Raw genomic sequence first — 56704 nt, 5'->3', positions numbered from 1 at the left:
GCGCCCTGGTCAATGGCGATTACTAGACAAGTATGAATTATCGCAAATGGACCAGTTACTGCAACACTCCAGTAAAACCGTGGATGACTGCAATGCCAGTGTAGCCGATGATGAGGAATAACATATACCATGAGCAGGCTTAATGTAACTTACCTGCTACCATTACTCGCTGGCCCGCTGGTATTTTTACTGGTACTGCTAAATGAGCCTGTCTTTGCTGGCATGTCCAAGCCAGCCTGGCTGCTGAGTGGTCTGACAGCATGGATGGCCATCTGGTGGATTACCGAAAGCGTGCCAATTCCGGCAACTTCGTTGTTACCCATAATTGTAGTGCCATTACTTAATCTCGACTCAGTCGCTAATGTTACAGCCCCTTACGCTGATCCGTTGATTTTTCTGTTTCTGGGTGGCTTTATTTTATCTATCGCCATGGAGCGTTGGAACTTACATAAACGGATCGCTCTGCTAACCATGTTGATGGTGGGCAGCAAACCCAGCCAGCAAATTGGTGGGATGATGCTGGTCACAGCTTTTTTATCAATGTGGATGTCCAACACCGCGACCGCAGTAATGATGTTACCCATTGCCCTGTCAATTATTGGTATGCAAGACAATATCAGCGATAAATTTGCTAAAGCCATGCTGTTATCCGTCGCCTACGCAGCCAGCATTGGCGGCGTAGCCACCATAATTGGAACCCCACCTAACGCATTACTGGCGGGTTATTTACGTAATCAATATCATCTGGAAATTGGCTTTGCCCAGTGGATGTTATTGGGCGTGCCTGTTGCTGTGGTTTTGCTAATTGGCGCCTGGTACTGGCTGACTCAATGTCACTTTCGTTTTGGCCGTGACGAAGTGCAAATAAGCCGCCACATTTACCTTGAAAAACTGCTTGCACTAGGCAAAATTCAACGAGCAGAAAAAATTGTCCTGGCCGTTTTTTTATTAGCGGCCGGTCTCTGGATCTTTAAAAACTGGTTTATTAGTATTACCGGTCTACCTTTAAACGATACCCTGACCGCAATTTTATGTGCCAGTTTGCTATTTGTCATCCCGGTGAGCGTTAACACAGGCCAAAGAGTACTGAATTGGGAAGATTGTAGCAAACTGCCCTGGGGGATCCTGATATTGTTTGGCGGAGGCTTAACTCTGGCCTCACAAATCCAGCAATCAGGGCTGGCTGATTTTATTGCTACCCAGGTTGGTGGGCTTGGGGCAATTCACCTCGTTGTATTAATTATCCTGGTCACAACCATTATTATTTTTCTCACTGAAGTAACCAGTAACACCGCTACTGCAGCTGCCTTTTTACCCTTACTCGGGCCCGTTGCGGTTTCACTGAATACCAGTGCTTCTATGCTGGTGATCCCGGCAGCTCTGGCTGCCAGCTGTGCTTTTATGATGCCGGTAGCCACTCCGCCCAACGCTATTGTATTCGGCTCTGGCAAATTGAAAATTACCGATATGGTAAAAGCCGGTCTGGTATTAAACCTGCTCGCCATAATGGTTATTACTGTGGCCGTATGGTTTCTTGGCCCGATACTTTTTCGTTTTTAATTGTGGTGTATTTTAATCCTGATCACCTGATGCCAACAATCAGGCTAACAAAGGGCCACAACTTGATGATTGCAGCCCATTTGCACTGATAGCCCGGCGCGCTGATAAGATTAGGTGTTGATTGTCACCATGATCGATTTGACGTTAACAAACTCGCGTAGCCCATATCCACCGTGCTCCCGACCGTAGCCACTATCCTTCACACCACCAAAGGGTAAGTTAGGCAAGGCTAAGGAATAACCATTAATATTAACCATACCGGTATCAAAGTGCTTTTTCGCCAGTTCTATAGCGCTGTCTACATTCTTTGAGAAGATACCGCCTCCCAGGCCATAGCGGGAATCGTTGGCAACCTCAATAGCTTGCGAATCATCTTTTACTTTAATTAAAACCGCAACAGGGCCAAACAATTCATCATCATAAGCTGGCATACCCGGTTTAACATGTTCCAAAACAGATGGCGGATAGAAGTAGCCTGTTCGATCGGGGATCTTGCCTCCGCAAACTAATGTTGCACCGGCATTGATCGATTCTGTTACCTGTTGATGAATTTTATCGCGCAAATCGCTACGCGCCATCGGGCCTAAATCGGTGTCCTCATCATTTGGGTCGCCCATTTTAAGCTTGCTCATTGCACCTGAAAATGCCGTTTTAAATGCATCATAATTTTTTTCTGTAACAATAAACCGTTTGGCCGCAACACAGGTTTCACCGTTGTTTACAATGCGTCCCTTAACACAGGTTTCAACCGCTAATTCTATATCAGCGTCATCCAGCACCAGATAGGCATCATTGCTGCCCAGCTCTAATACCGTCTTCTTCGCTAATTTAGCGGCATTTTCTGCAACCGACTTGCCTACTTTATCACTGCCGGTAAAGGTAATACCCTTAACTTTGGGGTGACTAATAAGTTTTGACGCGGTTTCTCCGTCAATTAGCAGCGACTGGTAGCAATGGGGCGGAAAACCGGCTGCCAGATACATCGCCTCGATTTCCTCGGCCATACCAAATACATTAGCTGCATGTTTCAATACTGTGGTGTTGCCTGCCACCACATTAGTAATACTGTAACGAATAACCTGATACAGTGGAAAGTTCCAGGGCTGGATCCCTAAGATAACCCCTAACGGTTGATAAGTGACAATCGCTTTACCCTGGGCAAACTCCCGCTCCTCATCAGCAAGTACCGACTTCGCCTGCTTTGCGGTATAACGGCAAATTTCGGCGCACAGTTTAACCTCTTCTGCTCCTTGCGCCCTAACCTTGCCCATTTCATCTGTCATCAGCGTCATAAGTTGCTCTTGGCGATCTTCGATAATTTGTGCCAGCTTTTCGGCCAGTTCAGCACGCTTAGCCAACGGAGTCAGTTTCCAGCTTGCAAAGCATTTATCTGCGTTATCGATTGCCCGTTCCGCTGCGGCGTTACTCAATAAATCGTAAGATTTAATTGGCTGTTCAGTGAATGGATTAATTGTTGTAGTAGAGTTTGCCATTTTCTAGTCCTGTAATTATCGGAAATAATAACAGATGCAAAGCTAACGCCAAAAGTTAAGCTCCGATAAAGGATTTCAAGATGATGTTTTTAAAAGAAAATTATCAAAAAAGGTTTTTAAGGTTGTTATCGCAGTAACATTAGTATGAACATATTACAAACACTTACTAATGGAGATTTGCAGACTGGTCTGTCTAAAAAGGCTTGGCTATAACGCAAAAAAACAGCCATAAGGCTGTTTTTTTAAAATGTGGAGCGAGTAACGAGGTTCGAACTCGTGACCTCGACCTTGGCAAGGTCGCGCTCTACCAGCTGAGCTATACTCGCGAAAATCTGGTATTACTGTGGTTTATACCAGCAGTAAATGGTGCCCGGGGCCGGACTTGAACCGGCACGCCCTTTCGAGCGAGGGATTTTAAATCCCTTGTGTCTACCGATTTCACCACCCGGGCAGACAACTTTTTTGTAACCTTTCTCTCGTACCAAAATTATGGAGGCGGGTCCCGGAGTCGAACCGAGATGGACGGATTTGCAATCCGCTGCATGGCCATTCTGCCAACCCGCCAAATAACACGATACATTACTCTAAATAAGAGTTGGAGCGAGTAACGAGGTTCGAACTCGTGACCTCGACCTTGGCAAGGTCGCGCTCTACCAGCTGAGCTATACTCGCAATGCTTATGGCCATGTGCCTTAACACGTGACGCATTCTACTGTTTTAATTAACCCAGTCAATAACAAATTAGTAGTTTTGCAACTGACTGCTTATTTTTTAACTGACTTGAGTTAATTAAACGCAATTCTGTTATTGCCGGGATAAATCATGCCAGGCCGCGGTTAAATATTGATACATCGACCATAACGTTAAAATCGTAGCCAGATATAGCATGGCATAGCCAACCGGAGTAAACCAAGCCAGTAACGCAAATTGAGGCTGCCAAATCAAACCAATTAACGCCAGCATCTGAGCAATTGTTTTATATTTGCCTAAATTTGATACAGCTACATTGGCTCTTTTGCCAATTTCCGCCATCCACTCGCGCAGTGCCGATATGGCAATTTCACGGCTGATAATAATAATAGCCGGAATACTAAACCATAACGACTGCTCATGAATAGCCAATACTACCAAAGCAACGGCAACCATAACCTTGTCGGCGACGGGATCCAGAAAAGCGCCGAAAGGCGTAGATTGTTCGAGTTTTCTTGCCAGATAACCATCCAGCGCATCCGTAATTGCCGCCAGACAAAACACCAGTGCAGCCCAAAATCGATAATGATCCCAGCCAGAATAAAAACAGAAGATGAACACCGGGATCAGCATAAGCCTGAACAGCGTTAATAGATTGGGAATATTCCACATATAACAGTTCTCACAAAAACAATGCCGCTATGCTACTTGTTATGACAAGCTTGGTAAATCTTTTCTGCTTGCGAACGAGAAATACCTGGCACCGAGCTCAATTCTAATACTGAAGCTTTCATTACGCCTTGCAAACCGCCCAAGTATTGCAATAAGGACTGCCGGCGCTTCTCGCCAATACCCGCTATATTTTCCAGCGGACTTTTCGTTATACTTTTGCCCCGCTTATTTCTATGGCCGGTAATGGCAAAACGGTGGGCTTCATCACGGATTTGCTGAATTAAATGTAACGCCGGACTATCTGAAGGTAGATGCAACTGCTTACCACTATCCCAGAGTATCAGGGTTTCAAGACCCGGTTTACGGCTAACCCCCTTAGCAATACCAATTAATAATGGCATCTTTTGATGTGGCCAGTTAGAAAACTGAGTCAGGGCGATATTTAACTGTCCCTGTCCGCCGTCGATAAAAATAATATCCGGAATTTTAGTTTCATCGGTTAAACGGCTGTAGCGTTTGTCCAGCGCAAACTGCATGGCAGCGTAATCATCCCCACCGGTAATACCGGTTACATTATAGCGGCGATATTCTTGCTTGTGGGGGCCCTCACCATCAAATACCACGCAAGAGGCAATCGTGGCCTGCCCCATGGTGTGGCTAATATCAAAGCATTCCATCCGCTGAATACTATCCTCCAGCGCCAGTAACAATTGCAGGGCGGCATATCGTAGTTTCATTTTTTGACCGGCAGATTGTCTGCTATCACAGGCAATCTCAGCATTTTTTTGGGCAAGACTTAAATACTGGGATTTCTCGCCTCGCTTGGCAGCTGTAATCCGGACTTTGCGACCCGCTGCTTCTGATACTGCCAACGCCAATGACTCTGTGTCATCAAGACGGATCGGCAACACAATTTCCGGTGGTATTTGCTGGCCACTGCTACCGCTAAGATAAAACTGCAGTAAAAAAGCACTGAGCACTTCAACTGGCTCGGTATTAGCAGGTACCTTCGGATAATAAGATTTAGAACCCAAAATTTTCTGCTGGCGCACAAACAGAACATGCACTACGGCTACCTGACCTGATTTGGCAAAACCAATAATATCCAGCTCCGCATGTTCACCACTGACATACTGTTGTTCCTGAACTTTGCGCAAGGCCGTGATTTGATCACGAAAACTGGCTGCAGCTTCAAAAGCTAGCTGCTCACTGGCGATATTCATTTTATTTACCAGCTGCTCAACAACCTGCTGATTTTTGCCAGCGAGGAATAAACTGGCCAATTGTACTTGCTCTGCATAATCTTCGTCAGATATCTTGCCAACACAGGGTGCCGAGCACAGTTTTAACTGATATTGCAGACAAGGTCGGGTGCGTGCACGGTAAAAACCATCTTCACACTGGCGGATCGGAAAAATCTTCTGCAAAGTTTTTAAGCTCTGCCATACTGCCCCGGCATTTGGATAAGGTCCGAAATACTGACCATTCTGCTTTCTGGGCCCGCGATGTGAACTAATTCTTGGGTGCTTATGGCTGGAAATTAAAATGTAAGGGTAAGATTTATCATCCCGCAGTAACACATTGTACTTTGGCATGAACTGCTTAATCAGATTGTTTTCCAGGATCAGTGCTTCTGTTTCACTATGCGTGGCGGTAATTTCGATACTCGCGATTTGGGCCACCAGCGCTCTGGTTTTAACACTGTCTACTTGTTGTCGAAAATAACTACTGAGGCGTTTTTTCAGATCTTTTGCTTTACCAACATAGATCACTTGTTCAGCCTGGTTAAACATTCGATAAACACCAGGCTGGGCAGGAACTGAAGCTAAAAATGTCTTAGAGTCAAACATCAAATCAAGAAGATACCTTGGCAATATCTATCATGCCATGACGCAGGGCCAGATGAGTTAATTCAACATCCCCGCTGATGGCGAGCTTTTCAAACATTCGGTACCGATACGAGTTTACCGTTTTTGCGCTAACACTCAACTGCTCGGCTATGTCATTGACTTTTTGGCCACGGGTAATCATTAGCATGATTTGTAGTTCTCGGTCTGACAGGCCTTCGAATGGGTTTTCGCTATGGTTATTCACCTTCGCTAACGCCATTTTCTGCGCCACTTCATCAGATATATGCCGCACCCCGCTATACACTTTGCGGATAGCAGACACCATTTCTTTAGGTGCTGAATTTTTTGAAATAAAGCCCGCAGCGCCAAGTTGCATTACTTTAGTAGGTACTGGTTCTTCACAGGAAACTGACAGTGCCAGCACTTTAATATCAGGACAGAAATGCAATATACGCTTGGTCGCGGTCATGCCGCCCATTCCTGGCATATTCATATCCATCAGCACGACATCAGGTTCATGCTGACGGCAAAATTGCAGAGCTTCTTCACCGGAACCCGCTTCGCCTATCACCTTGATACCACGCTCATCCATTAGTATGCGACTGATCCCGGTTCGTACAAGTTCGTGATCATCAACTAACAATACGTTAATCAACTTGGCTTCTCCGTCTCACTGGTTATTAGAATTATTATGCAGCTAGCATAGTAGAGCCTGAGCGTTTGTGCTAACTGATTAGACACCAAAATTGTTGTTCTTGGCTATTAGCCTATTAAGTGTGCCAGAAAGGTAAAAAATAGGAAACAATATTCCATAACTATTTAACCTATCAGTGATAGTGTTAAATTTTGATAGCGGCTTAGCGTCTATTGAGAAAGGTATAGAAAAGTGGCGGAGGGAGAGAGATTCGAACTCTCGGTGGGCTATTAACCCACGCCGGTTTTCAAGACCGGTGCATTAAACCGCTCTGCCATCCCTCCGCGGTACGGGGCGAATATTAAGAACTCCCCCGTGCTTTGTAAAGCCCTTTTTTCCTGCTTTTACCTGTTTGGTTATAAATCCGCCAGCAATCCAACATTTTTCATGCTTTAATCAAGATTAAAACCGTTTTTACATCCTATAAAAGCAAAAACCACCTTGCGGTGGTTTGCGTATAATTAGGTGGCGGAGGGAGAGAGATTCGAACTCTCGGTGGGCTATTAACCCACGCCGGTTTTCAAGACCGGTGCATTAAACCGCTCTGCCATCCCTCCAGCGCTGCGTATACTAATCAGTTTGACTGGGAAAAGAAAGCCAAAAGTTAAAAAAATTTAGTTAATGCTGTTTTTTATCTGATAACCACTGGAGCTAAGGGAACTAAGTCAGTATGATAACTATCAGAAAGACATAATATTCAGCTAACAGGAGACTGCATATGTCGTACAGAGAAACCAGCACCATCAATACCGTCAGTAGCGGTATTGAAATTAATAAAGTGCTTCGAAATACCTATTTTCTGCTTGGGCTTACCCTGGCATTCAGTGCTCTAACCGCTGTCATTGCGATGGCAATGAATCTGTCACCCTTGGCATCCATTGTCTGCTTTGTTGCAGGTTTTATTATGTTATTTGTTGTTAACAAGAAAGCCGACTCTGCCAGTGGAATCTTCTGGGTGTTTGGTTTTGCTGGCGCTATGGGCGCATCCTTGGGGCCGCTATTAAATGCGTATGCGGGCCTGGCAAATGGACCAAGTCTGATCATGCAGGCGCTTGGGGGCACAGCCGTTATATTCTTTTCGCTATCTGCCTATGTGTTAACGACCCGCAAAGACTTCTCTTTTATGGGCGGTTTCTTGATGGTTGGCCTAATCGTGGCGCTGGTGGCAGTTATCGCTAATATCTTCCTGGCAATCCCGGCATTGAGTCTTGCAATCAGTGCTGCCATCATTTTAATCATGTCTGGTTTTATTCTGTTCGACACCAGCCGGATTATTCACGGTGGCGAAACCAACTATATCCGGGCTACTGTAGGTTTATACCTGAACATATTTAACATTTTTGTTCATTTGCTAAGCCTGCTGGGCATTATGGGCGACGAGTAACCCTTTGCCCCATTGTTAAGTTCCGCTAGAATACCCCGTCCAGAACGGGGTATTTTTTTATGAGGCCATTGTGACCAACTTCAGCCTGCTATTAACAACCAGCCCACTGGCCAGCCAGGATATTGCCAGTGCCCTGCAGTTTGCCAAGGCTTCGCTAACAGCCGGCTATAAGATTGATCAGGTTTTTCTGTATCAGGATGCTGTTTTATCAGCAGCACCAGATATCGACTTACCTGCCGATGAACCCAATCTGAGCCAGCAATTAGCGGACTTTTGCCTGCAATATCGAATCCCTTTACTCTACTGCGTTACAGCCGCAGAAAAACGCGGCATTGTCGTGGTAAGTTCAGGGTTTATTGCTGCCGGGCTGGCAGAGTTTGCAATGCGTCTAACTGACAGCAAACTGGTACAGTTCTGATGCAGCATATCGCGATTATTCAGCGGCAAAGTCCCTTTAACAGCAGTAGCGGGCGCGAAGCGCTTGACTTAATTCTGGCACTTGCTGCTGTTGAACATCAGCTGTCAGTGATTTTCAGTGGTGATGCTATTTATCAGCTGCTGCCAGTAAACCTGAACCGCGATTTTGGCTTAAAACGCTATCAGCAAGGTTTTAAGATGTTTGGTTTGTATGATATTGATAAGCTGTACGTATGCGGTCAGTCCATGCAACAACGCCAGATTAGGCCTGAGGAATTAGCGGTGACAGCGCAGCAACTCGATTCATTATCGTTACAACAACTCCTGGCTAAACAGCAGCAAATAGTGTGTATTTAAAATGAAACTGATCTCCCTGATAAACTCCGGCATCAATATCGTTGAGTTGGCAACCTTTTGCGATAATGACGATACCGTATTGTTACGCCAGGACGCTGTATATCTTGCCAGACGCAATGATATTCACTGGCCATGCACCAACATAACGGTGCTTAAATCTGATCTGGAGGTGCGCAAAATCAGCCCGGCGACAGGTATTACCATAATTGATGATGCGCAGTGGGTAGAGCTGGCCGCTAGGGCAACGCAGGTAATGTTATGGCGTTAACCTCTATTTCGGTTGGCGGCAAACAGCTCGCGCTGGATAAACATGGGTATCTGGCTGATATAAATGATTGGCATTGCGGCGTTGCAGAATATTTTGCTGAAGTTGAGCAAATAAGTTTAACCGCGGCGCATTGGGAAGTAATTCATTTTGTGCGGAATTTTTATCAGGAGTTTGGTACTTCACCTGCAATCAGAGTACTGGTAAAAGCAATGGCAAACCAATTGGGCCCTGAAAAAGGCAACAGCAAATATTTGTTTATGTTATTTCCCCAAGGGCCAGCCAAGCAGGCAACCCGGCTGGCGGGTTTGCCTAAACCTGCTCGTTGCCTTTAAGGGTAACCAGCAGGTTTAGGCATTTAATACACTACTCATTACTTAAGATGTGTTTGCCCAGCCATATAAGGTTGCAATACAGCTGGGATCTCAATCGTACCATCCGCTTGCTGGTAGTTTTCCAGAATAGCAACCAGAGTACGCCCTACCGCCAGGGCTGAGCCATTTAAACTATGCAGCAATTCTGGTTTTTTCATGTCGGTACTGCGATAGCGTGCCTGCATCCGGCGAGTCTGAAAGTCACCCATATTACTGCACGACGAAATCTCCCGATAGGTATTCTGCGCGGGTAACCACACTTCCAGATCGTAGGTTTTGCTGGCGCCAAACCCCATATCTCCGGTACATAACAGCATAACCCGATAAGGTAGGCCTAACAGTTGCAGTACTTTCTCTGCATGGCTGGTCAGTTGCTCCAGCGCCTGCATCGACTGCTCGGGTTGCACCAGCTGCACCAGTTCCACTTTGTCAAACTGGTGCTGACGAATCAAGCCCCGGGTATCACGGCCATAAGAGCCGGCTTCGCTACGAAAACACGGAGTATGAGCGGTAAACTTTAAGGGCAGCTCAGCAGCATCAACAATGCTATCACGCACCAGGTTGGTTACAGGCACTTCTGCCGTCGGGATCAATGCCAGGCCTTGCCCCTCTTCGGTAGCCGGCTGGGTATGAAACAAATCTGCACCAAACTTAGGTAACTGCCCAGTGCCATAGAGACTGGTATGATTAACCAGATACGGCACATACAACTCTGTATAGCCGTGCTCAGAACTGTGTAAATCCAGCATAAACTGCGCCAGGGCGCGATGCAGGCGCGCCATCTGCCCTTTCATTACAATAAAACGGGTACCCGATAACTTTACCCCGGCGGCAAAATCCAGGCCTTCGGCAAATGCCTCACCCAGTTCAACGTGATCTTTTACGTTAAAATCAAACTGGCGGGGCTCACCATGTTGTCGAATCAGCTGATTTTCTGTTTCGTCTTTGCCAACAGGTACCGAGGCATCCGGTAAATTAGGTATAGTTAACGACAGCTGCTCTACTTCAGCTAAAACTGCATCTAATTTAGCCTTGGCCGCATCAAGCTCTGCCCCTAAACCATCAACTTCCTGTAATAACGGGCCAATATCCTCGCCACGGGCTTTAGCCTGGCCAATACCTTTAGATTTGCTGTTACGCTGATTCTGCAGCTCCTGAGTTTGCACCTGCAACACCCGGCGTTGTTCTTCCAATGCACTGAATTTATCAGTATCGAGCTTAAAACCGCGACTGGCTAAGCGGGTCGCCGTATCATTTAATTCGGTACGTAAAAATTTTGGATCTAACATAATAGTAGTTACTTCTGTCGGCTGAAGCCAAAACTGGCAGACAAGGTTAAAATAATAGCCACGAATATTAACCAGCTACGCCTTAAATTGAAATGCCTTAGGGCGACTTAGTTCAAAGAAAGCCTATTTTTTATGGCGTTGCTGCGGGCTTTGCCTATCGAGTTGGCGTAAATAAGCGAGTTTATCTGCCAACTGTTTTTCCATACCGCGTTCCGTCGGCTGATATACGCGTTTATCATCCAGCTCTGGCGGTAAATAGCACTCACCTGCTGCATAAGCCCCTGGCTCATTATGCGCATAACGATACCCTTCCCCATGGCCCAACTGTTTTTGTAGTTTACTCGGTGCATTGCGCAAATGTAGCGGCACCGGATAATCCGGCAATGTTTCAGCCAGTTGTTTCATCTGATTAAACGCCTGGTATACCGCATTGCTTTTTGGTGCCAGTGCCAGATATACCGTCGCCTGAGCAATAGCCCGCTCTCCCTCTGCCGGACCAACCCGGCTAAACGTATCCCAGGCATTCAGCGCCAGGGTGAGTGCTCTGGGGTCGGCATTACCAATATCTTCGCTGGCAATCGCCAGTAAGCGCCGGGCAACATATAACGGATCGCCACCACCTGCTAAAATCCGGCAATACCAGTATAATGCGGCATCAGGATCGGAACCACGAACTGATTTATGAAAGGCGGAAATCAAGTCATAAAACATGTCGCCCTGATTATCAAAGCCCGGTAATTGCCGCGGAACAACTTGTTTAATTACTGCGGCATTAATTATCCGGCCCGGGCCAGTTTCATCACCCGCCAGGGTTAGATCGGCAGCTTGTTCCAGAATATTTAGCAGCTTACGGGCATCACCATTTGCTAGCTGCAACAATAACTGCTCTGCATCGCTTTCAATCGTAAGCTGCATCGCACCAAGGCCCAGCTTTTGGTCAGTCAGGGCCCGTTGCAACACTTGCTGCAAGTCAGTGTCATTTAGTGCTTTTAAGACACAAACACGGGCCCGGGATAAAATTGCATTATTAAGGGCAAAAGCAGGATTCTCAGTAGTGGCACCAATAAAAATGATGGTACCGTCTTCAATAAAGGGCAAAAAAGCATCTTGCTGGGCTTTATTAAAACGATGAACCTCATCGACAAACAGTAATGTACGCTGTTGATATTGTTGCTGGCGCTGCTGAGCATCACTAATCGCCTGGCGAATGTCTTTTACACCACTGGTTACGGCCGACAACTTCTGTAACGTTGCCTTCGCGTGACTGGCTATCAGTTCAGCCAGCGTCGTTTTACCAGTACCCGGCGGGCCCCATAAAATAAGCGAATAAACTTTGCCAGCCAGTATCGCCTGATAAAGTGGAGTACCCGGCCCTATCAGGTGCTGCTGACCAACGTACTCACTTAGCACTAATGGCCGCAGCCTGGCCGCAAGCGGTCTTATATCATCGCTGAAGTCGAGCGGTAGATTAGCCATGTAGCTTAACGCTGACGCTGATCGTCAATATCAACGCCATCCGGCACAATGAACGTAAACTGGCTATCAGCAATATCCGGGTTTAAGCTGGCATTTGTAAAACGAAATACACTCTGCTGCTGATTAATATCAATAACCGTCATTTCACTAATGCCATTCTTATCAAAGGCTAAGGTCAATTGTTGTACCGGATTATTGCTGTCTATCGGATGAATAATAAAGACATCCGGCCGGGCAATAACCTGGTATTGCTGCCACAGAACGGGATCTGTTGTGGTGAGCAGCGCAAAAGCAGTCTGGCCAACCTGAGCCCTTGCATCATAAATACTTACCTGTTCAAGCAGCTCATTATAAAACCACAGGGTCTCACCATCACTCATCAGTAACACAGGTTCAGGTTCTTCGCCTTCAAAGCGGAATTGAGCCACTTTTTTAAGCAGCAATCTACCTTGCCCCTGTTGCAACAGTTGTTGTTGTTCATCAAAAACCTGCTGCTGATACCGCGCAGAGAAACTGCTGATTTTAGCAAGCTCAACCAGTAGTTCAGCACTGCCATCCGGTGCGCTTAATCGCTGTTGCTGTGCCTGTTTTAAATGCGGAGCAAAATCAACAGTGGCAGATTGTTGAGCCAGACTGAGACTGCTGAACACTATTGCTACTACCGTTACTAACGCCAGTTTTTTCATTTAATACCCTTTAGGTTGTGCCGGCACCATTACTTCACGATTACCATTATGGCCTGGTCCACTGACCACGCCACTCATTTCCATTTGCTCAACAAGTCGTGCGGCCCGGTTATAGCCGATCCGGAATTTACGCTGAACACCGGAAACTGAAGCCCGGCGGCTCTCAATGACGTGCGCTACTGCCTGATCGTACAACGGATCAGCTTCGCCATCATCGCCTTCCATCGTTTCCCCGGGTAACAGACTTTCTTCGCTGGTTTCACCACTTAAAATTTCAGAAATATAATTTGGTTTGCCACGTTTTTTCCAGTCAGCAACCACCGCATGAACTTCATGATCGTCAACGAAAGCGCCATGCACCCGATTAGGTACGCCGGAGCCCGGTGGCAAATACAACATATCACCCTGCCCTAATAAGCTCTCAGCACCTTGCTGATCTAAAATCGTTCTGGAATCAATTTTTGATGATACCTGAAACGCAATCCGGGTCGGAATGTTCGCTTTAATTAGCCCGGTAATAACATCAACCGATGGCCGCTGCGTCGCTAAAATTAAATGAATGCCTGCTGCCCTGGCTTTTTGGGCGATGCGGGCTATCAGTTCTTCCACTTTTTTACCAACAATCATCATCATGTCGGCAAATTCGTCAATTACAACAACTATTGCCGGCAATTTCTCCAGCAAGGGCACTTCGGTACGCATGTCATCAGAAGGTTTCCACAGTGGATCTTTTAATGGTTCTCCGGCGGCAATCGCTTCTTTCACCTTCAGGTTATAGCCTTTTAAATTCCGAACACCGAGGGCAGACATCAGTTTGTATCGCCGCTCCATTTCACCTACACACCAACGCAGACCATTGGCAGCGTCTTTCATATCGGTAACCACCTCCGTTAATAAGTGTGGTATTCCTTCATAAATAGACAACTCAAGCATTTTCGGGTCTATCATCAAAAAGCGTACGTCATCCGGTGTCGATTTGTACAACAGACTACATATCATTACATTAACGCCAACTGACTTACCTGAACCGGTAGTACCGGCAACCAGTAAATGTGGCATTTTAGCTAAGTCAGCCACGACAGATTTACCGGCAATATCTTTGCCTAACACCATGGTCAGAGCAGACTTAGATTCAGTAAACACTTCATCGCCAATAACTTCGGATAGGCGCACTATCTCTCTATGTTGGTTGGGTAATTCTAAACCAATAAACGATTTGCCAGGAATTACCTCAACTACCCGTACGCTGATTGCGGATAAAGACCGCGCTAAATCTTTCGCCAGACCGGTAATTTTACTCACCTTAACCCCGGGGGCTAAATCCAGTTCAAAGCGGGTTACTACCGGCCCCGGATGTACACCCACTACCCGCGCTTCGACGTTAAAATCGAGCAACTTGGCTTCAACTAGCCTGGAAACGCGCTCAAGGTCGGCTGGGTCTATTGGATTCTGTGCCTTGTCAGGGCGATCAAGTAACGCCAATGAAGGAAGTTCTTCCATGGTGTGCTGAACTTCTTCACTGTCATCAGCATCCTCTTCCTCTTCCGGATACTGCATTAACGGGTCCAACGATTCCTGAGGTTCCAGCTGAGCCAATGTTTTAGAAATATGCTCGGCATTCATTGGCTCATCAACCGCACTAAAGGACAACTGCTCATCTGCCAGTTGGTCCAGACTGTAATAGGATTTTGCTTCTGTTTTAGGGTTCAACGGCTTAACAGGTAAAGGCCCGGTCACTTTTGACTCGCCAAAAAGCGCCGCTTCAGATCGCTCAATTGCAGATTTATGCTGAGCATGATTAAGTTGCAACGGCGCGGGTTCAACAACGTCAGCATCATCAGTATCCGGTGGTGCACTACCAAAACGCTCACTAAGCCAACCCGGCAACAACGCCAGCCATTGGCCCGCCTTAAAACAAGCCATCCCAAGATAATCCGCAACGGTTAACCAGGAGATCCCGGTCATCAATGTCAGACCAGTAGTGAAACCAGCCAGCAGCAACAAACTGGTCCCGATAAAATTGAAATAGGGCAATAGGATACTGGTGGTGACGTCGCCGACTGCGCCACCGGAAGAAAAATAATAAATATCATCGAAATTCATGCTACTGATTGCTGTGGCACACACCAGGGTTAATACAATACCGATCAACCTCAGCCCGAGAATAAGATAATCAAGGGCAAAAACATCGTGATAACGTTTAAATAGCAAGTAGCCGAATGCCGCGATTAAAAATGGCATCAGATAAGACACCCAGCCAAAACAAAATAGCAATATATCCGCGACCCGGGCGCCAATCAGTCCGGCGAAATTATTTACATTGGTTTGATAACCAGTTTGCGACCAGCTTGGATCGGCAGGATCGAACGAAAACAATGCCAGTAGTAAAAATAACGCCAGTGCCCAGAACAGGATCAATCCCACTTCGAGCAGACGTTGCACGCCATTTAAAGGAAATAATTGTTTGCTTTGCAAATGATGGGCCTCATTATTTTTATACTCTCTGCGCAGACCTTACTACCATACCAGAGCCTGCGAAAAAGTGCATCAGCATCATTACGTGGCACCCTGCTCTGGCAGGCTTATTTCCATGCTAATGTGCCTGATTATCAAGCGTAATGTCACCGAGATTAACCCCCGCTTTACCGACCAGTTATCGATAGCGGCTAAAGGCAGATAACCCTCTGCTTATCGGGAAATACTCATTGCTACAAAACTGCTTTGTTTAACTTCCTCCATTACCACATAAGTACGGCTTTCCCGCACGCTGGGTAATCTTAACAACGTTTCGCCCAACAGTTCACGGTAGGCTGCCATATCCGCTACCCGGGTTTTTAACAAAAAATCGAAGCTACCCGAAACCAGATGGCACTCTTGTATTTCTACCAGTTTTTGCACCGCCTTACTAAACTCATCAAAATCTTCAGGCGAGGTTTTACTTAAGGTTATCTCTACAAACACCAGTAAAGCGGCACCTACTTTATGTGGGTCAACCTGCGCCGTATAACCGATAATATAACCTTCGGCCTCGAGTTTACGTACCCGCTCCAGGCAAGGCGTTGGACTTAAGCCCACCCTTCTGGCCAATTCGACGTTTGCCAGGCGACCATCGTGTTGTAATTCAGTGAGAATTTTACGATCAATACGGTCTAACTTCTTGATGCTCTTACTTAAAGAGTACATTGCAGTGAAAACCATCTATTAAAAAAAACTAAGCAGGATTTTGCACTACACAGGCGCATTAAAACAAGCATTAATTCTGATTTATACCCTGTATACTGCGCACAAATTTTACCTACAACCTACAGGGCGGAATATTATGATTATCGGCATACCAAAAGAAATAAAAAATCACGAGTACCGTGTCGGTATGACACCAGCCAGCGTGCGTGAGCTGATTGGCCACGGCCACAGTGTTTATGTCGAACATAACGCTGGGATTGGCATAGGATTTACCGATGAAGATTACACCGATACCGGTGCTGTCGTGTTAGCGACTGCGGCAGAAGTCTTCGCAAAAACTGAAATGATTGTTAAGGTTAAAGAGCCACAAGCTGCTGAACGCGCTATGTTGCGTGAAGGCCAGATCCTGTTTACTTATTTACACCTGGCTCCTGATTTACCGCAAACTGAAGACTTAATAAAATCAAAAGCGGTGTGTATCGCTTATGAAACAGTAACAGACAGTAAAGGTGGATTGCCGCTATTGGCGCCTATGTCAGAAGTTGCTGGGCGGATGTCAATTCAGGCTGGCGCCAGGGCGCTGGAAAAATCTTGTGGTGGTCGTGGCGTATTGTTAGGTGGTGTTCCAGGTGTTGCTCCAGCCAAAGTTGTTGTTATCGGTGGTGGCATGGTGGGTACCAATGCTGCTCAAATGGCGGTAGGTCTGGGATCTGATGTATCGGTACTGGATCGCAACGTCGATGTACTTCGTCGTATTAATGCTCAGTTTAACGGTGCTGTAAAAGCTATTTATTCAACAGCCGCCGCCCTGGAGCAGGAAGTGCTGGCTGCCGATCTGGTAATTGGTGGCGTACTCGTGCCAGGTGCCGCTGCACCTAAGCTAATTACGGCAGAGCATATCAAACGAATGAAGCCTGGCTCGGCCATCGTTGATGTAGCCATCGACCAGGGTGGTTGTGTGGAAACTTCAAGAGCGACCACTCATGCGGATCCAACCTACATTGTTGATGATGTTGTGCACTATTGTGTGGCAAACATGCCAGGAGCAGTGCCACGCACCTCAACATTTGCATTAAACAATGCAACCCTGCCTTTTATTATTCGTCTGGCGAACAAAGGTTACAAGCAGGCACTCACTGACGACAAACATTTGCTGGCAGGCTTAAACGTGTACCACGGTAAAGTGACTAACCAAAGCGTTGCCGAAGCACTTGGCTTTGCGTACACAGCACCTGAACAGGCAATTGCCAATAAATAATTTGTCATAACGGCATTTTATGTAAATAAAACCGGCTTAATGCCGGTTTTATTATTTTATCTGTAATTAATTTCATTATTTTAATAATAAAGCTATACATTCAGCTCAGAACTGTTAAAGTACTCCCCGGCCTGTAAAGCAGACCTATGTAACAACATGTTTTTGAAAACTTCGCTACACAGCTTCATAGTAAGTCATGTCCCTGAAGATTCACGCACGTTTGCCCGCATAAGTAAATTTAACAGTCAGGCTAACAGCGCATTAAGCGTAATTTAGTATCATTAAAATTTTTAGGAGTCATTCATGGCTAAAGTAACTGGTGTAGTAAAGTGGTTCAACGCAGATAAAGGTTTCGGTTTCATTACTCAGGATAACGGCGGCGCTGACGCGTTCGTTCACTTCCGTGCAATCATGACTGAAGGTTACAAAACTTTAGACGAAGGTCAGCGCGTAACGTTCGAAATCGAACAAGGCCAGAAAGGCCCACAAGCTGCCAACGTAACTGTGCTTTAATAGCACCGTTCGTTCAGTTTAAAAAAACCGGCTTTAAGCCGGTTTTTTTTTATTCTCTATTTAAATTGGTTGTTTAAAAAAACTATACAATCTTTAAAGACCTGATAATATATTAACCGGCCTGTAGAGCAGACCTATGTAACAACATGTTTTTGAACACTTCGCTACACAGCTTCATAGTAAGTCATGTCCCTGAAGATTCACGCACGTTTGGCCGCATAAGTAGAGTAACAGTCAGGCTATCAACCCATTATGCAAAACGTTCAAATATTAATTTAGGAGTCATTCATGGCTAAAGTAACTGGTGTAGTAAAGTGGTTCAACGCAGATAAAGGTTTCGGTTTCATTACTCAGGATAACGGCGGTGCTGACGCGTTCGTTCACTTCCGTGCAATTATGACGGAAGGTTACAAAACCTTAAACGAAGGCCAACGCGTCGCGTTCGAAATCGAACAAGGCCAGAAAGGCCCACAAGCTGCTAACGTGACTCTGCTGTAATAGCAAGCAAGGTTTAGTTTAAAAAAGCGGCCGTTTTAACGGCCGCTTTTTTATTGGCGCAAATTTAAAAATACGTATTTAGAATATCGTTCTAACTGTAATTGTGAAAAAAAACGCCGCTAAAGGCGACGTTTTAATCTGATTTACTGTCTTACTTATTCTTTCGCTACCGGCAGCGTCGGATATTTAATCCCTGCCATATCATTCATTACCCGTATTACCTGAGTACTGTATCCAAACTCGTTGTCGTACCAGACATAAAGTACGCAGCGATCGCCATCGACAATCGTCGCTTGTGAGTCCACAACCCCAGCGTAACGTGAGCCGACTAAGTCTGACGAGACAATCTCGGTAGAGCTGGTGTAATCAATTTGATCCTGCAACTCGGAAAATAATGACGTGCGCTGCAAAAAGGCATTCATCTCTTCACGGCTGGTCTCTTTGTTCAGGTTTAACGACAGAATTGCCATCGACACATTCGGAGTCGGCACACGAATGGCGTTACCCGTTAATTTACCTTTAAGTTCAGGCAAGGCCTTCGCAACAGCGCTGGCTGCTCCGGTTGAAGTTATGACCATGTTCAGTGGTGCAGCCCTGCCCCGGCGCTCCGCTTTATGAAAGTTATCGATTAGATTCTGATCATTGGTATAGGAATGCACCGTCTCAACGTGGCCATTACGGATACCAAACTCATCATTAAGCGCCTTGAGTACCGGAGTAATAGCGTTGGTTGTACAGCTGGCAGCAGATACGAACTTGTGTTCGGGCATAATCATATGCTGATTAACACCATACACGATATTGGGCACGTCGCCTTTAGCAGGTGCTGTTAACAGCACCCTGGCAGTCCCTTTGCTTTGGAAATGGATAGCCAACTCTTTGTCATCTTTCCAGATCCCGGTGTTATCAACCACCAGCGCATTGTCGATACCATAAGCGGTATAATCAACTAGTTCAGGAGAACTGGCGTAGATAACCTTGATAAAGGTGCCGTTGGCTTTTATACCCTGGTTTTCCTCGTCAACGGTAATGCTGCCGTTAAAAGGGCCATGAATGGAATCCCGACGCAGCAAACTGGCGCGCTTTTCCAAATCCCCTTGTTTACCACCACGCACAACGATAGCTTTCAGGCGCAGTTTGCTGCTTGGCCCTGAACGCTCGAGCATTAAACGAGCCAGTAAGCGTCCAATCCGACCAAACCCGTATAAAACGACATCAGTTGGTTTAACTTTATCTTCGTGATCAAGAATATCACTGAGCTCGCGCGCCAGATATTGCTCGAGATCTAAACCCGCTCCCGAGTTTTTGAACAAAAAGCCATAAGCCAGTTTGCCAATATCAACCCGGCCAGGGGCAAGATTCATTTTGCTGATGGCTTCCAACACCGGAAAACATTCGCGTAGCCGCAATTTTTCGCCTTCAAACCGCTCTACTGTTTTATGCGCTTTAATAATGTCTATAGTGGTAGCATTTACCAGAGGGCGGCCATAGACCACCACTTCTATTCCTTTGTTGCGGTATAGCCGGCCAATAATGGGCTGCATATTTTCGGCATATTCCTGGCGTTCCTGCCAGCTTTTCTGGTACTGCTCTGCGTGTGATAGGGTCATGTGTCGGCCTTTTACTTCAATAAAATGAATTAATCGGAGCCTCGTGCTGCTTTGTAGGGTACAGCTTGTTTACGAAAGGCGGCACATTGTAATAGATATTGAAACCTTACCACAACCACAACAGGTTATTTTCAGGTTTTTGTCACATGCTGAAAACTCAAGCTCACGGAGTTAACACAAAATCGTTGACCAGTCGGAGCCGGGCCATCATCGAATACATGCCCCAGGTGGGCATCGCAATTACTACACAAAATTTCTGTCCGCTGCATGCCATGGCTGGTATCACTGTGATACTTAACCCTGCCCTCCAGCGCCTGAGAAAAACTGGGCCAACCACATCCTGCATCAAATTTCGTGTCTGACGCAAATAGCACTGCACCGCAACAGATGCAATGATAGGTACCATCTGCGGTATGATGAAGTAACTTGCCGGTAAACGGGTATTCAGTACCTTTTAAGCGGGTGACCCGATATTGTTCGTCAGTTAAACGTTGTTGCCATTGCTGCTCAGTTAACTTCATAATACCTTCCCGTTGAAGACGACGCGTTTGCAATAATACTATTACTAATCAATAACAGCTTAGCGTTATTTTGCCATTTTACCGTTGATATATAAAAAACGCCGTTAAACATAAAAGCTGCCACTTCCTATTTCCAATCATTATACTTGGCTGACAGTGACAACATCGTAAAGGAGAAGAGTATGCAACAGGCCCTCGCATGGTTCACCGTTTTACTAATGATAATCGGTGCGTCAGCAGTTAGTGCTGAGCAGTTGAGCGGGAAATGGCGCGGACAACTGCAGATGGCGCCGCAGGCAGCACTGACGATTGGCATTAATATCAGCAATATGCCTGATGGATATTCCCTTACCCTGGACAGCCCCAATCAGGGAATGTTTGATTATCGTCCCAGCCAGTTTAGCGTCGACGGTCAAAGTGTCCAGTTTCAGGACGATAAGCTAAATGCCAGTTTTAGTGGTACCCTGGTAAAAGGTCAGCTGCAGGGCAAGTTTACTCAGGGTAAAGCCCGTGAGCTGTACTTAACAAAACTTAATGAGCAGCAGCTCAAATTGCTGGCAAATGAAGGCAGTTGGTATGGCGATCTTATTATCAATAACAGTGCCCGCCTGCCACTGGTGTTAAACATAGCGGTATCAGGTGAAGGCTATCATGTCACGCTCGACAGTCCGAAACAGCAGAGCTTTGGTATTCCGGTTGATTCATTCAGTATCACTGCAGAAAAGCTGGATTTCAGCTCTGCTATTATAAATGCCAGCTATAGCGCGACCTGGATGGATAACGGCTGGCAAGGGACTTTTGTGCAGGGTGCGGCTATGCCGTTGGTTTTAAAAAAAAAGCCGGGCTGAGTCAACCATTGCAGCCGACGTTAGCCGATATTGAGCAATGGTTAAAAGCTGAATTCAGCAGTGCAGGCGTAGCAGTTGCCACCATCAGCGATAACCAAACCCGCTTTTATCTGCATGGTTTTGCAGACCATCAGCAAAACCTTGCCGTCAGCAATAAAACGTTGTTTGAAATTGGTTCTGTCACCAAACCCTTAGTTGGCTTGCTGACTGCGTTGGCTGTCACCAAGCAGCAATTGTCGCTTAGCGATACCGTGGCGTCGCTGTTGCAGGCGCCCGAATACCAGCAACATCAATATAGCCTGGCTCACTTACTGACACATACCAGCGGTCTGCCGCGCTTACCTGCAAACCTGACATTAACTGACGTAACCGACCCTTATGCAAATTATACCCGTGCGGATTTAATGTCAGCATTGCAACAGGTACAGCCCGGTGAACAGCAGTTTGAATATTCTAATTTTGGTTTTGGCTTACTGGCAGAATTAGTGAGCCGGCAGCAAGACAGTACTTTTGCTGAGATTATGCAACAGCAAATATTTGCTCCAATCGGTATGTCAGACAGTAAAGTTGCCCTGACCAATAGCCGCTATCCCAACCGCGCTCAGGGCTATCAGATTTATGAAACGCCAGTAGCTAATTGGCATTTTCAGGCATTGGCAGGCGCAGGGGCGGTGCTTTCAACAATTGATGATATGGCGCTACTGCTACAGTATTACCTGCAAGCTACTGCAACAGAGTCTGACGGGACAAGTAAAAAGCAACAGCTTCGTGTCGCTATGCAATTATCGATTAAACCTCTGACGTCTGATCCTGATATTGGATTTGGTTGGATGCTGCAACGCCATGGGCTTGTTTGGCATAACGGTCAGACCGGTGGTTTTAATTCTTTTGTTGGGTTTGCACCAGCTGAACAAGTGGGGATTGTTATTCTGAGCAATTCAACTAATCCGGTAACGCCGGGCGGTATGGCCCTGTTACAACAGTTACGCCAGCGAGCTGGCAGCACAATCAACGCTGACGCTCAACCATGAAGTTAGAACCAGACAACGAGACACAGCATCGTCATGCTTATCTTATCTGTCAGCTGCTCGGCTGGTTCATATTATATGCGGCAATTGGCTTTAGCGCCTGGCTTCGGCCTATCTTTACGCCGGTTGAATGGCTTTATGCACTGGTACTGGTAGGCAGCAGTGCTATTGGCTCTCACTTCATCCGCAGTGGCTATAAAAAACACATGCGCAGACGGATAATCTGGCAACAGGTGATATATCTGGGGATCTGCAGTTTGTTTTTTGCTGCGATTGCAGGGACAATATTACTGAGCATGGTGTTTATGCTGGCCCATTTCGGGGTGACCAATCCAATCCCCTCATCTCAACAACTTCTTGTTGCTAAATTGGTTTTTACCGGCAATTTTTTCAATATGCTGCTGGCATTACTGTTCTGGTCAGTACTCTATTTCAGTATCAGTAAAGTACGTCAGCTACGCCAAACCAGCAAGCTACTGAAATCCAGCCAGCTTGATGCCTTGAAAAACCAGTTAAACCCCCATTTTTTATTTAATGCTATTAATAATATCAGGGCGCTAATCCTGGAAGACCCCGGGGGAGCCAGAGAAATGCTGGCCCGGCTTGCTGACATGCTGCGTTACAGCCTGAGTAAAGACGATAAAAGCAAAGTCACCCTGAGCGCCGAGCTGGCTATTGTTAATGAATATATCGCACTATGCTCTATTCAGTTCGAAGAGCGTTTGCGTTTTTCTGTTAACGCACCAGTTCGCTGCCAGCAAGCACTGGTGCCTAAACTGCTATTACAATTGTGTGTTGAAAATGCCATTAAACATGGTATCAGTACCGAAGTTGCCGGTGGCAGTATCGACGTAACGGTGTCTTGCAGCGATACGATGCTGCATATCATCATCAGCAATGATGGTAAGCTCGATCTCAACGTTAAAAGGCCGGGGGTAGGCTTACAAAACATCAGGCAACGACTGACGTTGCTCTATCCCGATTGCCGGGATACAGGCTTAGCGCTGCAAAGCGAACATAATAAAGTAAAAACTCACATTCGTTTGCCACTGGAGTTCTAATATGAAGGTAGTTGTTGTCGATGACAGCCGGCTGGCCAGGCTGGAATTAACCGAACAATTAAGCCATATCAGCGGTGCCAGCCTGGTTGCCGAGGCAGCCAATATCAGCCAGGCAAAGCAACAAATAGAGACATTAAAACCAGACGTTGTATTGCTGGACATTAATATGCCAGGCGGCGACGGCTTTACACTGCAGGAACAACTGGATTACCTGCCACAGGTTATTTTTGTTACCGCCTATGACCATTACGCTGTTAAGTCGTTTGAATTTAACGCATTGGATTACTTGCTCAAACCCGTTACTTTGCCGCGCTTGCAAGCTGCATTTGATAAGTTACAACCGGTTAGTCAAAATGAGCAAAAATTAGCGTTACATCAGCAATTTTTCATCAAAGATGGGGATCATTGTTTTTTTGTAAAACTTGCTGAGGTCATTTGTTTTGAGGCTATGGGTAATTACACCCGGGTCCATCTGGCACAAGCGTCCCCTGCTACCTACCGGAGTATAGGTGCGATCGCACAACGCCTACCTGCTGACTGTTTTTTTTCGGGCAAACAGAAGCTGGATTATAAACACCCATTATATTAATGAGATAGCACCATCAGTCAGTGGCGGTTTTGATGTTCAGTTACAACACAATAAACAGGTAGAAATATCCCGCCGTCAGGCCAGTGCTTTTCGTCAGCATTGGAGTTTATAGCTTTCACCTGCTACCAATTGTATTGTCTAAACACTAATATTTAAAATGGAATAGTTATTGCAGAGATTTTTATCCTAATAATATGATGATTAACCAGATAGCGGTTTAATCAGATACAGTAGATCCCAGCCTGGAAATGAAAATTTGACTGTGATCCCCGGTGATAGAAATGCTGATGAGTACAAAATTAGTTACACTCGACTTAAGCTACAGCTGCGAAATGCACAAAGTTTTTCAGCAACATCGCCATTATATTGCCCCGTATCAGGGTGAGTCAGCAGAGCATTTTGGCAGACGATTGCTAGCTTATCTTACCCTTTATGAGCAAAGTCCAGTTTGGAATAACACGTCTCATACCGAAAAACTGCCTGACTTATACCTAAAAGATGATTGCCAACACTACACCCTATGGGCTGCGGTTGAACCGTTAACTGGCAAAGGTATGCGTCGGGCTTTGCATCAGGCAGATAGGGTCATTTTATTTTTATCAGAACAGCAAACCGATAAAATCCGACACTACCCGGGTGACGCTAACGTGGGCTACTATCAATTCAGCGACACTGAATTAGCAGCGCTAACTCAGCTGCTTCGACCACATATGCAACTTAGTGTCTGGCGGGAGCTGGATACCCTGAATCTTACTGACGGTTGTCAGCTGGTCAATATTCGTTTACAGAATAGGTATGGCGCATCTTTGATGGCTTTGGCCGGCGATAAATCTGAGCAACGCGTTTGTTAAGCTCTCAAAACACGATACTCTTCCACCATCAGAAAGTTTTGAAGTGACGATCAGTCAGAAGTTTAGTAAATCGCGACGAATAGCTTGCATGAGTTGCTCACTGCTTTGTTGTAACTGACTACCAACTTGCTGTAACTTCTCGGCCATAAATTTAACCGCCTCATAATCTTTACTCAGGGTTATAGCAACCAATTGATTCATCTGCTCGCCAGATACTACAAGCAAATTCTGATACAGTTGCTGAATATCGAGCAAGATCTCAACCACATCGTCAGCAGCACTAAGCTTCAGTTCGGCGGTTTGTTTATCAAGAATGTGTAATTCAGTTGAAGTGGCAGTAGCAACCTTTTGAATTTCTCCGGAGAACCATAAGGTCGCCAAAGACGCTGCAGCTGTGTCTTCTGCTGCTTCAGCGGCCTGATATCGGTTATTAAATTCGGTAAAAAGTGGCAGGAACACCTTTTGATAATCATTCTGATGTCTGAGACGAAATGCCTCAAGCTCATGGCAATAGTCTTCATACTGACAGATTTTAAGTTCGTAAACTTTACGACGGCGCTCAAGTTCGAGGTTTAACGAATGCTCAAGCCTTTGATAACGATTACGCGCTGCCTGTTTACCAAAACAAAATAAGGCAAACCATAACAGGTTTGTAACGATATATAGCCAGATATAATACTCAGGTAGGGTATGAGCTGGCAACTTTGCCAGCAACGTTGTGATGGTATCCATTCCTTTCCCATTCCAGACCGCGCAAACGACTAGCTGCAACAACGGTTCAAAATCAAAATCAGAACATCACCGTACGTCGCCGGTAATGAACTAACACTGAATTAGCAGTGTTTGGATTAATTTTGAAAAAGTTGTTCAATACTTCGCTGATAGCGTGTTGATTGCGGGTCAGTTTTTTGTAAATCGGCAATCAACTGTTTAATCTGGTTATCGTTGTCGGCAAGTAAATAGCTGTAGCCACCACTGGCAGAGGTAAGAATACCCATATTGAGTTGCACAGCACCATTGTCAGAGCGGATAAAAACCAGATTATTACGAATTTTGAATCGCTGTGCACTGTACTGAAAAAACTGCAATGCATACTCCAACTGTTGAAATGAAGTGGGATAGCTACTGCGTTTGACAGGATAATCACTCATCGAGTTGCTCAACGATGCCTGATCAGCGTATACGCTATCAGGTTTGGTTCCGGTAAACTGAAAATACAGCCGGCAAAAACCGGGTTTTCTTTGTTCAATAACTTGCCAGCAGGCCGAATTCCGATCTGAATTAAACTGCACTGTTACCGCAGTAACCTGAAACGACAGCGACAACACGCCAACGACTAACCACACATATGGCTTTAAAAAAATACTCACACTGCGTCCTCCATTACACTCTCTACTGCTCGTACCTCTTACTAACGAAATACGCATATTAAGTTATAGATGGATTAGCGACACTATGCAATTGATAATTTTGCTTTAGCTAATTTAGTCAGGCGTTTCGATTGTTTATAGGAATTACTTAAAATAGTAGAAGTGACCGGTTATCGGATAGGAAAACAACATATCTTCCAGTTTTGGTCCGGCGCCAATGTTATGCACGATCATCAGCCGCTCAGTGCCTGGTACTCGCTTATCACTAACAATTCCGATATGCGGCAAATTGCCCGGCAACATCCAGCTGACAATAGCGCCGGGCTTATAATCTGCAGCCTGCTGAGTTACAGCCAGCTCAGTGCCATGGCGGCGGAAAAACACCTGTAAATTGGGAACCCGCCGGTGGTCGATATTGCTATCAGGTCGACTCAGCCCCCAGATCCGCTTTGACGGATAACTGCTGAAATTACTGCGCATATCTTCGTGTACCAACTGTTGCAAGTCGACACCCAGGCTGCGATAGCTTCGAATAACCACATCAGTGCACACGCCAATATCTGCCGGTACATCACCGCCCGGATAGCCAATACGCCGATATGCACCATCATAACGCACCTGCATATGGGTACGCTGCATGGCTGCCTCTGCCAATTGTTGCTTAAAACCAACAGGCGATGCAAAGCTTGAACAACACATTAAACTCAGTATTACCAGCATCCGATTCGAACATTTTGTCAGCATTTATTTTCCTTGCGAAGAACTGCTGTATGGTAAAAAGCTTTTTACTATAGGTTGCTACAGCGGTTTTTTTGGATAAAAATCTCTGCACTCTGCCCCAAAAGCAGCATCAGCAAACGCAACCCCTGAACAACAATCCAAGCCATCGCGCCCCACATAAGTGCCCTTACGACACACACCAGGCAGCAATTTTTTCCACTTAAGTCCGCGGCTATTCGGACCGCCGTTAGATTCATATTCATAAGCACAATGATGCTGTCTTTTCTCTGCATCTTGCTTATCGCTGTTGTAAGCCGTCTGGCCAATCTGCAAACATTGCTCGTACTTCGGATTATCACGCGCTTGCGCTTGCTCTGCCTTGGCAATTAATTCAATACATAACGTGTTGTCAGGCTCTTTAATACAATTCACTCTTCCATCAAGCTTGCGCTCAATTTTTTGCAGTGCCTGACATTTGGACTTCAGCGCACTAGGTAGATCATCTTTTGCGCACCATTGCTGATAAAAAGCGGGCGTCAAATCAAACGTATTCTTACCTGGACCAGAGCCTCTGTATTGGGTGACTAAACATTCTGTGGCGTTATCATCAAAACAAATTTTACAGAACGAGTTAATTTTACAAGCAACTGGGTTACTAACACTGGAATCCGGATCATGTACAAACTTGGTACCGTTTAAACTTTTGTGTACCACTACATGTGCATCACAATTTGCCGGACAGGACCGGCCGTCATCGTAGATAGTAAGTTTTGGTGCCGCTATTAGGCTCAAAGGCGTGCTAATTAGCAAAACAAATAGCAATACTTTACTGACCATATAAAACACTCCACAGGTTATAGAAAAAATGCCCCCACTGGGCTACTCTCCATAACGTGGGTGCGCTTCGGTTAGCACAATCAAGCCTGCTCCACTAATTTGAGAAATCAGTTGAGAGCATGCAGGTTAAATATTGCACAGCGCAGCAAAACAAACAACTTACTCATTAAGTAAGTCGTATGCCTATGATTTACTTAAACCAAACATGGCCCGACATTGGTCGGCAAAGGCAGTGAATTTCTCTTTCATCGTCGTTTTCAGTTTCACATCCAGTGAGCCCAGAATAGAGTACCCTTCCACCACAATTTGTGGCGCCTGGCGATCGCCTATGCAAGGCGCTCTGTTATCGGTACTGCCAATAATATTAAACATATTCGATACCACATTAACCTGCTCCGGAACCAGAATGGTTAAACTGCCAATCCAGTTATTTACCCGGATAACAATGTTTTGATGCTGAAAAATCGCTTCAGAAAAATCCAGTTCTACTGAGCCAAGGATACTAACAATACGAATTTCAGCTGGCACCAACCATTGGCCACTATGCTGATTTGATGACAGGACACAAATAATATTTTCGTTACGGGTGTCATTGCCAGCCTGGTAGCGCGGCGTAAAACTACGCTCACGTTGCTGCTGATACAGGTTATCTGGCTGCAATGATAAGTCTGCCACCACATCTATCAGTTCCTGAATGCTGGTTGCGTCAGAGGCAACGTCGAGCCGCCGTTCAAACGCTTCGGCTGATATCACACCATGGCTGTAATTCATAATCAGCTGATCAATAGCCTCCTGCCGCACCTGATCAAAGGGCCTGTCTTCAATTTTCACACCAGTGGTATCAATCGCCATCAACAAATTCCTTTTTTGCTAATTTTATTGCTGAAACGTTAGCATAGTTTACGGTCACTGATGTCAGTTTTTGGTATCAAAATGTAAATAGAATATATTCAAGCGGGACGCAGTTGGCGCCAGGTCTGCACTGTGCCAGTAGCATAGAGTAAGCCAATCACCAGACAAATAGCCGAGCTAACCAACCAGAAGCTCAGGCTGTTGTCGGGAAATAGCGGCATAATGGCAATGAACGCCAGGCCACGTAGCAAAAAAATGGCAGAAATAACACAAAGCACGGTACGCAGCAGCGGTAAACGGCGGATAACCCCAGCCCCGGATAAGGCAAATAGCGCCCAGATCAGCAGCACAGTTACCATAACAGAAGTAACGATTGTCGGGTGGGGATTGCCCTGCTCTGCCAGCAGCGCCATCTGCTCGCCAGCACCAAAAAAGCGGTACCAGTCGCCGCCAAAGACAATACATCCCAGGTGTGCCAAAGCAGCGATAATGCAGCAAAGTGCCGCAGCAACAAGATAACGATTTGTGGGCAAAATATGCTCCTTGTTTTTATATTCTATTAAAAACCGTAGCGCTGGATTTTCGACACAATGACAATGACAATGACAATGAATGATGCTAGTGGATCTGCGGCATAAAGTGAACAATTTGTTTCGAAATACCAGTGCAAACTGCTACTATTTTGCCACCTCCCCAACAGGATAAATACCGTGCCCGACTGGACTTATCATCTGAACAATCTGGCCAACCAGCTATGGCGGCTAAGTCCGGCTTGCCGGATACCGGCCGATCCTGTACAGGTAAAACTGGTAGCGCATCGTGGCGCCTATATTGCGGGTAACAACAGCCCGGCGCCGGAGAATACCCTGGCTGCGTTTGACCGTTGCCTGAAGCACAATATCTGGGGTATCGAGCTTGATGTCAGACTGACAAAAGACGGTGAGCCGGTGGTGCATCATGATCAGGCGTGCGGCCGCTTGTATCAAAGGCCCGATATTAACATTGCCAGCACGTCCTTTGCTAACCTGCGGCGCCAGCTGCCGCAAATACCGCACCTGCAAGAGGTAATTGAACGATATGGTAAGCACTTGCACCTGATGATAGAGCTAAAAGCATCCTGGCGTGAGAATAAGCCATTGCAGCCTCAGCTAACCAGATTATTAGACACGCTTGAGCCTGGCGAGCATTATCACCTGCTAAGCCTTGAGCCTGATCATCTGGAAGGGTTTCGGCAATTACCGCCAGCCACCCTGGTTGATGTGGCGTTAACCAATACCAAAGATATCATTCGTCAGAACATAAGCTTGGGACATGGCGCAGTAGCCGGCTCTTTTGCCTTGCTTAATCAGGCTTATATTAATCAGCTAAAAGCGGCAGGCAAACATATTGGTACCGGCCAGGTTAACCATCCCGACATTGTAAATCGCGAAGCATATCGCGGTATTGACTGGGTATTCAGCGATCAGCCGCTGCGTCTAATAACAAATAGTTAAGGCTTCCAGTAACTGTATTGTGAAGTCGGATAAAGTACTTTGTCAGATTCCCCTCTTTATTGTTTATTTGACACTTTTCATAGTTTCAATATGATGGATAGCACATTAAACTAAGGGTTGAAAAATGCCAGTTATCAGTCGCTTCTACGGAATTCTGATTGCCATGTATTTTAACGATCATAATCCGCCACACTTTCACGCCAAATATTCAGGCTATGAAGCGCTATTTGCTTAAACTACATCGCACCACTGGATTAAGTTATGTTACATATTAAATCGGCCAAATATGTGTCGGACTACATAATTTGGGTTGCTTTCGATGACGGCACTTCAGGAGAGATTGATCTTGATGGTGTTTTGCGTGGCCCGGTATTTGAGCCACTGAAAAACCTTACTACTTTTAAAAAAATAAGCGTCGGTCCCGAGCTGGAAACAGTGATCTGGCCAAATGGTGCCGACCTGGCACCGGAGTTTTTAAAGGACTTGCTTAATAAACAAGCTCAGCCAGTGTTGTGAATGTTGAAAGCGCATAATGGCTAACGCATATTATTAGTTATCTTTGCGAGCTCTAAAGCTTTTAGCGTAGATTTGTGCACGGCTACAATACATAACACAGAACAAATTAAAAAGATAAAAGCAGCCAGTACCGACTTAATTGAAATTAATAATACCATACCAATTAAGCCAGTTAAGGCACCAATAGTAGTAAACGCCATCCAAAGCCCGTGTCCTGAATGTGTTTTGTCATATTGGTTGAATACCCATGCACTAAGGCTTGCTGGTAATCCAATAGAACTAAAAATCAACGCGGTAATTAAAAGCCCGCTTTCTGTCGATGTTGCTACCACGCCCAAGATAATTGCCATGTTAAAGGCAGCTAGGCTACCTGTAACTTTTCTGTAGTGTTCTTTCATGTGTAACGGCGCCTTTTCAAACGGAGCTCGATGTAAAGACCAATCGCAAATACTTTTGCGAGTCCCCAGTTAGCAATCTCTAATTATGGCGACTAACGCTTCGATTCTAAATAATTTTCAATTTCAATCATTAACGAATGTTTGTAGGTTTCAGTAGTTACATCTGATGTCACAAAAGCAGTGACTATATCCTTCCGCTCGAGATCTGAATATATCGCTTCTAATGGATGCCTGTCGGCGTTCCACAAGGGCGCATCAAATTCGTCAAATTGATCTGCAGTGATGTCATAAACCTTACCTTCAACTTCTAACCAGAAATGAATGGAACTATTTGAGTCTGTCCCTTTTACATAGTCAACTTTGACATCTGGAAACTTTTCTTTCAAATAATTACCTAGAAACAAAGAGCTCGCTTCACAACAATTTCTCGGAAATGTTGTAGAAAAAGGTAAGTCAATGTGGCATTTGGTTATTTCGAAAAATATTCTTATTTCTTTTGAAGTTTTAATCATAAATCACCAAATCGACGAATTTAAATAAGCTTGTTAATAATAAAAAAATTAAAACCCCACTTGAAGTAGAATATCAAGAAATGCTCTGAAGGTATGGTAGGGACCATATTGCTTTTGCTTGTTTCGCCATATACTTTTGACGAATTGATAAGTTATCCTGAGACCAAGTTTTAAAACCAATTTTCTTAGACAACTCGTATCTGCTTGTTTTATAACCCTCTAACTTGCTGAAAAAATCTCTATTACCTAAGAGTTTATTTTTGTCACTTTCCAAGATAGTAAAGTTGCCCAGTCTATATATAAAGTTTTCCTCTATATCTGTTGGAAATTCCGACTCCCATTCATTTGATGGATTCTCAGGCAGTATATGTTCCAATGTTCCGTTATCATATTCAAAATCAAAATTAACACCTGATAAGTGGTTTTCAATAGTGTATAAAACATATCTAGCAAGTTTAGCGGATCTTTTTGTTCTGATAGATTTACTCTCAAAGCTTCTTTCAAAATCCTCATCAGAAACATATACCGATTTAACTATATTAAAAACATCCCTCGCGGTGTTAGCCATGCCGCTGTTAATCGCTTTACAAGCATCATTATACTTAGACTCCAGAGAATTTGGATTAAGACCTGAAATAACCATATACCTAAATGATATAACAGAACAAATCCTTAGAACGCCAATCCACTCGTCTTCATCAAAATACAAATTCGCATTTATCAATAATGGATAACACTGTGTAACATTAAATAAGCTAAGTTCTCTAATATACTTTTTAACTTTATCATTACCATCCCAGAGAGTATGATTCGCATTGCCTAATGCAGAATATATCTCAGAGACCTCACTCATATCGTTCAAAACCTGAAATGCAGACTTAGGGTCTTTCACATTTCTTTTTATTGTTTTAAAAAGTTCCTTCTCTTGAATAACACCATTTTGCATCATCCAGTAATGGCGAAGAAACTTAGGAAAAGACGCATAAGTAACGTGATTAATTGTGACATCCCATATGTTTTTAATATGACTCTTATCAGATTCACTCACAATTGAAAAAAGGTAATTTTTTAGAAGGTCCGTAACTGAGAGCTCTAAGCCTCTGTCATTGAGTGTCTCAAATATTAAATATGCACTTAGATCATCGGTTGCTGTTATTTGAATAAAAAGCAGACTGTCCGAGATAAATTCGACAAACTCTATTAAAGAGCTAACATCTCCACTCTTAAAAACCTCTTCATAAACCAAAGACTTAAAATAATTGAAACATTTCCAGAGTAATTTATTGCTATTTACCTCAGATTTTATATTAATTGGGTTCCTAAAGTTTGTAAGATATGTTGAAAAGAAAGGATTATTAGATTCATTAAGTTCTATTTTATTTTCATAATTGAGAGATGTTAATGATTTTTTACCGACAAAATCATTAATTAGAAGTTCTATTCTTTTAGTGTTATCTTCAACATCAACGCCAGCTTCTACTAAGCCGTTAATTATGTCAACAACTGCCAACATAATAACTGTGAGAGTGGTCAGTCTTTGCTGGCCATCTATAATGTCATACTTCTTTTTGTCTCGAGAAACAAGAACAATTGAACCCATATAATGCTTTGACTTAGTTCTCCGATTAGTTTCAATGTCAAGCCAGAGATCACTCCAGTTTCTCTCATCCCAAGAGTAATCTCGCTGATACAAAGGAACAACAAACTTGTTATCACCCTTAATAATCCCTGCAAAGGTATCAGTTTCAGCATTTAAAAAATTCTCAGCTGACATTAAAAATCTCCATATAAATCAACAAACATTAGTGGTATTTGTTCATTAATCAAATTAGTTTAATGCTTTACCACATAAAGTAACTAGCATTAATAAATCGAATTATGACTGCATATCTCTATACCACTGATGCTAACGGAATTTATTTCTTTAGGGAACATTTTATTACCTTCAAATTACGAGAATTTGAGTCGTATAACAAAAAAACCACCCGCAGGTGGTTTTTTATTTATTAAGAACTCATTTTAAGTGCTACTTCAGCGTTACGCTTAACTGGCTGATGACCTTAAGGGCTTTATCGGTCGCGGCTTCAACCGTGTCGCTCAGAGCCAGTGCGACACCCATCCGCCGCTCGCCCTGCACTTGGGGCTTACCAAAAATACGCAGCTCTGTATCTGGTTCGCTTAGCGCCTCTGCCATCCCCCGGTACTGAATATCGGCACTGTGGCCGGGAACTAACAATACAGCAGATGCTGCCGGGCCATAGTGTTTAATATAGGGAATAGGCAAACCTAAAATGGCGCGGGCGTGCAATGCAAACTCGCTTAACTGCTGGGAAATCAGGGTAACCATGCCGGTATCATGTGGCCTTGGGGAAACTTCCGAGAAATATACGGTATCGCCTTTAATAAACAGCTCTACTCCAAATAAACCCCGGCCACCTAAGGCTTCGACCACGGCTTTGGCGTAGCGTTTAGCTTCAGCCAGCGCGCTGTCGCTCATCGCCTGGGGTTGCCAGCTTTCCCGGTAATCACCTTTTTCCTGGCGATGACCAATGGGCGCACAATACTGGATCCCACTCAGCGAATTGATGGTAAGCAAGGTAATTTCATAATCAAAGTCGATAAAACCTTCGACTATTACCCTGCCCTTACCGGCACGGCCACCTTCCTGCGCATACAACCAGGCAGCATCGATATCTGACTCGCTGCGCAGCACACTCTGACCTTTGCCACTGGACGACATTATCGGTTTAACCACACAAGGGTAACCAATGGCGTTGATGGCAGCAATAAAGCTGGCTTTATCACTGGCAAACTGAAATGGCGAGGTAGCAAGTTGCAGTTCTTCAGCGGCTAAGCGGCGAATGCCTTCACGGTTCATCGTCAGGTTAACCGCCTTGGCGCTAGGCACTACATTAAAACCGCAATCTTCCAGTTCAATCAACACCGACGTAGCTATCGCCTCCAGCTCAGGCACGATTAAGGCCGGCTTTTCGCTAATTACCAGCTGGCGCAGCGCCGCGTTATCCAGCATCGACATCACCACTGCTTTATCAGCCACCTGCATTGCCGGGGCATTCGGGTAACGGTCAACTGCTATTACTTCGCAGCCATAGCGTTTTAACTCAATACACAATTCTTTACCCAGCTCGCCAGCGCCCAACAACAGTACTTTAGTGCTGCTGGCCGTACCCGGAGTACCAATTTTCTCAATGTTATGGGTTATCGTCATTTTATTTTCACCATAGGCCGTTTCGGATTGCTCCAGTCGACATGGAACATTTTACCTTTGGCTTTATCGGTGCGCTCAAAGGTATGGGCACCAAAATAATCGCGCTGCCCCTGCAGTAAATTAGCCGGTAAAACCGCGGTACGGTAAGAGTCATAATAACTTAGGGCTGAGCTGAGCGCCGCTACCGGGATACCGGCCAGCGTGGCATTAGCCACCGCTTTGCGCCAATTTTGCTGATACACCGATATTTGCTTAGCAAAAAACGGATCAAGCAGCAGGTTTTCTAACTCATCGTTGCGCTCAAACGCATCAGTAATTGATTGCAAAAATACTGCCCGGATAATGCAGCCCGCCCGCCAAATTTTAGCTATTTCAGCAAAATTCAGCTGCCAGCCGTGCTCGTCTGCTGCCGTTTTCATTAAATGAAAGCCTTGCGCATATACGCATATCTTGGCGCAGTACAGCGCATCATGCAGCGCCTGAATAATTTCGTCTTTCTGTTCAGCAGAAATAATATTCTGCGCCGGGCCGGCTAACACAGTAGCGGCTTTAACCCGCTCATGTTTAAGCGCCGATAATGACCGGGCATAAACCGCTTCAGCAATGGTAGGCGACGGGCTGCCCAGTTGCAGGCTACTGACCGCAGTCCACAGGCCGGTACCTTTCTGGCCGGCTTTATCCATAATCACGTCAACCAGCGGTAAACCGGTTTCAGAGTCTTTGGTGGCCAGTACTTCGGCGCTAATGCCGATTAAATAGCTATTGAGTGGCCCGTCATTCCATTGCTTAAAGACCTCAGCAATAGCCGCAGACGTCATGCCCAGAATATCCCGCATAACCTGATAGGCTTCACAAATCAGCTGCATATCGGCGTATTCGATACCGTTATGCACCATTTTTACATAATGGCCCGAACCACTGGGGCCAATATAAGTCGCACAAGGCTCGCCTTCGGTCACCGGATTGCCAGGCTCAAAGCGCTCTATCGGCTTTCCGGTAGCCGGATCAACTTTGGCGGCAATGGCTTGCCATAGCGGCTTAATACGAGTCCAGGCATAGGGGTCACCACTTGGCATTAACGAGGGGCCAAAACGGGCACCCACTTCTCCACCCGATACCGCAGTAGAGAAGAAAATAAACTTACCTTCATACTGTTTTTCCCGGGCAACGGTGTCTGTCCACAGACTGTTACCGGTATCAACAATAATGTCGTCCGCCTGAATGCCGGCGTCGATTAGCTTATGGCAGATATCGTCAACAGGTTTACCCGCTGGTACAGATAACACGACTAAATGCGGTGCCGATAAACGGGCTAATAATTCGGTGTATGAGCTACAGCCAATAACCCGAGCCGGCTTATCACCGCGCTCTGCTTTATCTTGTGCCAGTACCGCTTCCAGTTTCTGATGGTCTAAATCGAAGGCGGCTACCCGATAGCCATTGTCAGCAAGGTTTAGAATCAGGTTTTTACCCATCACCCCGGCTCCGACAAAACCGATATCACAAAGTGGCGCTGTATCTGTCATCTGACGATCCTTTACTTAATGTTGCTAAGCCAACAACAGGCTCGGAAAATGGCGCGCATTATACGGTATAAGTGCTGATAAACCTATTGCCACACCGATATACTATGTGCACTTTGCAAATAGTCGCGGTACAAGCTGCTGATATTGTCTGTCAGACCATCGTTATGAGCCGTATCAAACAGCCGCTGCCAGCCTCCGTTCTTTTTCTCTGTCGGCAGCGTCAACTCAACGGACTGCTCAGCACCATTAAACACAAACAACAGTGCTTTGCCACTTTGGCGGTTGCTAATCCGGAAAATACAAATAGCACGCTGAGGGTCATGCCAGTCGTGTTGTTGCTTTTCAGTGCCATCGGCTAAAAACCAACACACCTGATGTTTATCACCGTGCAATTGGTAGTGATCATCGAGTAAAGATAACTGCTGCAAACAGCTGAATTGTTGGCGTAATTGCAACAACTGACAAATAAACGCCTGAAATTTTTGTTGTTGACCATCGAGCTGCCAGTTTAACCAGCTTATCGGATTGTCCTGACAATAGGCGTTGTTATTGCCGCCCTGGCTATGGCTAAGCTCATCACCGCCCAGCCAGTGGATCATGCCCTGACTTAACAACAACGTTGCCGCCAGATTACGTTTATGCTGAAAACGGCTGGCAACAATCTGTGGATCATTGGTCGGCCCTTCCACTCCGTGGTTAGCGCTTAGATTGTGGCTATGGCCATCACGGTTTTGCTCGCCGTTCTGCCAGTTATGTTTGTCGCTGTAACTGACAACATCTTCCAGGGTAAAACCATCATGGTAGGTCAGGTAGTTTACGCTGCAACTGGCCGGTTTATGATGCTTTTGAAAAATATCACGCGAACCAAGCAACCGTGTTGCGAAGTCGGCTAACACGCCTTTATCGCCGCGCCAGAAAGCCCGGAAAGTATCGCGACATTTGTCATTAAGCTCCGACCAATTGGCCGGGAACTGGCCCAGATGATAGCCAAAAGGCCCGACATCCCAGGGCTCGGCAATCATTTTAGCTTGAGATAGCACCGGATCCTGGGCAATTATCTGAAAGAAACTGGCGTAAGGATTAAAACGTTTATGCTCCCGGCCCAGACTGACCGCTAAATCAAAGCGAAACCCGTCAACTTGCATTTCCGTCAACCAATAACGCAGGGCATCCATCACCAGTTGCTGAGTTGCCGGATTGGCGATATTGAAAGTATTACCACAGCCGGTAAAATTACAGTAATTTTGGTAATCCACCATATCAGCATGGCTGTGAAACAAGTAATAGTGGCGGTCGGCCAAACCACGAAAACTCAATACCGGACCATCATCGCCTGCCTCAGCACTATGGTTAAACACCACATCAAGGATAACTTCGATACCATGTTGATGCAGAGTCCGCACCATTTCTTTAAATTCCGCCACCGCATCATCCCGCTGATAACGCGGGTCTGGGGCAAAAAAATTGACCGGGTTATAGCCCCAGTAATTGGTCAGCCCAAGGCCGGTTAACCTGGGCTCTGCCATAAAGGCTGCCACCGGTAACAGTTGCACGCTGGTAATACCTAGCTGCTTTAAATGATGGATAATACTGCTATGGCACACGCCCAGATAGGTTCCCCGAATGGCGTCTGGTACCTGAGGATGTTGCATGGTCAGGCCTTTTACGTGCGCCTCGTAAATTACCGTTTTTTCACGGGCAATATTGGGTTTGCTACTGTCTTGCCAGTCAAAGCCTGCGGCTTGCCGGCTGTAGGCTGCCCTGTCCAGCACACCTTTCGCTAAAGCCAGATGACTTTTTTGCTGGTATTGATCTGCTTGCCAAACCTGAGGACGATTAAGTCTTCGGGTATAAGGGTCAATAAGCACCCGCCCTTTATCGAAACGCAGGCCAGCATTGTTATTACTGGCGCCGTCGGCTTTTAATGCATACAAGGTGCCGTCAACAATTCCACTGACTTGCACGTGCCAGATGCTGCCAGTGCGGCCGCTAAACTCCAGCTCGGCCAACAGCTCTTCTGTATCAGGCAGGTACAGACACAGCACCAGCGCGGTTGCATCAGGAGCAAATACCGCAAAGTTCCAACAGTCTTCGGCCACCAGGCTTGGGCCCAAGGGATAACTGCTGCCATGCCTGATAGCCATAATTAAATCGGCGTTATCCGGGCTGACACTCATCAGGCGTTATCCTTTTTTCGTAAATATAAGCAGGCCAAAGGCGGCAGGTTTAACCGGATAGCCTGAGCTTTACCCTGACAGCCGGGTGCTGCTGCTAACAAATAGCTGCCAACCGCGTAGTTACCGCCCCAATAATATTCACTGTCGGTATTAACTATAACCTCATACTCACCAGCTTGCTCAACTCCCAACATAAAGTTGTCACGCGGTACCGGCGTAAAGTTGGCGACCACATAAATCGCCGTGCCGGCACTGTCTCGACGGATAAAGCTCAGGGTGCTGTGTTCTGAATCGTTATGATCTAGCCAGCTGAAGCCCTGCTGCTGATAATCCAATTCGTGTAATGGCTTGCAGCGCTGATAACTGTGATTTAAGTCACGAAACAGTTGCTGCATCCCTTTATGCTTAGGATACGCCAGCAAATGCCAGTCCAGGCTTTGTGTGTGGCTCCACTCACGGCTTTGCCCTAACTCATTCCCCATAAAATTCAGCTTCTTACCTGGATGTGCAAACATAAAGGCTATATAGGCCCGTAAATTTGCCGCCTGCTGCCATTCATCACCCGGCATCTTATTAATTAAACTGCCCTTACCATGCACCACTTCATCATGTGATAGCGGTAAAATAAAGTTTTCGTTGTAGGCATACACCATCGAAAAGGTTAAATCGCTATGGTGGTATTTTCGATATGATGGATCTTTGCTGATATAGCGCAGACTGTCATTCATCCAGCCCATATTCCATTTAAAACCAAACCCCAGACCGCCGCTGTCTACTGGCCGTGAGACCTGAGGAAACGACGTAGACTCTTCAGCAATGGTCATAGCCTGCGGAAACTTGCTGTACACTTCAGTGTTTAACCATTTAAACAGGCTGATCGCTTCATAATTATGGTTACCGCCGTCAATATTAGGCACCCATTCACCTTCGTTGCGTGAATAATCCCAGTATAACATTGAGGCTACCGCATCAACCCGAATGCCATCAATATGAAAATGCTCCAGCCAATACAGCGCACTGGCCACTAAAAACTGCCTTACGTAGTCTTTGCCATAATCGTAAATGCAGGAGTTCCAGTCAGGGTGCCAGCCGCGTCGAGGATCAGCATATTCATATAAATGACTGCCATCAAATTTTGCCAGGCCGTGGCCATCTTCCGGAAAATGGGCAGGTACCCAATCAAGGATCACCCCAATACCCGCCAGATGGCAGGCATCAACAAAAGCTTTAAACTGATCAGGTGTACCAAAACGTGAAGTGGGCGCAAACAAACCCAAAGGCTGATAACCCCATGAACCATCAAAAGGGTGCTCCATTATCGGCAGTAATTCCAGGTGGGTATAGCCCATCTCCAGCAAATAGGGAATTAACTGCTGCGCCAGTTCCTGGTAATTGAGCGGCTGGTTATCCTCTTTACGACGCCAGCTGCCAATATGCAGCTCATAGATGCTGATTGGGCTTTGATACGGGTCGGTGGCCGGCCGCTCGCGCCAGTTTTTATCCTGCCATTGGTAATTGTTATGGTCATATACCAAAGATGCATGCGACGGATACTGCTCAGCATAAAACGCCATAGGATCGGCCTTATGAGGCAGTACATTTCCATCTTTATCTTTAATTTCAAACTTGTAACGTACACCACTGGCCACTTCAGGCATCACCAGCACCCAGTGGCCGCACTCGGTGCGCTCCATCGGATGACAGCGGCCATCCCAGCCATTCATATCGCCCACTAAACTGACACTACTGGCATCAGGTGCATACACCGCAAAACGAGTCGCGTGTAGCACCTTGCCGTCAGGGTTCAGGCTGATGAGTTGGGCACCCAGCTGGCGATACAGATTTTCAGGCTGGCTATGCACATGATGTACCGCATAAAACGCCTGCTCGCGAAACTGATACGGATCAATGCAGCGATAGGTGCTGTGGGCGTCATTTACCTGCAAATAATACGCACCTACTTTTCTTTTACGAGCCATTACTAACTCAAACACCCCCTTAAAATCAGGATGTGGTGTAAGTTTACCAAGGCTTTTATCACTCTTATATTCAAACGCCTCTACCGTTAGCGCATGCGGCAAAAAGGTTCGCAGCAGCATACCAGTGCCTTTGGCACTGTAGCTGTTTGCCTGCCAGCCCAGCACCGAAAAAGGGTTGCTACAATTTGCCTGGTTTAATTGCGCCAATGTCATGATATCTGTCCTTATCTACTTATTGTTAGCTGCAAACCAACTTAACTGGCTCGCGCTGCTGTTAGCTGGGCAAGCAGGTTTTGAATATGTGGCTCGGTGGTCCACTGCTCTAGCTCGCGGCTTAACTTTCGTCGCCAGTTAGGATATTCATCACTGGTACCGGGTACATTAACGGGCTGGGTCATTTCCAACCAATCTTCCAATTGCAGACACAGTAGCTGGCTGTTGCCAGCGGCCAGGTGGCGTTGCATGGCAAAATTAAGAGTCTGGTCCATCCCCAGGCTATCTACTTTGCGCGGATAATCAGCCGGTAACATGCCATGCCCATGCAGCGAGTCAAGGATCTGTTGCTTATTAGCATGGCGTTGTTGATACAAGCCCTGCAGTTGGTGCTCATCTTTATACAGGCCCAACTGCTGACCCAGTTTCAGATCTTCACAATGCCAGAAGCCGATTAAGGTTGGTAAATCATGGGTACTTAATGTTGCCATCGCTTGCCCAGGATAATGCGCCGGCGAAATATAGCCGCCATCAGCCGCCGTCTCAAAAAAGAACACCCGGTAAGAATAGATACCATAGTCCTGTAATAACTCCCGGATACCGTCTGGCACCGTGCCTAAGTCTTCACCTATGATCACCGCCTGCTGGCGCTGACTCTCCAGGGCTAAAATACCCAGCAAGTCCATTATCGGATAATACACATAAGCGCCGCCGCCCGCATTTTCTGCAGATTTTGGTACCCACCACAGCCGAAGCAAGGCCATCACATGGTCTATTCTGAGCGCGCCGGCATCCTGCATATTACTGCGAAATAAATCAATCATCGGCTGGTAAGCCTGGCTGAACAGCTGATATGGATGCATCGGTGGCAGGCCCCAGTTCTGGCCAGCAGGTCCCAGAGGATCAGGCGGCGCGCCAACACTGGCTTCGCGGCAATATAACTCACCATTGCTCCATATCTCGGTAGATGCTTCACTGACGCCAACGGCTAAATCACGATACAACCCCAACAACATACCTGAGGTTTTCGCCTGTTGTTGCACGGCTTTAAGCTGCTGCTGAGCAATAAACTGCAGGTAACAATAAAATTCAAGCTGTGGTTGATGCTCCAGCGCAAACTGTTGCACCGCGTCACTTTGCAGGTCACGATATTGCTCAGGCCAGTTAGGCCAGCCCCAGTGGTTACTGTCCTGTTTAATTAAAAATGCATGGAGCGCGTCGTACAGTGCCAATTGCCGCAAGCTGTCGCCTCCTTCGCGCTTAAACTTCGCAAAATCGGCCGCTAAACCAGCTTCCTTACCACTGTGCTGCACAAACCACTGGTACAAGCCCTGCATTACCGGCAGCTTAAGTTGCAACACCGCGCTGTAATCTACCCAGCCACGTTCTCGCTGTGTCGTCAGCGCTTCGCTAAACGCAGAGGTACTGACCCTGTCCTGGGTCGTACTGCACTGCTGGTAGCCAGGCATGGCCGTTACATCAATATAAATTATATTCAGCCAACGCCTTGAGGACGGGCTATATGGGCTGGCACTTTCGGGCATTGCCGGATACAACGCATGAATAGGATTTAAACCAACAAAGTCGGCACCCTGCCCGGCCAGATAATTTACCAGAGTAGCTAAATCCGTAAAATCACCGATCCCCCAATTACGGGTTGAACGCAAACCATAAAGTTGTAGCGATACGCCCCATTGTTTTTGCTGCGCAAATTGTGGTGGCTGATAACAGCTGCCGGGGGTGATAATTAAACTTTGCTCAAAACTAAAATCTGTGTCTTTACAGGTAAGGATCAGACGATGGTAGCCAGCCTCCAGCGGGTAATCCAGGTTGTGCTGGTACTGCTGATATTCTTCCTGTTCAATCAAGGCAACTTGAACCAGCTCACCGGCCACCGGTTCGGTACTGAACTGATAACGCTGACCCTGCTCGGTTTGTAATAACAAATCAAAGTCATGATTAGCCAGGGCCAATGGCACCTGCAACTCGAATTTCACTGGCTCACCAAGCGTTTGCACCGAGACCGGAGAGAGAATTTGCTGCCAGAAATCAAGTTGGCGCTCAATAAGCTCCGTTCTGGCAGCGGCCTCATCTGCTATATTAAAACCCTGAGCAGCGAGTAAGGCCAACTGATCGGCAGCAGCAACCTGGGTAGGTTTACCCCAGGCATCATTAAATTCAGTTTCAATTCCTGAGAACGCAACCAATTCGGCCAGTAACGCGGCATCCATTTTATATTCCTTCGTTTAAACAGTTAGTTGGCTTTATTTTATCGTTAAAAGTTATAACAACACCAAATCAATTTACGTTATTAAATTACAAAAAACCAATTTTATGCAGTTTAAAACTTGAAAAATGCCAGCTTTAATGTAATTTTACTACACATTGGTGATTGAATACGATTAGATGAATACGTTTTCAATCTCTGCGCTTACTCATTTTACTGGTTCAAATTTAATTCTGGAGTCGCTATGTCTATTCGGGTCGCAATTAATGGTTTTGGCCGCATTGGTCGCAATGTGTTACGTGCTTTATATGAAAGCAGCAAAAATTACGATATCAAGATTGTAGCCATTAACGATTTAGGCGACGCCGCCATTAATGCACACTTACTAAAATATGACACAGCGCACGGTATTTTTGCTGCCACCGTATCCCATGATGAGCAGGCGATTTATGTTAACGATGATCAGATTAAAACCTTAAGCATTCGTAATCCTGCCGAGCTGCCGTGGAGCGATTTAAAAATAGACGTTGTGTTAGAGTGTACCGGCTTATTTACTGATCGCAAAACTGCTGGCGCCCATTTGACTGCCGGTGCAAAAAAAGTGATTATTTCTGCCCCCGGTAAAGATGTCGATGCGACGGTAGTATATGGGGTTAACCATCAGGTTATTACTCCACAGATGACGATTATCTCTAACGCTTCCTGCACCACTAACTGTCTGGCGCCCATTGCCAAACCTTTGTCAGATGCGCTGGGTATCGAATCCGGTTTAATGACCACTATTCATGCTTACACTAATGATCAGCGTCTGAGCGATGTTTATCATACCGACGTTCGCCGGGCCCGGGCAGCAGCCATGTCGATGATCCCCACCAAAACCGGCGCAGCCGCCGCAGTAGGTTTAGTGGTACCAGAACTCAAAGGCAAATTTGACGGTCTTGCCGTGCGGGTTCCCACCCTCAATGTATCGCTGGTAGACTTAACCTTTATTGCCGGTCGCGATACCAGTATTGAAGAAGTAAATGATATTATTCGTGCCGCAGCCGCCCAAAGCCCGATGAATCAGGTATTAGCCGTTAACGACTTACCGCTGGTTTCAGTCGATTTTAACCATAATCCGATGTCATCCATTTTCGATGCGACAGAAACCCGGGTTAATGGCCGACTGGTAAAGGTCATGTCATGGTATGACAATGAGTGGGGCTTTAGTAACCGGATGCTGGATAACGTGGTTGAGCTAATGAAGTAAAGGTGCAGGCTAATTAGACATGCGCACATCCATTTGTCAGCAAACAGGTTTTGCACTGTTAACAGATTTGCCTTGCCTCAAGCTGCAATGTGGCAAGGCCAGCGCGGTAGTATCCTTATACGGTGGCCAGGTAGTGTCGTATAAACCAGCCCCCGATAACGAATTGCTATGGTTATCGGAAAAAGCGCAGTGGCATAACGGCGCCGCCATTCGTGGCGGCGTGCCGGTGTGCTGGCCTTGGTTTGGCCCTGTAGAGACAAAACTTAACCCCCTGCGCTTGCCACTGCCTAATCATGGCCTGGTGCGTACCCGGTTGTGGCAGTTAAAGCGCAGCAACGCCACCGCGCAATCAGTAAGTGCTACTCTGACAATAACGGTTAACGACTTACCTGATGGGTTGTGGCAAGACGCAGCTCAGCAACAACCGGTAACACTTAGCCTGACCGTTAACCTCGCCCCTGAACAGTTAACTATGCAACTTGTTTGCGACACGCCTTTGTACCAGCAAGCGGCACTGCACAGCTATTTTAGAATACACAACTTGCAGCAAACCTTTATAAAGGGTGTAAGCCAGCATTATTTCGATAAGGTCGAAAACGCCAGGCTGCACCATAATTCCGACATAGTGCACTTTAACGCCGAAACGGACCGCATCTATTATGATACTGGCGCTCAGTTGCAATTATCAGATGATAAGCAACAGCGACTTATTGCTCAGCAAGGGCATGATGCCAGTGTGATCTGGAACCCCTGGCAACAAAAAAGCCGTGATCTGCCCGATATGGCAGATCACGGCTTTACTGAATTTGTTTGTGTGGAAAGTGCCTGGCTCAATACTACCGCTGTAAGCGACTTGGCGTTGACTCAGACGCTACTGGCGCCTTAAAACTGACCGTGTAAAAACTGCTTCAGATCTTGTTGCGGGTAGCCAAGCTGATCCAGCATTTCCGGCAACTCTTCCTGCGGCAGAAAAACGCTATCAAAGTGTTCAAGAATCACTGTTAAATCAGCACCTTGATCTCGAAGCTGCTGAGCGGTTGCTAAATGAATATTGCGGACAAAATCACTGGTCATTTGGGTTAGCCTCTGCTTGATTCGCTGCACCATACTGAACATATTTTAGCCAACTGACAAGCTTTAAATCACCCTTTTTACCAGCTTGAATTAAACCGCTCATTTATCGAAAGTTTTTGGCCATCGGCCAACTGGAGCGTCAAGTTCAGTTGCCAAATCATGGCAGGATCGGCGCAAGCACCAAGTAGAAATTCAGCCCGCCATTGCTCTGAATTACCTGAGTCATTCGTATTAAGCTTTTGAAAACGCAATGGGATTAACCCCATGTACATGCTTACTCCAGACAGCTCAGCACTGATTGCCGTTATGGGCTGGTCACTTTGCACAATAATTTGCAATGGGGTTTCTACCGGCGCTGCTGCCGGGCTTAACTGAACGGCGAGCGCCGGTTGCTGATATAAAACCAACATACTGTCATCTATCTCAGTCGGCTGACAGGCCAGCAATACTAACAGGCTGAAACTAATGGCTATCCATTTTGGCATGGGCTAACTAGGGACAAATAAAAACAGCATTGTACCGGCTTTTCGGCAAAAGGGCTAAATAGTGACTACAATTGGCTGTTTATTAAGCAGAGACTTTGTTCTACGTCATAAAATGGGCGAGTTAACCTATCTTTTAAAAGGCAAAACTCGTATCATTTCGCCCAAAATTCAGTGGCTGCAACAGCTAAGTTAACATGATGTTAGTTGTCCACTTTATAACAAAGGGCCACCTCAAGGTGGATTTTAGTAACCAGCATAACTGCAGCGGAACTCAACATGAGCCAGACCAAATCGTTAAATGTTGAATACAACTATAGCGTTGTCCGCCTCTTTGCCATCACTACCGTTTTATGGGGTATTGTTGGTATGGTGGTGGGTGTATTACTTGCAGCCCAGCTTTACTGGCCGGCATTAAATTTTGATATTCCATGGCTGACATACAGTCGTCTGCGGCCTTTACATACCAATGCAGTAATCTTTGCTTTTGGTACCAGTGCCTTGTTTGCCACTTGTTATTATGTGGTACAGCGAACCTGTCAAACCCGCCTGTTTGCTGAAAAACTGGCCATGTTTACGTTCTGGGGCTGGCAACTTGTTATCGTCGCCGCGGCCATAACATTACCAATGGGTATGAGCCAGAGTAAAGAATATGCCGAACTGGAATGGCCAATTGACATTTTAATTACCCTCGTCTGGGTGTCGTTTGCTATTGTGTTTTTTGGCACGCTGGTTAAACGTAAAACCAGCCATATTTATGTGGCTAACTGGTTTTATGGCGGCTTTATCATTACCGTTGCTGCGCTGCACATCGTTAACAGCATGGTAGTACCGCTGAATTTATTTAAGTCTTATTCAATTTATGCCGGTGCAGTCGATGCCATGGTGCAATGGTGGTATGGCCACAATGCCGTCGGCTTCTTGTTAACCGCTGGCTTCCTCGGCATGATGTACTACTTCGTCCCTAAACAAGCTGGCCGGCCGGTATATTCCTACCGCTTATCCATCGTCCACTTCTGGGCCCTGATTGCCTTATATATCTGGGCAGGTCCGCACCACTTACATTACACCGCCTTACCAGACTGGACTCAGTCATTAGGGATGGTGATGTCTATCGTGTTATTTGTGCCCAGCTGGGGCGGCATGATCAACGGCATTATGACCTTATCCGGTGCCTGGCATAAGCTGAAAACCGACCCTATTCTACGCTTCTTAATTGTGTCGCTGTCATTTTATGGCATGTCGACCTTTGAAGGGCCAATGATGGCAATTAAATCGGTAAATGCGTTATCCCACTACACTGACTGGACCATAGGCCATGTGCACTCTGGAGCGCTCGGCTGGGTAGCGATGATCTCTATCGGCGCCATGTACCATCTTATCCCGGTTGTTTACAACAAAGTGGGTATGTACAGTACCAAACTCATTAACACCCATTTCTGGTTGCATACTATTGGTGTGGTGCTGTACATCGTCGCAATGTGGATATCCGGTATTATGCAGGGCATGATGTGGCGTGCAGTCAACACCGACGGCACCCTGACGTACAGCTTTGTGCAAAGTTTAGAAGCGTCTATGCCTTTCTATTTGATGCGTTTTATTGGTGGGGTCTTTGTAGTCGTCGGTATGTTGATTATGGCATACAACGTTTATAAAACCGTCCGTAGTAAAGATGAAGTGGCACACGCTGTGCCAGTAACGGCATAAGGGGTTTGACATGTCGAAAAATCATCACGAAAAAATAGAAAAAAGTGTCGGTTTGCTGGGTATCTTCACCGTTATTGCCATTAGCTTTGGTACCCTGGTTCAAATTACGCCATTGATGTTTATGGAAGAAACCAAGCAACCTATCGACGGATTAACGCCTTATACTGCATTGCAAATGGAAGGCCGGGATATTTTTATCCGCGAAGGCTGCACCAATTGTCACAGCCAGATGATCCGGCCTTTCAGAGCTGAGGTAGAGCGTTATGGCCATTATTCGGTTGCCGGTGAAAGTGTCTGGGAACACCCTTTCCTATGGGGTTCCAAGCGTACAGGTCCCGATCTGGCCCGGGTAGGAAATCGCTATAGCGATGACTGGCACTATGCCCATTTAATGGACCCCCGTTCGGTCGTTCCGCAATCAAATATGCCAGGGTATCCATGGTTAGATCGTAATGTACTGGATGGCAAATACACTACCCGTAAACTAGAAATCTTCCGCGGTTTTGGCGTGCCTTATACCGATGAGGACATTGCTGGCGCAGCCGAGGCAGTAAAGGGTAAAACTGAAATGGAAGCCTTGATTGCCTACCTGCAATCACTGGGCACAGCGTTGAAATAACCATGATGGAATTTGCAACAGTTCATAGCATATTAACCGTGATTCTGTTCGTCGGCTTTGTCGCTTTCGTTATCTGGGCTTACAGTAAAAAACGTAAGAAAGATTTTGACGAAGCAGCCAATCTGGTATTTGACGACGAACCTGAATCAAAAGAACAAAAAACCAAACGGGAGTCAGATCATGAGTAGCTTTTGGAGTGCTTGGATCATTGTTTTAACGTTACCAGTGCTGATCGGCTGCTTTATTTTACTGCGCTGGAATTTAACCAACTACGTCGGCGTACCGGAAGATGAAACTACCGATCATGAAGTAGACGGCCTGAAAGAAGTTAATAACCCACTGCCTAAGTGGTGGACTTACATGTTCTACGGTACGTTAATCTGGTCAGTATTTTACCTGGCAGCTTATCCGGGCTTAGGAAATTGGCCGGGCTTTCTGAACTGGACCAGTTCAAATCAGGGTATTAAAAACCTGGAAGAATCGCGCGCAGCGGTGGTCGCAGCGAAAGCCGAAGGCAGAAACGTGCAGCTGGATATTGAAAATGAAGTGGCGGCAGAAACTTATGGCCCGGTATTTCAGCAATTTGCCAAGCGTGATGTACTGGACCTGGCTTATGATCCGGACGCACTGAAAATTGGCCAGCGGTTGTTTTTGCAAAATTGTGCACTTTGTCATGGCTCTGATGCCCGTGGCCAGCGAGGCTACCCCAACCTGACTGACAATGATTGGTTATACGGTGGCAGTGCAGCAAAAATTAAAGAAACGTTATTGTATGGTCGCCGAGCTGCAATGCCTGGCTGGGAAGCCGCGTTAGGCGAACAAGGTATTAAAGAAATGACGGCCTATGTCCTGAGCTTATCTGGCCGGGCAGTCAATGAACGTGATGCCGCCGCCGGCAAAGCCAAATTTGGCTTATGTGCCGCCTGTCATGGTGCAGATGGTAAAGGCAGTGTAGCGCACGATCTGCCATTTGGTGCACCAAACCTGACCGATAATATCTGGTTATATGGAGGTTCAGCCGGTGCCATTGAAGAGACATTAATTAAAGGCCGCTATGGCGTAATGCCAGCGTTTAAAGATACCCTTGGTGAAGATAAAGTACATATTTTAACTGCTTACGTTTACCGGTTATCCAACCCGGAAGATAAACGTTAAACCACAGGTTCGGCTCACCCTGACCCGCCGATAACTGTTTATCACGGGTGAAAAAAGCTAACACCCTCTAAGCCCCGTAAAGGGGCTTAGTACTATCAAAATAGAGGTCACAATGCGACAGGATACTAAACCCTGGTATAAACAAGTATGGCCCTGGATCCTGATTGCCATTCCGGTATTGACCGCGTTGCGGGCGATATATGCTGTAGTATTGATGAATCAGCAACAGCCTGATTTAGTCATTGATGATTACTACAAAGCAGGCAAAAGTATCAATTTACAATTAGCAAAATACCGGGAAGCGGCCTTGCGCAACTTAAACGCTACGGTGCTGATTGCCGGTAACCGTGCAGTGGTGCGCTTTGCCGAAAACGCCGTACTGCAGGACAGTGTTCATCTGGATTTTTACCACCCTACCCTGGCAGCTCAGGATTTTGCCGTAGATGCGCTACGCAGTGGTGAATTACTTTATGTGGCAACGTTGCCACTTACGCCAGCGGGAAAATGGCGGCTAAACGTCAGCGATGACAGTGGCGATTGGAAACTGCGGGCTACCTTTGAGCTACCCGCTGAACAGGAAATTAAACTCGGATATTAGTTATATTGTCAGCAGAGGCCAGATTGGCAAACATTAGCTGTTTTCATTGTTTAGAGCCGGTAATAACTGGCCAGCGCTTCCAGTTGACGATTGAAGGGAAGCCTGAAATATTTTGCTGTGCGGGCTGCCAGGCCGTGGCGCAGACCATTATTGCCAGTGGTCTGGATGATTATTATAAATTTCGAACCAAAGCCGCAGCAAAAGCAGACCTGATACCAGCCGAGCTACGAGGCGCCTTGCAACACTACGACAGCCCTGAAGTGCTGGCCGATATCAGCCAGCCACAACAACAGGGTTCGCAAATTGAGTTAGCGATTAGTGGCATGAGCTGTGCGGCCTGCGCCTGGTTAATTGAAAAGCACCTTAGCAAGCAGGTCGCCATCAATAAAGTCAGTATAAATTCGTCTACCCAACGAGCATTACTCAACTGGCAGCCCGGACAGCTTGCCCTAAGTGAGATTTTGTTACTGATTAGCCAGTTGGGTTATCAGGCCAGTCCTTTTATTGCTGATGAACAGGAAAGTCAGTTTAAAACCGAATTGAACCGTTTCTTAAAGCGACTGGCTGTTTCCGGCATTATGACCATGCAGGTAATGATGCTGGCTTTTGCGTTATATTTTGGCGAATACAGTGGCATTGATGCGTCACATCAGGGTTATTTGCGCTGGATCAGTATGCTACTGACACTTCCTGTAGTGTTATATGCCGCTCTGCCTTTTGTCAGCAGTGCCTGGCGTAGCATTAAAGCCCGCCAGCTCAACATGGATGTACCGGTTAGCCTGGCCATTTATTACACCTTTTTTGCTTCCGGCTATGCCACCCTGACCCAGAGTGGCGAGGTATATTTTGAATCGGTCTGCATGTTTACCTTCTTATTGCAGCTGGGCAAGTTTTTTGAATACCGGGCACGGGCACAAGCCAGGGACGCTACCAGTAATCTGTTGAAAATAATGCCGGTGTCAGCAACCTTGTTAAAGGACGGCCAGCAACAGGCAGTGTCGGCCCGACGCCTGAAATCAGGCGACACGATTCTGGTCAAGCCGGGCGAAACGTTCCCATCTGACGGGGTGGTTTTATCGGGCAACAGCACAGTTGATCAGTCGATGTTAACCGGCGAATATACCGCGATAAGTTGTCAGCCCGGCGAACCGGTGCTGGCGGGCACTATCAACCATGATGGCTTGTTAACCGTAACCGTCAGCTCAACGCTGGCACATTCCCGCCTGGGCCAGATCATTCAGCTACAACAACAGACCTTACATACCAAACCGCGGCTGGTCGAAAAAACAGATAAACTGGCCCGTTATTTTGTTGAACGCTTGTTGGTTATAGCCGCGGCAACCTTTGCTCTATGGTATTTCTGGCTGGATACTGAACGGGCATTCTGGGTCACATTATCCGTGCTGGTCGCCACCTGCCCCTGCGCCTTAAGTCTGGCAACGCCCACGGCTGTAACCTGTGCACTGGCCCGGCTTAATCGCCGCGGCATATTAGTAAAAAACCCCCAGGCACTGGAAACCCTACCCCAATTAAGTCATATTATTTTCGATAAAACCGGTACGCTGACAGAAGGCCGCTTTAGTATTCAGCATGTGCAACGAATACGCTGTGCCGCTGGCGATAGCATTGATGATAGCAATCTGTTAAACCTGATTGCGAATCTGGAGAAACATTCTGAACACCCTATTGCCAGGGCCTTTACCGCCAGCTTGCAGTCAAGCCTGTCGTTTACCGATGTTAGCATTAGTATTGGCCAGGGGATCAGCGCCACCTGGCAAGGTCAATTGCTTAAAGCAGGTAGCGCTGAATTTTGTCAGATAACGAAGCTGCAATTGGCGGAACACAGCAATGCCAATGTATTTGTCACACTTGATCAACAGCTATTGGCGGCAATTACCCTGGCAGACAGCTTACGCGCCGGCTCTGAGCAATTAATTGCTCGCCTACAGCAGCAGGGCTATCAGGTGGGAATGCTAAGTGGTGACAGTTCGGGTCAGGCCGCGCAGCTAGCCGCTGAGCTTAAGCTCGATTTTATGCAGCAGGGTTGTAGCCCCACAGACAAAGTGAATGCCATTAACGCCCTTGTCAACCAGGGCCATACGGTATTAATGGTTGGCGATGGTATTAACGACAGCCCGGGCTTTAATGCGGCGCATATTTCTGTAGCGGTAGATTCCGGCACTGATTTATCCAAAAACCAGGCCGATGTGGTACTGTTGCAACCGGACATCAGCACTTTAGCTATCCTGTTAAGTGCTGGTAAGCAAACTGCCCGGGTGATTCGGCAAAATCTGGGCTGGGCCGTAGGTTATAACCTGCTGATCATCCCCCTGGCAGTGGCGGGCCTGGTATCGCCGTACGTAGCAGTACTGGGTATGTCATTTAGCTCTCTGCTGGTAGTATCAAATTCACTCAGGCTGTTAAAAAACAAGAGTCATTGAATAATGAGCATTATTTATGTACTAATTCCAATTGCCATCTTGTTTGTTATGATCGGGTTGGCCATTTTTTTCTGGGCAGTACGCAGCAAACAATTTGAAGATTTGGATAAAGAAGGGTTCAGCATTCTATTTGATGAACAGCAAGCTCAGCCAAAATCTGAGCAAAACGAACCTTCTGACACATCGGCAGCTCACCGCGACAAAACCGACCAATGAATGCGGATTTAATCGCAGCGCTCCTGATTGGTTTTCTGGGCAGCAGCCATTGTATTGTGATGTGTGGCGGTATTGTCGCCGCGTTGCAATTGGCCTTACCTGAGCGCCGTTTCAGCTGGAAACTGGCAATGCAATTGTTGCTTAGTCTGGGCCGCCTGACCACTTATACCTTGTTCGGTGCGCTGGTCGGCTATTTTGGCGTACAGGCGATGGCAATAGCGGGCGTTTCGCTTATCTGGTTGCGTTTACTGGCCGGGATACTGTTACTGTTGATGGCACTCTACATTGCCAGATTATGGTTTGGGCTGACTTTACTGGAACGTGCTGGCCGGCATATTTGGGCGTTGGTCAGGCCGCTGAGTCAGAAAGTCATGCCACTTGATACCCTGCCCAAAGCTTACCTGTATGGTCTGTGCTGGGGCTGGTTACCCTGCGGTCTGGTGTATTCCACCCTGGGCTGGAGTCTTGCCAGTGGCAGCGCCAGCCAGGGCGCGCTGATTATGCTAAGCTTCGGCATAGGTACTCTGCCGGCATTATTGGTATTTGGAAGCATGGCCAGCCAGTTGAGTGCATTCAAAAACAAGCCCGTGGTGCGCTATAGCGCTGCTGCCATGTTAGCTGTATATGGTATTTATACGATATACCTTGCTTTAAAAAGACTTGTTTTTTAAGCTGTAGTGGTAAATTCAGGTACCGTCAGGAATTCAGATTATGCAACGTTCCGCTATTAACTGTCAGGATTGTGGTTTTAGTCAGTTATGTTTACCCTTTTCTCTGAGCGAACAAGAACTTAGCCGTTTAGATGACATTATTCAGCGAAAAAGGCCGTTGCATAAAGGCGATATGCTGTTTGAAAGCAACACACCTCTGAAAGCCTTGTTTGCTATCCGTTCCGGGTCATTTAAAACATTTACCTTAACCGAGCAGGGCGAGCAGCAAATTACCGGTTTTCACCTGCCTGGTGATGTCATTGGTTTTGATGCCATTAATAGTGAGCTGCATAGCAGCTATGCTGAAGCACTGGAAACCGGCATGGTTTGTGAAATCCCCTATCCCAATCTGGAGCTGCTTTTGGATCAACTGCCAAAACTACGCCAGCAATTAATGCGCTTAATGAGCCAGGATATTCAGGCAGATCAACAAATGATGCTGTTATTGAATCGAAAAACTGCAGAACAAAAACTGGCAACCTTTTTAAATCACCTGGCACAGCGTTTTGGCAGTCGGGGTTTGTCGGAGAAAGCCTTCCGCTTATCGATGACCCGCAGTGATATCGGTAATTATCTGGGATTAACGGTAGAAACCATCAGTCGTTTACTCAGTAAACTGCATAAAGAGGAACTCATTAACGTTGAAGGTAAGCTGATTACTATAAAAAATCCGCTGGCAATGCAACAATTGGCAGGCAATTGTTAGTTTTTTTGATTTAGCACAATCCTAAGCTACCCCGGCTGCTTTTTTATTGACTACACTGTTTATAATCAGCTAGCTAAATAAAAAAAGCAGGGAGTGAGCTATGAGTATTTTCAACAATATTTTGATCGTTCTAGATCCATCCGATAGTCAGCAGAAGGCCTTGAAGCGCGGGCTGGAATTAGCGCGGAAACAATCTTGCAAACTTACTGCCTTTTTGTCGGTATATGATTTTTCCTATGAAATGACCACGATGTTGTCCGGTGATGAACGGGAGTCAATGCGCCAGGCTGTGATTCATGACCGTGAATTATGGGTTGGCGAACTGATTAACGACGCCAGAGATACCGGCATTGATATTGATTTAAAAGTGGTCTGGCATAACCGGCCATTTGAAGCAATAGTGCATGAAGTGCTGGAGCACGGTTTCGATTTGGTGATTAAGGGTACCCATAATCACGACGTACTGAAATCAATGATTTTCACCCCTACTGACTGGCATATCTTACGGAAATGTCCCTGTGCGGTTTTGCTGGTAAAAGAACATGAATGGCCGGATAACGGCAATATTATTGCCGCCGTTAATGCCGGCAGTGAGCAGGATCATCATCAATCACTCAACCAACGAGTGATTAGTGATGCCAAAGCGATGGCCAAAGTATTACAAGGCAGAGTCCATATGGTTAATGCCTTTCCCGGCACCCCGGTTAATATCGCCATCGAAATTCCCGAATTCAACCCGCAGCAATATAACAGTGCTATGCGCCGGCATCATGAAAAAGCGGTGGCCGAGCTTGCCAGCCAGTTTGATATGGCAGAAGAGGACACGCATGTACTCGAAGGTATGCCAGAAGATATTATCCCGGCGCTGGCCGCAAAACTGGATGCAGAAATGGTGGTAATCGGCACCATCGGTCGCACCGGCTTTTCTGCCGCCATCATTGGAAACACCGCGGAGCACCTGATAGATCAGCTTGATTGCGATGTTTTAGCGTTAAAACCGGCTAACTTTGTCAGTCCTTTAGCAAAACACTAAAATCCGCCCTATGGTAATGGCGCACACTTGGTTATAATGTGCGCCATTTTTCTGTAGGGTTACTGTCGTTATGTCTCATGCCGCGCAAGCAAAAGCTCAATACAACTTAAATAAACTGCATAAACGGCTGCGCCGGGGTGTGGGCCAGGCCATCAGCGACTTTGGCATGATAAGCGACGGCGACAAAATTATGGTCTGCCTGTCCGGTGGCAAAGACTCGTATACTATGCTGGATATTTTGCTCAATCTGCAGCAGTCTGCCCCTATCAGCTTCAGTATTGTCGCCGTTAATCTTGATCAAAAGCAACCGGGCTTTCCGGCTGAGGTGCTGCCAAACTACTTACAGGGTATTGGTGTCGATTATCACATCGTTACAGAAGATACCTATGCCATAGTGAAAGAAAAAATTCCCGAAGGTAAAACCACCTGTTCTCTTTGCTCCCGCTTGCGTCGGGGTATATTGTATAGAACCGCCAAGGAGCTTGGCGCAACCAAAATTGCCCTTGGCCATCATCGCGACGACATGCTTGAAACCCTGTTTTTAAACATGTTTTATGGTGGCAAAATGAAATCAATGCCACCTAAACTTATCAGCGATAACGGCGAACATATTGTGATCAGGCCATTGGCGTATTGCAAAGAAAAAGATATTGAAAAATATGCCCAAGCCCGTCAGTTCCCCATTATTCCCTGTAATTTATGTGGCTCGCAAGATGGCTTACAGCGTCAAGTCATTAAAGAGATGCTACAGGACTGGGATAAGCGCTTCCCAGGGCGGATTGAAACCATGTTTCAAGCGATGCAAAACATCGTTCCGTCTCATCTGGCTGACAAGACGTTGTTCGATTTTGTCGCTATAAACAAAGAGCTTAATGGCAGCGTAGAGGGAGATACCGCTTTCGATCCAATTCGGGTCCCCGCCGTTCCCGTTGGCCTGGTTGCCGATGACGACAGCGATAATCTGGCGAGCAGTACTGGCCAGACCGGGCTGAAAATAGTGCAGTTAAGCTAGCCCAGTTAACATGCGTAACTAATCTTCCAGAAAGCGCCGGTTAAAACGGATCATACTGCTAATTTCTGCAATATACTCTTCACCCCGCTCTGAATAGCGGCCTAAACCGGCCGCTAACGCCTCGCCTCTGACCGGTTTTCGCTCTGCCCGTAATTTTGCCCGGATATCTCTGAGTGGCTCGTAGGTATGAAAGGTGTTCAGATTATAAAAATAACTACGGATACTCTGTGCCGGCGAATCAAATTTTGCAACCTCATGACTTTGATCTTCACCACGACTTAGTGGCACCAGTCCACAGCCTTCACGAAAACACCACTGTCCAAAAAAATTAAAGCCTTCTACAGCGAATCGGCTGGTACCCCAAGCCGATTCGTTCGCAGCCTGCATCAACACTAAGCTGGGGGGTAAAATATCAACCCGCTTTAATAATTCTGCAAGCATTTGCGGATCAGATTCCGCTACATCCATCCGGAACTCGTCATACAA

General features: G+C 46.3%; 60 protein-coding genes and 6 tRNA genes (2 of these 66 only partly in view). 32 read left to right on the top strand and 34 right to left on the bottom strand.

Features of this window, described 5'->3' with window-relative positions:
- Positions 1-121 carry the 3' portion of a 23S rRNA pseudouridine(2604) synthase RluF gene (gene rluF / locus B2Q61_RS06240; RefSeq protein WP_290615811.1) on the top strand. Its footprint begins 641 nt before the window's first position, so the window shows 121 of its 762 coding nt (coding positions 642-762); its start codon lies off the left edge, out of view; the stop codon is at positions 119-121.
- Positions 122-129: 8 nt separating this feature from the next.
- A complete protein-coding gene (locus B2Q61_RS06235; protein ID WP_290615812.1) occupies positions 130-1560 on the top strand; it encodes an SLC13 family permease in 1431 nt (476 codons plus the stop codon).
- 110 nt (positions 1561-1670) lie between these two features.
- Here B2Q61_RS06235 and B2Q61_RS06230 read toward each other — a convergent pair whose 3' ends face one another.
- From B2Q61_RS06230 to B2Q61_RS06185, 10 genes are all read right to left on the bottom strand, one after another.
- Positions 1671-3053: an NAD-dependent succinate-semialdehyde dehydrogenase gene (locus B2Q61_RS06230; RefSeq protein WP_290615814.1), complete on the bottom strand. Its 1383-nt coding sequence runs from the start codon at positions 3051-3053 to the stop codon at positions 1671-1673.
- A 250-nt stretch (positions 3054-3303) separates the two neighbouring features.
- Positions 3304-3379: transfer RNA gene (locus B2Q61_RS06225), tRNA-Gly, on the bottom strand.
- Positions 3380-3417: 38 nt separating this feature from the next.
- Positions 3418-3504, bottom strand: a tRNA-Leu gene (locus B2Q61_RS06220).
- Positions 3505-3543: 39 nt separating this feature from the next.
- Positions 3544-3617, bottom strand: a tRNA-Cys gene (locus tag B2Q61_RS06215).
- A gap of 32 nt (positions 3618-3649) precedes the next feature.
- A tRNA-Gly gene (locus tag B2Q61_RS06210) sits at positions 3650-3725 on the bottom strand.
- 132 nt (positions 3726-3857) lie between these two features.
- A complete protein-coding gene (gene pgsA, locus B2Q61_RS06205; RefSeq protein WP_290615816.1) occupies positions 3858-4415 on the bottom strand; it encodes a CDP-diacylglycerol--glycerol-3-phosphate 3-phosphatidyltransferase in 558 nt (185 codons plus the stop codon).
- A 32-nt stretch (positions 4416-4447) separates the two neighbouring features.
- Positions 4448-6265: an excinuclease ABC subunit UvrC gene (gene uvrC, locus B2Q61_RS06200; protein WP_290615818.1), complete on the bottom strand. Its 1818-nt coding sequence runs from the start codon at positions 6263-6265 to the stop codon at positions 4448-4450.
- A gap of 4 nt (positions 6266-6269) precedes the next feature.
- Positions 6270-6920 carry a UvrY/SirA/GacA family response regulator transcription factor gene (gene uvrY, locus B2Q61_RS06195; protein ID WP_290615820.1) on the bottom strand — a complete coding sequence of 217 codons (651 nt, stop codon included), beginning with the start codon at positions 6918-6920 and terminating at the stop codon, positions 6270-6272.
- 232 nt (positions 6921-7152) lie between these two features.
- Positions 7153-7243 (bottom strand) — tRNA-Ser (locus tag B2Q61_RS06190).
- 182 nt (positions 7244-7425) lie between these two features.
- Positions 7426-7516: transfer RNA gene (locus B2Q61_RS06185), tRNA-Ser, on the bottom strand.
- 161 nt (positions 7517-7677) lie between these two features.
- Between B2Q61_RS06185 and B2Q61_RS06180 the strand changes: the two genes are divergently transcribed.
- The 5 genes from B2Q61_RS06180 (at position 7678) to B2Q61_RS06160 (ending at position 9717) form a co-directional block, all read left to right on the top strand.
- On the top strand, positions 7678-8343 hold the full coding sequence (locus tag B2Q61_RS06180; protein WP_290615822.1) for a Bax inhibitor-1/YccA family protein: 666 nt from the start codon (positions 7678-7680) through the stop codon (positions 8341-8343).
- A 70-nt stretch (positions 8344-8413) separates the two neighbouring features.
- Positions 8414-8761, top strand: coding sequence for a DsrE/DsrF/TusD sulfur relay family protein (locus B2Q61_RS06175; RefSeq protein ID WP_290615824.1), 348 nt, complete (start codon positions 8414-8416; stop codon positions 8759-8761).
- Positions 8761-9117, top strand: a complete 357-nt coding sequence (tusC, locus tag B2Q61_RS06170; RefSeq protein ID WP_290615826.1) for a sulfurtransferase complex subunit TusC — start codon at positions 8761-8763, stop codon at positions 9115-9117. The genes B2Q61_RS06175 and tusC overlap by 1 nt, the downstream gene beginning before the upstream one ends.
- A gap of 1 nt (position 9118) precedes the next feature.
- On the top strand, positions 9119-9385 hold the full coding sequence (locus B2Q61_RS06165; RefSeq protein ID WP_290615828.1) for a DsrH/TusB family sulfur metabolism protein: 267 nt from the start codon (positions 9119-9121) through the stop codon (positions 9383-9385).
- Complete coding sequence (locus B2Q61_RS06160) at positions 9376-9717, top strand: TusE/DsrC/DsvC family sulfur relay protein (RefSeq protein WP_290615830.1); 342 nt, start codon at positions 9376-9378, stop codon at positions 9715-9717. Before B2Q61_RS06165 ends, B2Q61_RS06160 begins: the two co-directional genes overlap by 10 nt.
- A gap of 38 nt (positions 9718-9755) precedes the next feature.
- On the opposite strand, the gene serS is transcribed toward B2Q61_RS06160, so the two are convergent.
- The 5 genes from serS to lrp form a co-directional block, all read right to left on the bottom strand.
- Positions 9756-11045 carry a serine--tRNA ligase gene (gene serS / locus B2Q61_RS06155; protein ID WP_290615832.1) on the bottom strand — a complete coding sequence of 430 codons (1290 nt, stop codon included), beginning with the start codon at positions 11043-11045 and terminating at the stop codon, positions 9756-9758.
- A 123-nt stretch (positions 11046-11168) separates the two neighbouring features.
- Complete coding sequence (locus B2Q61_RS06150) at positions 11169-12521, bottom strand: replication-associated recombination protein A (protein ID WP_290615834.1); 1353 nt, start codon at positions 12519-12521, stop codon at positions 11169-11171.
- Positions 12522-12526: 5 nt separating this feature from the next.
- Positions 12527-13207, bottom strand: a complete 681-nt coding sequence (gene lolA / locus B2Q61_RS06145) for an outer membrane lipoprotein chaperone LolA (RefSeq protein WP_290615836.1) — start codon at positions 13205-13207, stop codon at positions 12527-12529.
- Positions 13208-15682 (bottom strand): DNA translocase FtsK, encoded by a 2475-nt coding sequence (locus tag B2Q61_RS06140; RefSeq protein ID WP_290615838.1) that lies wholly within the window; start codon positions 15680-15682, stop codon positions 13208-13210.
- A 213-nt stretch (positions 15683-15895) separates the two neighbouring features.
- On the bottom strand, positions 15896-16390 hold the full coding sequence (gene lrp, locus B2Q61_RS06135; protein WP_290615839.1) for a leucine-responsive transcriptional regulator Lrp: 495 nt from the start codon (positions 16388-16390) through the stop codon (positions 15896-15898).
- Positions 16391-16526: 136 nt separating this feature from the next.
- Here lrp and ald point away from each other — a divergent pair, with 136 nt between their 5' ends.
- From ald to cspE (B2Q61_RS06120), 3 genes are all read left to right on the top strand, one after another.
- On the top strand, positions 16527-17648 hold the full coding sequence (gene ald / locus B2Q61_RS06130) for an alanine dehydrogenase (RefSeq protein WP_290615840.1): 1122 nt from the start codon (positions 16527-16529) through the stop codon (positions 17646-17648).
- A gap of 303 nt (positions 17649-17951) precedes the next feature.
- Positions 17952-18161, top strand: coding sequence for a transcription antiterminator/RNA stability regulator CspE (cspE, locus tag B2Q61_RS06125; RefSeq protein ID WP_019674401.1), 210 nt, complete (start codon positions 17952-17954; stop codon positions 18159-18161).
- Positions 18162-18449: 288 nt separating this feature from the next.
- Positions 18450-18659 (top strand): transcription antiterminator/RNA stability regulator CspE, encoded by a 210-nt coding sequence (cspE, locus tag B2Q61_RS06120; RefSeq protein ID WP_019674402.1) that lies wholly within the window; start codon positions 18450-18452, stop codon positions 18657-18659.
- Between the two features lie 155 nt (positions 18660-18814).
- Here cspE (B2Q61_RS06120) and B2Q61_RS06115 read toward each other — a convergent pair whose 3' ends face one another.
- The gene (locus B2Q61_RS06115) at positions 18815-20269 is read right to left on the bottom strand and encodes a glyceraldehyde-3-phosphate dehydrogenase (RefSeq protein WP_290615842.1); all 1455 of its coding nucleotides are present in this window, start codon (positions 20267-20269) and stop codon (positions 18815-18817) included.
- A 131-nt stretch (positions 20270-20400) separates the two neighbouring features.
- On the bottom strand, positions 20401-20790 hold the full coding sequence (gene msrB / locus B2Q61_RS06110) for a peptide-methionine (R)-S-oxide reductase MsrB (RefSeq protein WP_290615844.1): 390 nt from the start codon (positions 20788-20790) through the stop codon (positions 20401-20403).
- Positions 20791-20972: 182 nt separating this feature from the next.
- On the opposite strand from msrB, the gene B2Q61_RS06105 reads away from it, so the two are divergent.
- From B2Q61_RS06105 to B2Q61_RS06080, 6 genes are all read left to right on the top strand, one after another.
- Entirely contained in the window at positions 20973-21638 is a 666-nt protein-coding gene (locus B2Q61_RS06105; RefSeq protein WP_290615846.1) for a hypothetical protein, read from the top strand.
- Positions 21639-21646: 8 nt separating this feature from the next.
- Positions 21647-22669, top strand: coding sequence for a serine hydrolase domain-containing protein (locus tag B2Q61_RS06100; RefSeq protein WP_290615848.1), 1023 nt, complete (start codon positions 21647-21649; stop codon positions 22667-22669).
- On the top strand, positions 22666-23727 hold the full coding sequence (locus tag B2Q61_RS06095) for a sensor histidine kinase (protein ID WP_290615850.1): 1062 nt from the start codon (positions 22666-22668) through the stop codon (positions 23725-23727). Before B2Q61_RS06100 ends, B2Q61_RS06095 begins: the two co-directional genes overlap by 4 nt.
- 1 nt (position 23728) lies before the next feature.
- Positions 23729-24316 (top strand): LytR/AlgR family response regulator transcription factor, encoded by a 588-nt coding sequence (locus B2Q61_RS06090; protein WP_290615852.1) that lies wholly within the window; start codon positions 23729-23731, stop codon positions 24314-24316.
- Positions 24237-24428, top strand: coding sequence for a LytTR family DNA-binding domain-containing protein (locus B2Q61_RS06085; protein ID WP_290615854.1), 192 nt, complete (start codon positions 24237-24239; stop codon positions 24426-24428). The genes B2Q61_RS06090 and B2Q61_RS06085 overlap by 80 nt, the downstream gene beginning before the upstream one ends.
- Before the next feature lie 175 nt (positions 24429-24603).
- Positions 24604-25167, top strand: coding sequence for a YaeQ family protein (locus B2Q61_RS06080; RefSeq protein WP_290615856.1), 564 nt, complete (start codon positions 24604-24606; stop codon positions 25165-25167).
- Positions 25168-25221: 54 nt separating this feature from the next.
- Here B2Q61_RS06080 and B2Q61_RS06075 read toward each other — a convergent pair whose 3' ends face one another.
- From B2Q61_RS06075 to B2Q61_RS06050, 6 genes are all read right to left on the bottom strand, one after another.
- A complete protein-coding gene (locus tag B2Q61_RS06075) occupies positions 25222-25899 on the bottom strand; it encodes a hypothetical protein (protein WP_290615858.1) in 678 nt (225 codons plus the stop codon).
- A gap of 116 nt (positions 25900-26015) precedes the next feature.
- On the bottom strand, positions 26016-26537 hold the full coding sequence (locus tag B2Q61_RS06070) for a hypothetical protein (RefSeq protein ID WP_290615860.1): 522 nt from the start codon (positions 26535-26537) through the stop codon (positions 26016-26018).
- Between the two features lie 144 nt (positions 26538-26681).
- A complete protein-coding gene (locus B2Q61_RS06065; protein WP_290615862.1) occupies positions 26682-27281 on the bottom strand; it encodes a DUF1287 domain-containing protein in 600 nt (199 codons plus the stop codon).
- Positions 27282-27335: 54 nt separating this feature from the next.
- Positions 27336-28094: a hypothetical protein gene (locus B2Q61_RS06060; protein ID WP_290615864.1), complete on the bottom strand. Its 759-nt coding sequence runs from the start codon at positions 28092-28094 to the stop codon at positions 27336-27338.
- 183 nt (positions 28095-28277) lie between these two features.
- Positions 28278-28946, bottom strand: a complete 669-nt coding sequence (locus B2Q61_RS06055) for a LiaF domain-containing protein (protein ID WP_290615866.1) — start codon at positions 28944-28946, stop codon at positions 28278-28280.
- A 98-nt stretch (positions 28947-29044) separates the two neighbouring features.
- Positions 29045-29479, bottom strand: coding sequence for a hypothetical protein (locus B2Q61_RS06050; protein ID WP_290615868.1), 435 nt, complete (start codon positions 29477-29479; stop codon positions 29045-29047).
- A gap of 177 nt (positions 29480-29656) precedes the next feature.
- Between B2Q61_RS06050 and B2Q61_RS06045 the strand changes: the two genes are divergently transcribed.
- The 3 genes from B2Q61_RS06045 (at position 29657) to B2Q61_RS06035 (ending at position 30955) form a co-directional block, all read left to right on the top strand.
- Positions 29657-30439 carry a glycerophosphodiester phosphodiesterase gene (locus B2Q61_RS06045; RefSeq protein ID WP_290615870.1) on the top strand — a complete coding sequence of 261 codons (783 nt, stop codon included), beginning with the start codon at positions 29657-29659 and terminating at the stop codon, positions 30437-30439.
- A gap of 124 nt (positions 30440-30563) precedes the next feature.
- Positions 30564-30674, top strand: coding sequence for a DUF4160 domain-containing protein (locus B2Q61_RS06040; protein ID WP_290615872.1), 111 nt, complete (start codon positions 30564-30566; stop codon positions 30672-30674).
- A gap of 26 nt (positions 30675-30700) precedes the next feature.
- The gene (locus B2Q61_RS06035) at positions 30701-30955 is read left to right on the top strand and encodes a DUF2442 domain-containing protein (RefSeq protein WP_290615874.1); all 255 of its coding nucleotides are present in this window, start codon (positions 30701-30703) and stop codon (positions 30953-30955) included.
- A gap of 20 nt (positions 30956-30975) precedes the next feature.
- Here the strand turns inward: B2Q61_RS06035 and B2Q61_RS06030 are convergent, their stop codons facing one another.
- The 8 genes from B2Q61_RS06030 to malQ all read right to left on the bottom strand — a co-directional run bounded on the left by B2Q61_RS06030 (position 30976) and on the right by malQ (position 43220).
- Positions 30976-31353: a hypothetical protein gene (locus B2Q61_RS06030; RefSeq protein WP_290615876.1), complete on the bottom strand. Its 378-nt coding sequence runs from the start codon at positions 31351-31353 to the stop codon at positions 30976-30978.
- 92 nt (positions 31354-31445) lie between these two features.
- Positions 31446-31865, bottom strand: coding sequence for a hypothetical protein (locus tag B2Q61_RS06025; protein ID WP_290615877.1), 420 nt, complete (start codon positions 31863-31865; stop codon positions 31446-31448).
- Between the two features lie 73 nt (positions 31866-31938).
- Complete coding sequence (locus tag B2Q61_RS06020) at positions 31939-33639, bottom strand: DUF262 domain-containing protein (protein ID WP_290615879.1); 1701 nt, start codon at positions 33637-33639, stop codon at positions 31939-31941.
- A gap of 252 nt (positions 33640-33891) precedes the next feature.
- Positions 33892-35094 carry a formate-dependent phosphoribosylglycinamide formyltransferase gene (gene purT / locus B2Q61_RS06015; RefSeq protein WP_290615881.1) on the bottom strand — a complete coding sequence of 401 codons (1203 nt, stop codon included), beginning with the start codon at positions 35092-35094 and terminating at the stop codon, positions 33892-33894.
- Positions 35091-36620, bottom strand: a complete 1530-nt coding sequence (gene gndA / locus B2Q61_RS06010) for an NADP-dependent phosphogluconate dehydrogenase (RefSeq protein ID WP_290615882.1) — start codon at positions 36618-36620, stop codon at positions 35091-35093. Before gndA ends, purT begins: the two co-directional genes overlap by 4 nt.
- Before the next feature lie 83 nt (positions 36621-36703).
- Positions 36704-38797, bottom strand: a complete 2094-nt coding sequence (glgX, locus tag B2Q61_RS06005; protein ID WP_290615884.1) for a glycogen debranching protein GlgX — start codon at positions 38795-38797, stop codon at positions 36704-36706.
- The gene (gene glgB / locus B2Q61_RS06000; RefSeq protein WP_290615886.1) at positions 38797-40989 is read right to left on the bottom strand and encodes a 1,4-alpha-glucan branching protein GlgB; all 2193 of its coding nucleotides are present in this window, start codon (positions 40987-40989) and stop codon (positions 38797-38799) included. The genes glgX and glgB overlap by 1 nt, the downstream gene beginning before the upstream one ends.
- Positions 40990-41030: 41 nt before the next feature.
- Positions 41031-43220 (bottom strand): 4-alpha-glucanotransferase, encoded by a 2190-nt coding sequence (malQ, locus tag B2Q61_RS05995; RefSeq protein ID WP_290615888.1) that lies wholly within the window; start codon positions 43218-43220, stop codon positions 41031-41033.
- 240 nt (positions 43221-43460) lie between these two features.
- Here malQ and gap point away from each other — a divergent pair, with 240 nt between their 5' ends.
- Both gap and B2Q61_RS05985 read left to right on the top strand, forming a co-directional pair.
- Positions 43461-44465: a type I glyceraldehyde-3-phosphate dehydrogenase gene (gap, locus tag B2Q61_RS05990; protein WP_290615890.1), complete on the top strand. Its 1005-nt coding sequence runs from the start codon at positions 43461-43463 to the stop codon at positions 44463-44465.
- Positions 44466-44484: 19 nt separating this feature from the next.
- Positions 44485-45351: a D-hexose-6-phosphate mutarotase gene (locus tag B2Q61_RS05985; RefSeq protein WP_290615892.1), complete on the top strand. Its 867-nt coding sequence runs from the start codon at positions 44485-44487 to the stop codon at positions 45349-45351.
- On the opposite strand, the gene B2Q61_RS05980 is transcribed toward B2Q61_RS05985, so the two are convergent.
- Complete coding sequence (locus tag B2Q61_RS05980) at positions 45348-45539, bottom strand: hypothetical protein (protein ID WP_290615894.1); 192 nt, start codon at positions 45537-45539, stop codon at positions 45348-45350. The genes B2Q61_RS05985 and B2Q61_RS05980 overlap by 4 nt on opposite strands.
- Before the next feature lie 77 nt (positions 45540-45616).
- Positions 45617-46024, bottom strand: coding sequence for a hypothetical protein (locus tag B2Q61_RS05975; protein ID WP_290615896.1), 408 nt, complete (start codon positions 46022-46024; stop codon positions 45617-45619).
- 276 nt (positions 46025-46300) lie between these two features.
- On the opposite strand from B2Q61_RS05975, the gene ccoN reads away from it, so the two are divergent.
- The 11 genes from ccoN to ttcA all read left to right on the top strand — a co-directional run bounded on the left by ccoN (position 46301) and on the right by ttcA (position 56218).
- A complete protein-coding gene (gene ccoN, locus B2Q61_RS05970; RefSeq protein WP_290615898.1) occupies positions 46301-47728 on the top strand; it encodes a cytochrome-c oxidase, cbb3-type subunit I in 1428 nt (475 codons plus the stop codon).
- 10 nt (positions 47729-47738) lie between these two features.
- The gene (ccoO, locus tag B2Q61_RS05965; RefSeq protein ID WP_290615900.1) at positions 47739-48347 is read left to right on the top strand and encodes a cytochrome-c oxidase, cbb3-type subunit II; all 609 of its coding nucleotides are present in this window, start codon (positions 47739-47741) and stop codon (positions 48345-48347) included.
- Positions 48348-48349: 2 nt separating this feature from the next.
- Complete coding sequence (locus B2Q61_RS05960; RefSeq protein WP_349678748.1) at positions 48350-48535, top strand: cbb3-type cytochrome c oxidase subunit 3; 186 nt, start codon at positions 48350-48352, stop codon at positions 48533-48535.
- The gene (gene ccoP / locus B2Q61_RS05955) at positions 48528-49502 is read left to right on the top strand and encodes a cytochrome-c oxidase, cbb3-type subunit III (RefSeq protein ID WP_290615902.1); all 975 of its coding nucleotides are present in this window, start codon (positions 48528-48530) and stop codon (positions 49500-49502) included. The genes B2Q61_RS05960 and ccoP overlap by 8 nt, the downstream gene beginning before the upstream one ends.
- A 112-nt stretch (positions 49503-49614) precedes the next feature.
- Positions 49615-50100, top strand: a complete 486-nt coding sequence (locus B2Q61_RS05950; protein WP_290615904.1) for a FixH family protein — start codon at positions 49615-49617, stop codon at positions 50098-50100.
- 5 nt (positions 50101-50105) lie between these two features.
- A complete protein-coding gene (locus B2Q61_RS05945; RefSeq protein WP_349679150.1) occupies positions 50106-52541 on the top strand; it encodes a heavy metal translocating P-type ATPase in 2436 nt (811 codons plus the stop codon).
- Between the two features lie 3 nt (positions 52542-52544).
- A complete protein-coding gene (gene ccoS, locus B2Q61_RS05940; RefSeq protein WP_290615908.1) occupies positions 52545-52757 on the top strand; it encodes a cbb3-type cytochrome oxidase assembly protein CcoS in 213 nt (70 codons plus the stop codon).
- Complete coding sequence (locus B2Q61_RS05935) at positions 52754-53428, top strand: sulfite exporter TauE/SafE family protein (protein WP_290615910.1); 675 nt, start codon at positions 52754-52756, stop codon at positions 53426-53428. Before ccoS ends, B2Q61_RS05935 begins: the two co-directional genes overlap by 4 nt.
- 40 nt (positions 53429-53468) lie before the next feature.
- The gene (gene fnr, locus B2Q61_RS05930; RefSeq protein ID WP_290615912.1) at positions 53469-54173 is read left to right on the top strand and encodes a fumarate/nitrate reduction transcriptional regulator Fnr; all 705 of its coding nucleotides are present in this window, start codon (positions 53469-53471) and stop codon (positions 54171-54173) included.
- 100 nt (positions 54174-54273) lie between these two features.
- Entirely contained in the window at positions 54274-55206 is a 933-nt protein-coding gene (uspE, locus tag B2Q61_RS05925; RefSeq protein WP_290615914.1) for a universal stress protein UspE, read from the top strand.
- A 70-nt stretch (positions 55207-55276) separates the two neighbouring features.
- Positions 55277-56218 (top strand): tRNA 2-thiocytidine(32) synthetase TtcA, encoded by a 942-nt coding sequence (gene ttcA / locus B2Q61_RS05920; RefSeq protein WP_290615916.1) that lies wholly within the window; start codon positions 55277-55279, stop codon positions 56216-56218.
- Positions 56219-56236: 18 nt separating this feature from the next.
- Here the strand turns inward: ttcA and B2Q61_RS05915 are convergent, their stop codons facing one another.
- Positions 56237-56704, bottom strand: the 3' portion of a protein-coding gene (locus B2Q61_RS05915) for a glucosaminidase domain-containing protein (protein ID WP_290615918.1). Its footprint extends 393 nt past the window's final position; only the last 468 of its 861 coding nucleotides appear in the window; its start codon lies beyond the right edge, outside the window; it ends in the stop codon at positions 56237-56239.

It is taken from the genome of Arsukibacterium sp. UBA5043, assembly GCA_002415085.1.
Classification (GTDB): domain Bacteria; phylum Pseudomonadota; class Gammaproteobacteria; order Enterobacterales; family Alteromonadaceae; genus Alishewanella.
The sequence above is the reverse complement of the archived record's forward strand: the minus strand, read 5'-3'. Positions and strand labels throughout refer to the sequence as shown.

Excerpts from the sequence above, each read along its gene's own strand:
- B2Q61_RS05980 (WP_290615894.1), bottom strand. The coding sequence starts at position 45,539 with ATGACCAGTGATTTTGTCCGCAATATTCATTTAGCAACCGCTCAGCAG.
- malQ (WP_290615888.1), bottom strand. The coding sequence starts at position 43,220 with ATGGATGCCGCGTTACTGGCCGAATTGGTTGCGTTCTCAGGAATTGAA.
- B2Q61_RS06180 (WP_290615822.1), top strand. The coding sequence starts at position 7,678 with ATGTCGTACAGAGAAACCAGCACCATCAATACCGTCAGTAGCGGTATT.
- tusC (WP_290615826.1), top strand. The coding sequence starts at position 8,761 with ATGCAGCATATCGCGATTATTCAGCGGCAAAGTCCCTTTAACAGCAGT.
- B2Q61_RS06040 (WP_290615872.1), top strand. The coding sequence starts at position 30,564 with ATGCCAGTTATCAGTCGCTTCTACGGAATTCTGATTGCCATGTATTTT.
- glgB (WP_290615886.1), bottom strand. The coding sequence starts at position 40,989 with ATGACATTGGCGCAATTAAACCAGGCAAATTGTAGCAACCCTTTTTCG.
- ttcA (WP_290615916.1), top strand. The coding sequence starts at position 55,277 with ATGTCTCATGCCGCGCAAGCAAAAGCTCAATACAACTTAAATAAACTG.
- B2Q61_RS06020 (WP_290615879.1), bottom strand. The coding sequence starts at position 33,639 with ATGTCAGCTGAGAATTTTTTAAATGCTGAAACTGATACCTTTGCAGGG.
- ccoS (WP_290615908.1), top strand. The coding sequence starts at position 52,545 with ATGAGCATTATTTATGTACTAATTCCAATTGCCATCTTGTTTGTTATG.
- B2Q61_RS05935 (WP_290615910.1), top strand. The coding sequence starts at position 52,754 with ATGAATGCGGATTTAATCGCAGCGCTCCTGATTGGTTTTCTGGGCAGC.
- B2Q61_RS06115 (WP_290615842.1), bottom strand. The coding sequence starts at position 20,269 with ATGACCCTATCACACGCAGAGCAGTACCAGAAAAGCTGGCAGGAACGC.
- purT (WP_290615881.1), bottom strand. The coding sequence starts at position 35,094 with ATGACGATAACCCATAACATTGAGAAAATTGGTACTCCGGGTACGGCC.
- B2Q61_RS06080 (WP_290615856.1), top strand. The coding sequence starts at position 24,604 with ATGAGTACAAAATTAGTTACACTCGACTTAAGCTACAGCTGCGAAATG.
- B2Q61_RS06060 (WP_290615864.1), bottom strand. The coding sequence starts at position 28,094 with ATGGTCAGTAAAGTATTGCTATTTGTTTTGCTAATTAGCACGCCTTTG.
- lolA (WP_290615836.1), bottom strand. The coding sequence starts at position 13,207 with ATGAAAAAACTGGCGTTAGTAACGGTAGTAGCAATAGTGTTCAGCAGT.
- ccoN (WP_290615898.1), top strand. The coding sequence starts at position 46,301 with ATGAGCCAGACCAAATCGTTAAATGTTGAATACAACTATAGCGTTGTC.
- B2Q61_RS06055 (WP_290615866.1), bottom strand. The coding sequence starts at position 28,946 with ATGGCGATTGATACCACTGGTGTGAAAATTGAAGACAGGCCCTTTGAT.
- B2Q61_RS05960 (WP_349678748.1), top strand. The coding sequence starts at position 48,350 with ATGATGGAATTTGCAACAGTTCATAGCATATTAACCGTGATTCTGTTC.
- B2Q61_RS06095 (WP_290615850.1), top strand. The coding sequence starts at position 22,666 with ATGAAGTTAGAACCAGACAACGAGACACAGCATCGTCATGCTTATCTT.
- B2Q61_RS05950 (WP_290615904.1), top strand. The coding sequence starts at position 49,615 with ATGCGACAGGATACTAAACCCTGGTATAAACAAGTATGGCCCTGGATC.
- ccoP (WP_290615902.1), top strand. The coding sequence starts at position 48,528 with ATGAGTAGCTTTTGGAGTGCTTGGATCATTGTTTTAACGTTACCAGTG.
- B2Q61_RS06150 (WP_290615834.1), bottom strand. The coding sequence starts at position 12,521 with ATGGCTAATCTACCGCTCGACTTCAGCGATGATATAAGACCGCTTGCG.
- B2Q61_RS06090 (WP_290615852.1), top strand. The coding sequence starts at position 23,729 with ATGAAGGTAGTTGTTGTCGATGACAGCCGGCTGGCCAGGCTGGAATTA.
- B2Q61_RS06025 (WP_290615877.1), bottom strand. The coding sequence starts at position 31,865 with ATGATTAAAACTTCAAAAGAAATAAGAATATTTTTCGAAATAACCAAA.
- cspE (WP_019674401.1), top strand. The coding sequence starts at position 17,952 with ATGGCTAAAGTAACTGGTGTAGTAAAGTGGTTCAACGCAGATAAAGGT.
- B2Q61_RS06160 (WP_290615830.1), top strand. The coding sequence starts at position 9,376 with ATGGCGTTAACCTCTATTTCGGTTGGCGGCAAACAGCTCGCGCTGGAT.
- B2Q61_RS05975 (WP_290615896.1), bottom strand. The coding sequence starts at position 46,024 with ATGCCAAAATGGATAGCCATTAGTTTCAGCCTGTTAGTATTGCTGGCC.
- B2Q61_RS06030 (WP_290615876.1), bottom strand. The coding sequence starts at position 31,353 with ATGAAAGAACACTACAGAAAAGTTACAGGTAGCCTAGCTGCCTTTAAC.
- glgX (WP_290615884.1), bottom strand. The coding sequence starts at position 38,797 with ATGAGTGTCAGCCCGGATAACGCCGATTTAATTATGGCTATCAGGCAT.
- B2Q61_RS06065 (WP_290615862.1), bottom strand. The coding sequence starts at position 27,281 with ATGCTGACAAAATGTTCGAATCGGATGCTGGTAATACTGAGTTTAATG.
- B2Q61_RS05985 (WP_290615892.1), top strand. The coding sequence starts at position 44,485 with ATGCGCACATCCATTTGTCAGCAAACAGGTTTTGCACTGTTAACAGAT.
- uvrC (WP_290615818.1), bottom strand. The coding sequence starts at position 6,265 with ATGTTTGACTCTAAGACATTTTTAGCTTCAGTTCCTGCCCAGCCTGGT.
- gndA (WP_290615882.1), bottom strand. The coding sequence starts at position 36,620 with ATGACAGATACAGCGCCACTTTGTGATATCGGTTTTGTCGGAGCCGGG.
- B2Q61_RS06105 (WP_290615846.1), top strand. The coding sequence starts at position 20,973 with ATGCAACAGGCCCTCGCATGGTTCACCGTTTTACTAATGATAATCGGT.
- pgsA (WP_290615816.1), bottom strand. The coding sequence starts at position 4,415 with ATGTGGAATATTCCCAATCTATTAACGCTGTTCAGGCTTATGCTGATC.
- fnr (WP_290615912.1), top strand. The coding sequence starts at position 53,469 with ATGCAACGTTCCGCTATTAACTGTCAGGATTGTGGTTTTAGTCAGTTA.
- msrB (WP_290615844.1), bottom strand. The coding sequence starts at position 20,790 with ATGAAGTTAACTGAGCAGCAATGGCAACAACGTTTAACTGACGAACAA.
- uspE (WP_290615914.1), top strand. The coding sequence starts at position 54,274 with ATGAGTATTTTCAACAATATTTTGATCGTTCTAGATCCATCCGATAGT.
- gap (WP_290615890.1), top strand. The coding sequence starts at position 43,461 with ATGTCTATTCGGGTCGCAATTAATGGTTTTGGCCGCATTGGTCGCAAT.
- cspE (WP_019674402.1), top strand. The coding sequence starts at position 18,450 with ATGGCTAAAGTAACTGGTGTAGTAAAGTGGTTCAACGCAGATAAAGGT.
- B2Q61_RS06165 (WP_290615828.1), top strand. The coding sequence starts at position 9,119 with ATGAAACTGATCTCCCTGATAAACTCCGGCATCAATATCGTTGAGTTG.
- ald (WP_290615840.1), top strand. The coding sequence starts at position 16,527 with ATGATTATCGGCATACCAAAAGAAATAAAAAATCACGAGTACCGTGTC.
- B2Q61_RS06230 (WP_290615814.1), bottom strand. The coding sequence starts at position 3,053 with ATGGCAAACTCTACTACAACAATTAATCCATTCACTGAACAGCCAATT.
- serS (WP_290615832.1), bottom strand. The coding sequence starts at position 11,045 with ATGTTAGATCCAAAATTTTTACGTACCGAATTAAATGATACGGCGACC.
- ccoO (WP_290615900.1), top strand. The coding sequence starts at position 47,739 with ATGTCGAAAAATCATCACGAAAAAATAGAAAAAAGTGTCGGTTTGCTG.
- B2Q61_RS06235 (WP_290615812.1), top strand. The coding sequence starts at position 130 with ATGAGCAGGCTTAATGTAACTTACCTGCTACCATTACTCGCTGGCCCG.
- B2Q61_RS06075 (WP_290615858.1), bottom strand. The coding sequence starts at position 25,899 with ATGGATACCATCACAACGTTGCTGGCAAAGTTGCCAGCTCATACCCTA.
- lrp (WP_290615839.1), bottom strand. The coding sequence starts at position 16,390 with ATGTACTCTTTAAGTAAGAGCATCAAGAAGTTAGACCGTATTGATCGT.
- B2Q61_RS06035 (WP_290615874.1), top strand. The coding sequence starts at position 30,701 with ATGTTACATATTAAATCGGCCAAATATGTGTCGGACTACATAATTTGG.